Source organism: Streptomyces sp. SID12488 (genome assembly GCF_010548275.1).
In the GTDB taxonomy this organism is placed as follows: domain Bacteria; phylum Actinomycetota; class Actinomycetes; order Streptomycetales; family Streptomycetaceae; genus Streptomyces.
This window is the reverse complement of record NZ_JAAGLT010000034.1, coordinates 1-54,892: the sequence shown is the minus strand read 5'-3', so window position 1 is coordinate 54,892 and position 54,892 is coordinate 1. Positions and strand designations below refer to the sequence as shown.

Below are 54,892 nucleotides of genomic sequence, written 5' to 3'. Positions count from 1 at the left end.
TGCGGCGACCGGCAGTGCGACCCGGCCACGGCCGCCCAGCTCCGCAAGGAGTTCGGCCTCGACAAGCCCGTGTGGCAGCAGTACCTGACCTACATGGGCAACGTCTTCACCGGCGACTTCGGCACCGCCTTCAACGGCCAGAAGGTCACCGAGCTGATGTCGACGGCGTTCCCCGTGACCATTCGGCTCACGATCGTGGCGGTCGTCTTCGAGGTCGTCATCGGCATCACCCTGGGCGTGATCACGGGCCTGCGCCGGGGCAGGCCCGTCGACAGCGGCGTCCTCCTGGTCACCCTGGTCGTCATCTCGGTGCCGACCTTCGTCACCGGTCTGCTGCTCCAGCTGCTGCTGGGCGTCGAGTGGGGCTGGATCAAGCCCTCGGTGTCGACGGACGCCCCCTTCGACGAACTGATCGTGCCGGGCCTGGTCCTGGCCTCGGTCTCGCTGGCCTACGTGACCCGCCTGACCCGTACGTCCATCGCTGAGAACAGACGCTCCGACTACGTCCGTACAGCGGTCGCCAAGGGCCTGCCCAGGCGCCGGGTGATCACCCGCCACCTGCTCCGCAACTCCCTGATCCCCGTGGTCACCTTCATCGGCACGGACGTCGGCGCGCTGATGGGCGGGGCGATCGTCACCGAGCGGATCTTCAACATCCACGGCGTCGGCTTCCAGCTCTACCAGGGCATCCTCCGCCAGAACACCCAGACGGTCGTCGGCTTCGTGACCGTCCTCGTCCTCGTCTTCCTGGTCGCCAACCTGCTCGTCGACCTCCTGTACGCCGTACTCGACCCGAGGATCCGCTATGCCTGAACACCGGTCCACGGGCGCCACGGGCGCAACCGAGGGGGCCATCGCCGCGACCGGCATGGGCGGCGCCATGGACCTCGCCGCGAGCGAGGCGGAGACCCTGGAGAAGGGCCCGGGCTCCGGGCGGGGCGGGGACCCCACCGACAAACCCCGTTCCCTCTGGTCGGACGCCTGGCTGGACCTGCGCCGCAACCCCGTCTTCATCATCTCCGCGCTCGTCATCCTCTTCCTGGTCGTCATCTCCGTCTGGCCCTCGCTGATCGCCTCCGGCAACCCGCTGAAGTGCGACCTCGCCAACGCCCAGAAGAGCTCCGGGCCCGGCCATCCCTTCGGCTACGACGGCCAGGGCTGCGACGTCTACACGCGCACGGTCTACGGCGCCCGTACGTCCGTCACGGTCGGCGTCTGCGCCACGCTCGGGGTCGCGATCCTCGGGTCCGTCCTCGGCGGCCTCGCCGGGTTCTTCGGCGGGGTCTGGGACTCGGTGCTGTCCCGCATCACCGACGTCTTCTTCGCGATCCCCGTCGTCCTCGGCGGTCTGGTCCTGCTCTCCGTGGTGACCAGCTCGACGGTCTGGCCGGTCATCGGGTTCATGGTGCTGCTCGGCTGGCCGCAGCTCTCCCGTATCGCCCGCGGCTCGGTCATCACCGTCAAACAGAACGACTACGTCCAGGCCGCCCGCGCGCTGGGCGCCTCCAACTCCCGCATGCTGCTGCGCCACATCGCGCCCAACGCCGTGGCACCCGTGATCGTCGTGGCGACCATCGCGCTCGGCACGTACATCGCCCTGGAGGCCACCCTGTCGTACCTGGGCGTCGGTCTGAAGCCGCCCACCGTCTCCTGGGGCATCGACATCAGCGCGGCCTCCCCGTACATCCGCAACGCCCCGCACGCCCTCCTGTGGCCCTCCGGAGCGCTCGCGGTCACCGTGCTCGCGTTCATCATGCTCGGCGACGCGGTGCGCGACGCCCTCGACCCGAAGCTGAGGTGACCGGCGTCATGCTCCTCGAAGTACGCGACCTCCACGTGGAGTTCAGAACCCGGGACGGGGTCGCCAAGGCCGTCAACGGTGTCACCTACGCCGTGGACGAGGGCGAGACCCTCGCCGTGCTGGGCGAGTCCGGCTCCGGCAAGTCGGTGACGGCCCAGGCGGTCATGGGCATCCTCGACACCCCGCCCGGGAAGATCACCGGCGGCGAGATCCTCTTCCAGGGCAAGGACCTGCTCACCTTCAAGGAGGAGGAGCGCCGCAAGGTCCGGGGCGCCCAGATGGCGATGATCTTCCAGGACGCCCTGTCCTCCCTCAACCCGGTCCTCTCCGTCGGTGACCAGCTCGGCGAGATGTTCACCGTGCACCGCGGAATGTCCCGAAAGGACGCCCGTACCAAGGCGATCGAGCTGATGGACCGGGTCCGTATCCCGGCCGCCGCCCAGCGCGTACGGGACTATCCGCACCAGTTCTCCGGGGGCATGCGCCAGCGCATCATGATCGCCATGGCGCTGGCCCTGGAACCGGCCCTGATCATCGCCGACGAACCGACGACGGCCCTCGACGTCACCGTCCAGGCCCAGGTCATGGACCTGCTCGCCGAGTTGCGGCGTGAGCTGAACATGGGCCTGATCCTCATCACCCACGACCTCGGAGTCGTCGCGGACGTGGCCGACAGGATCGCGGTCATGTACGCGGGCCGGATCATCGAGTCGGCGCCGGTCCACGACATCTACAAGGCGCCCGCCCACCCGTACACCAAGGGCCTGCTGGAGTCGATCCCGCGCCTCGACCAGAAGGGCCGCGAGCTGTACGCCATCAAGGGCCTCCCGCCGAACCTGATGCACATCCCGCCGGGCTGCGCCTTCAACCCGCGCTGCCCGATGGCCCAGGACATCTGCCGCACGGACGTACCCCCGCTGTACGAGGTGGACTCGGCGGACGGGGTCCGCAGAAGCGCCTGCTTCTTCTGGAAGGAGACGCTCGATGCCCACGACCACTGAGGCCGTCGCGGCCACTGAGCCGATTCGCGAGCCGATTCTCGAAGTGACCGGGCTGGTCAAGCACTACCCGCTCACCCAGGGCATCCTCTTCAGAAAGCAGGTGGGCGCCGTCCGGGCGGTCGACGGCGTCGACTTCGCGCTCGGCGCCGGCGAAACCCTGGGCATCGTGGGCGAGTCGGGCTGCGGCAAGTCGACGGTCGCCAAGATGCTGGTCAACCTGGAGAAACCGACGGCAGGCGTCATCAAGTACAAGGGCGAGGACATCACCAGGATGTCCGGCCGCGCCCTGAAGGCCGTACGCCGCAACATCCAGATGGTCTTCCAGGACCCGTACACCTCCCTCAACCCCCGTATGACGGTCGGCGACATCATCGGGGAGCCCTACGAGATCCACCCCGAGGTCGCGCCCAAGGGCGACCGGCGCCGCAAGGTCCAGGAACTGCTGGACGTGGTCGGTCTCAACCCCGAGTACATCAACCGCTATCCCCACCAGTTCTCCGGCGGCCAGCGTCAACGCATCGGTATCGCGAGGGGGTTGGCGCTGCGCCCCGAGATCATCGTGGCCGACGAACCGGTGTCGGCGCTCGACGTCTCGGTGCAGGCACAGGTGATCAACCTCCTGGACCGGCTCCAGAGCGAGTTCGCCCTCTCGTACGTCTTCATCGCCCACGACCTGTCGATCGTGCGGCACATCTCGGACCGGGTCGGGGTGATGTACCTCGGCCGGATCGTGGAGACGGGCCGGGACGCCGAGATCTACGACCACCCGACGCACCCCTACACCCAGGCACTCCTGTCCGCCGTGCCCGTCCCCGACCCCGAGGCCCGCGAACACCGGGAGCGCATCATCCTCACCGGTGACGTGCCCTCCCCGGCCAACCCGCCCTCCGGTTGCCGCTTCCGCACCCGCTGCTGGAAGGCGCGGGAGCGGTGTGCCATGGAGGTGCCGCTGCTGGCGGTCCCCGCGGAGTTCCGGCTGACGACGGGGCCGGCCGCGCATGCCTCGGCCTGCCATTTCGCGGAGGAGAAGCGGGTGGTGCCGACGGGGGAGCCTCCTTCGGATGCTGTGGACGATCTTGCCAACGGGGTGAAATAAGTGCATAAATATGCACGAACCGCGTTTACACGCAGGCAACTTGGCTGACCCGGTCTCGATATATGGACGGTCCACTCTGAGGAACGTACGGCCGTGCGGGTGCCGTAAACGGGCTGGGGCTCGCCATGTAGCCCCAGCCCGTTGCCGTGCCCGCACGAGGACCTGCGTGAGGCCTGCGCGAGACTTACGCCATCCCCAACGCCCGCTTCAGGAAGTCCACCTGAAGCAGCAGCAGGTTCTCCGCGACCTGTTCCTGCGGGGTCATGTGGGTGACGCCCGACAGCGGGAGCAGTTCGTGCGGGCGGCCCGCGGCCAGCAGGGCCGAGGACAGTCGCAGGGCGTGGGCGAAGACCACGTTGTCGTCGGCGGTGCCGTGGACGACCATCAGCGGCCGGTGCGGCTCGGCGGGGGACGACAGACCCTCATCGGTGACGAGCGAACTGTTCGCGTACGCCTCCGGGGCCGCGGCCGGGTCGCCGAGATACCGCTCCGTGTAGTGCGTGTCGTACAGCCGCCAGTCGGTCACCGGGGCGCCCGCGATACCCGCGTGGAAGACGTCCGGGCGCCGCAGCACCGCAAGACCCGCGAGCCAGCCGCCGTACGACCAGCCCCGGATCGCCACCCGGGAGAGATCGAGCGGGTAACGCTCGGCGAGGTCGAGCAGGGCGTCGACCTGGTCGTCCAGCGACACCGTGAAGTCGCCGTGGACGGCCTTCTCCCAGGCGGGCGACCGCCCCGGCGTACCTCGCCCGTCGGCCACGACCACCGCGAACCCCTGGTCGGCGAACCACTGCGAGGTGAGGTGCGCGTTGTGCGCGGCGACCACGCGGGGGCCGTGCGGACCGCCGTAGGGGTCCATGAGGACAGGGAGGCGAGTGACGCCGTCGTAGTCGGTCGGCATAAGCAGGGCGCATGGAATTCGGCGTGCGCCCCCCTCGGTGAAGGTCACGCGCGGGGACAAACCGGGGTCTTCGGCATACGAGGTGACGGTCGCCGCCCTCTTCCCGTCGCGCAGCACCTGCACCTGGGCCCCCGGCCGGTCCGGCACCGCCGACACGAGCACGGTCACGCCCCCGGCGCGAACCGCCGAGTGCACGCCGGGCTCTTGCGAGACTCGCTCCAGTCCGAGCTCATTCACTCGATAGACGTGTACTTCGCCGATCTCGGAACCGACCGCCGCCTCACCTGCAGACGCCGACACGAGCACGTCGTCGGCCGTCACGTCCAGCACCGCCCGGATGTGCAACTGGGCTCCCGTCAGGGGCCGTTCACCGACCGCCAGCACCCTGGCGCCACCCTCGTCGGCGATACGCACGAGCTGTCCGGAGGGGCTCCAGCAGGGCACGCCGGGGAAAAGATCCAGCCAATGTGGATCTTCCTCCGCATGCACCATCCGGGTCGTCCCGTTGTCCGGGTCCACAGCCAGGAAAAGCTGCCCGCGCTGGTCCCGCGACTGCACCAGAATCAGCGGCGCACCCGCCCCTGACCAGTGCACACGCGCCAGATAGGGGTACTTCTTCCGATCCCAGACGACCTCGGTGCGCACCCCTTCGAGGGTGAGTACGAAGAGCCGCACCTCCGCGTTCAGGGTGCCCGCCGCCGGATACGCGACCTGTTGCGGCTCCCGTTCCGGATGGGCCGGATCGGCGATCCACCAGCGGTTCACGGGCGCGTCGTCGGCCCGCGCGACCAGCAGCCGGTCGGACTCCGGGGACCACCAGAAGCCGCGCGAACGGTCCATCTCCTCGGCCGCGATGAACTCGGCCAGCCCGTACGTCACCGTCTCCGACTCGGGCTCCGCGATCGCGTGAGCCTGCTCGCCGGCCAGGTCGGTGAGACACAGGGCACCGTCCGCGACGTATGCGACGAGGCGTCCGTCGGGGGAGGGGCGCGGGTCGATCACCTGCCCCCGGGCGGGGATCTCGCGCACTGTCCCGGCCTGTAGTTCGGCCACGAAAAGCCGCCCGGACAAGGCGAAGGCGGCCAGTTCGACGGCCGAGTCGGTGGCGTATCCGACGATCCCGGCACTGCCCTCACGGCTGCGCTCCCGACGCGCCCGCTCCTCGGCGGACAGCTTCTCGCCGGCCCCGCCAAGAAGCACGAACGGGTCGGCGACGACGCGCTCACCACCGTCCGGGAGATCGAGCACCCACAGCTTGTTGGCCCGGTCGGTACCGGCGGAGGACCGCAGGTAGGCGACCCGCGAACCGTCGGGCGCCACGGCGAACGCGCGAGGCGCGCCGAGTGTGAATCGCTGGGTGCGGGCGTGCCGGCGGGGGAAGGACACAGGCTCGGTCGTCATGCCCCGACCATATTGGCCATGCGCCCCCTTGTGCGGCAGTGCGCCGACCGATGCGCGCGGGCGAATAGTTATGATCACTGGCGGCGAGTGGGTATGAACCTGCTGGCCACTGTATGGATTTACTGCCCCCATAGTCCGACCCCCGGTCCCTGGGCCCTTTGGAGGTGAGCCGCCGTGGCGCTCTCGATTTCGGCGGTAGTGCTGCTGGCGATCATCGTCTTCTTGCTGATCAAGAAGTCGGGTCTCAAGGGAGGGCATGCGGTGGTGTGCATGCTGCTGGGGTTCTACATGGCCTCATCAACCTTCGCCCCGACGATCAGCGACCTGACGACAAGCATCGCGGGCATGATCGGCGACCTGAAGTTCTGACCCTGGTCTGCTGGGCGGCGCCTTTGGGCGGGCTGTCGGTGGGTTGGGGTGGTTGCCGGTGGGCTCCGGTGGGTGGGTGACCGGAGCCCGAATTCGGCGGACACGTTCCGCTTCCCTGGCGCGCCCGTGACCATAGGGCCTACGGGGACATGATCGCTCGCGACGCACTGACACGTGGTGCGCCGTTCAGGCCCTCGACGTGCTGGGCGCCGGGCCCTGAACAACTCGCCCTCTGCATGCGAGGGCGGCTAGGGTCGTGGCGAGCAGCGTCGAAGGGAACACGTATGAGTGCACAGCACGCCGAGACACGGCCACCGCTCATCCCGCAGCCGCCGACCACTCGCGATGCCCTGCGTGAAGCCGTCAAGCAGATCGCGCTCGCCCGGCTTCCCGAGTTCGACCGCGACCTCGGTGAGGCCTTCGACCAGGCCATCCAGCTCTCGTCCATCACACCCATGCGGCTGTTCCTGGAGAAGTGGGCAACGCTCGTCGCCATCGAGCGCCACCCTGAGCAGGCGGGCATGATGCGCGAGGCCGAGCGGACCATCTCCGATCCGAGCGCTCCGGAGGCCGCCTTCCGGCAGGCCCAAGCCGTGGTCACCCGCATACTCGACACGGCATCCGAGGAGGCCGGAGTCGCGCTGCGGTGAACGATCGGCAAGAAGGCATTGAGGACGACATCACAGGGTGGGCCTGGGAGTATGACCCTGACCCCGAGTGGGTTGTCGGCGGCATGAAGGCCCCGGACCGGGAGGCGGTCGCTGTCATCGCCTCCGCGCTGGCAGACCTGGCCGCATACGGTCTCGGCCCGGAGGGCCGCCTCGACGAGGACCAGAACCCGATGCGGCTACGCACCTACAGCACCGGAACAATCCTCGTCTGGTACCAGGTCGTCGAGTACCGCAAGCGCGTATACGTCAAGCGCGTCAACCTGTGAGGCCGGGCTCGCCGCGTCCGTGCGGCGAGCCGGTCAGTGTTCGGTCGGGTACGCCGAGTCCCGCAACTGACTACCCGCGCCGTGCCGCCGCCCGGCTCTTGCCCTTCCCCTTTTTGCGCATCTTGCGTACACGTTCGCGCTCGAGCGCCCGACGCTTCTCGACTCGCGCGTTGCTCACGCGGTGGACGAGCCACCCGACGACGGCCGTGGTGCCCGCGTACGCAATGAGTGCGCTGCCTGTACCGGGGATGTAGGCGCATGCCCTGTACGACGGGCAGTTCCTGCCAGGTAGAGAGCCCAGTACGTAGCTCAGGGATGCCAGTGCCCCGCCCCAGCAGACAGCCGTCGCGGTGGAGCGAGCCACGCGTGGAATCCACGCCTCTCCATACGGGTCGGCCACGAGGAGGCGGTGCCCGGAGAACACCCCGAAGACCGAGATCAGACCGCAGAGAATCCCAAAGGTCCAGGGCCCACCAGGCAGGTCCAGCAACGTAGGTGCCGTATTCCGCACGAATGCCTTCCAGGCGCCCAGGACGAACACAAGAACAGCACCGGCACCCACCAGAGTGATCACGAACCCGGCGATCCCGAGTCCTTCACGCAACCGGAACCCTTCGCTCTGTTTCTCCGTCATCGGCTCAGCCCCAATGCAACGTCCCTGCCACCGTGTCGAACAGTGCCACCATCTGGTCCGCAAGAGGATCTATCGGTGTGGAGAAGTTCAACATCAGCCAGCGACTGGTGGCGGGAATGGGCACGTAGTACGTGAGCGTCGTGGTCGGGAGGGTGTTGCCCATCTGTGCCTCAGGAGCAGCAGCCGCCCTGCGACGCTGGCGCACCGCCTTGCCCGCCACGGCCAGCTCGACAACGCCTACTTGGGTGTCATCGTCGTTCTGGTCGGCCAGATGTTCCGCGAGTTCCTCGGCATCCGAGCACTTGGGCCACTCGTCAGGTGCCGGAACACTGATCAGCAGGGACGATGCCAGCGGCACAGGTCCGACAGCGAGGGTGGAGATATAGAGCTCGGTGCCGCCGACCTTGTACGCGTTTTTCGCCTGCTTCTGCAGATTCCGCATGAACTGCTCCTTCAAATGAGGAGCGTTGTCCACACCGCGGAACTGCCGATCAGCCAGGGCGACGATGCCCCGATCCCGGTCGTCGGGATCCAGTGCGAGCTGGAACCAGCCGTCCGGCACGACGACGTTGTAGTCCTGGGGAGGTGAGGTGAACTCGTCGGCTGTCTTCACTCGGTGTCTCCTGAGGCGAGCGGGGTGATCCGCAGAGTCTGGACCGCCTCGTCGGCCAGCTCCGTGATTTCCTCCGTGCGAGCGATCGCCTCCCACGTCACCGTCACGACAATGAGACTCTTCATTCCGGGTGGGAAAACAGCGTACTTGATGAATTCGGTCAACTTCCGTCCGAATCCGAACATGCGCTTCACCTGAAGCATCGACTGCACACGAACGGCTGGTCCGGCAGGCAACTCCAGATATGTCACCTGTGGTTCACCTTTGGGCTCGGCGTTCTCCCACTCCAGGAGCAGCGGCTGAACTTCTTCCCGGGTGGGGCGATCCACACCCTCGTCGCCGTAGGAGTCGACCATCAGATTGGCGAGAGCCTCGCCGCTCTCGGTGTAGTACGCCGCAGCAAGGGTTGGGACATCGTCGTTCAGGTTCACGGCCCGCTCGACCATGTCATCGAAGACCGCGCTATTCTCGATCTCCAGTGCGAGTGGATTGAGTCTGTTGACAACTTCTGTGGCCAGCGCCTTGGCTTCGGCCTTCGTGCCCTCTTTGAGTGTCAGGTCGATCCATCCAGGCTGAAAGTCGATTTGACACTCGAAGCCTTCGATCAGGGGAGCGCCACTGTCCGGTGTGGTCATGTTGTTCCTTTCGCGCCTTGGCGTGGTCGCTGGGCTTAGCCCAGGAGCGGGTTGAGGTTACCGTCCAGACCCAAGCCACCCAGCGTAATGCCAGCTCCGACCAAAGACATTCGGCTGGCCGTTTTGGAGATCGTATTTACAGCGTTGGAATCGAATTGAGCTCCGAGTGCCGAGGTGCCCATTTTGATGGACTTGAGGTCGGAGGCTACACCGGGATCGGCGATGGAGAACGACTTACCCAGCCCTTTGAAGACGCTTCCCCCGCCACGTGCCATGATTTCGTTGCGTGCCGCGACGAAGTTGCCGCTTCCAGGCTTCAGGGTCTTGAGATTGTTACTCCATGAACTCTTCGAGAACGGCTCGCTGAATGGTTCCTTAATCGACTTCCATACATCGCCTTTGCCGAGCTTCGACGACTTCCCGGAGAGTCTCCTGAGGTTCTTGTTGGCTCGGCTCACCTGGCGGGCGGTTCTGGCAGTTCCGGCCTTACCCAACTTGCCGAGCGCCCCCTTCGCAAACTTTCCGGCGACTTTGGAGAACCCCTTACCCACACCCATCATCATGAATCCGAGCGCGGAAATTCCCAGATCCAGCCATTCGGCGTTTCCTTGGAGGACCATCACGAAGGTCGCCAAGAAATTGATCAATGTGGCGATCATCGCGATGGCGCCCAGGACTCCGGCCAGTGCCTGCCCGATCACGGGGATCCAGCCGACAACCAGTGAGAGAATCCCGCACACCGTGGCGATGACAGACGTGACGTCGGCGATCGTCTTGACCAACGTTTCCCAGAAGCCGTCCTTCAGGGAGTCGTGGTTGATGACGGCATCGAGGGAGTCGCGGGCACGCTTCGCCGCATCATCCCGGATTCGCCTGGCTTCGCTGATCTTCTCCCGAGCCGCCTCGATCTCGCCCCCGGCGGCATCCAGTTGGGACTCCAGCTTCTTGCGCTGGTCCTTGGCGCTGTCGTCGTCCTTCTTCCCGTCCTTGTCGGACAGGTTGGCCAGGGTCTTCTGTGCGGTGCCCTTGCGTTCTTCCGCGTCCTGCGCATCCTTCAGCGCTGCGTCGGCGATCTCCTGGGCGCGGTTCAGGTCGGAAGCGTAGTTCTTGGGCCTGGCGTGCAACCTGTCCTGGTAGCCACCGCCGACTTCTGTCACCTCGGCACCGATGGCATCAGCCGCTGTGTCGTACCTCTTGAAGGCGGCTTCGAGTTTTTTGGTGTTGCCTTTGGCCCTCTCCCGGAACTCCTTGCCGGCCTTGCTGTCCCAGGCGTCAACTTCAGTAATAGCTTTCAGATTCTTGATCTGACGCTCAAGTTCATCTGCAGTCTTGCGTAGTTTCCTGCCCAACGACGCCATCTGGTCGGGATCTCCAGGAATGGGATCACTTTCCGCCACCGGATGCCAATCGCGAGGTCGTCCCACCATGAACTACTTCCCCTTTTTCTTGGAGCTCTGGGCACCTCGGATCGCCTCAGCCAGCTGGTGATCAATATCTTCGTACGCCTGCGCCGCCGCCTTGGCGATCTCGGCCATGGCGCCGACCTCTTCCGTCAGCTTCCCGCGACTGATCTCCCAGTTGTCCACGAAGTCATCGAATTTATCGGCGAGATCGCCGTCACCGAAATCCTCCAGGTATTGCCCAAGCTTTTCGATTCCGTCGAATGCTTTCTTCACGTTGTTGAGCCCCGTACCCATTCCTCTGATCACGTCGAGATCGAGCCGAGCGCGCTCGCCTTCGCCTGACATGGCACCCCCGTTGTTTTGATCTGAAGGAATCAGCCGATCGGCTGGAATGAGTAAAGATCTTACGGGTGGGACAGTTGGCATCCCAGGGCTGTTGACCACCAGGACCGCAAGCCGTGTAAACCCGTCTCCCGATGCAGAGGCCGACACGTCGCCGAACCGCAGGGAAGCGGGCTTGGCGTGGGCTCGACGCGTCCACGCGACCAGCCGCTCAGCGTTCGGTCGGGTACGGCACGAAGGCCGACCAGGCGGCGGGCGCGAAGGCCAGGCGAGGGCCGTGCTCTGTGTTCTTGGAGTCGCGCACGTGGATGGTTCCGGGAGCGGTGGCGATCTCGACGCAGGAGTCGCCCTCTGTGCCGTCGCTGTAGCTGCTCTTGAACCACGCAAGTTCGGAGGGGTCTCCGGCGAGGTGCTTGCGGATCATGTCTCTCCCAGTAGTTGCTCGATGAAGGCGAGTGACTCCCTGGAGGTGAGGGCCTCGGCCCTGATGGTGCTGTAGCGCAACTCCAGGATGCGCAGTTCCTTCGGCTCTGTTGTCGGACGGCCGCTGAACGCCCCGTCGGAGCGCCCCACAGCCGTACCGTCCGCGAACTTCAGCAACTCGATCTTGCCATCCACCCCAGGGTGGGCGCCGCTCTCCGTTGGCATCACCTGGAACGTTACGTTGCGCAGGTGCGCCACCTCCAGCAAGTGTTCGAGCTGCCGGCGTCGCACCATTGTGCCGCCGATACGTCGACGCAGTGCTGCCTCTTCCTGCACGAAGCTCAGCGCGATCACGGGTGACTTGCCGAAGACCGATTTCCGGGCCATACGGGCGGCCACGAGGCGCTCAACTTCCTCTTCTGAATACGGCGGTTGCCGCGCCTCGAACAAGGCTCGTGCATGCTCAGGCGTCTGCAACAGGCCGTGGAGGCTGAGTCCGACGTATACGCCGATCTCTACCGCCTGGGCCTCCATCTTCGCGATGGCCCGTACCTTCTTCGGGTACTGGACCTTCTCCAGGTCCTCGTTCATGGCGGAGATGAGGCCGTCCGCCCCCAGCAGTTCGTCGGCCTCCACCAGGTACTCGGGCCGGGGGATGCGCTTCCCGCCCTCGATCTTGTAGACCATGTCCTCGCCGTACCCCAGTGCCCTGCCGAAGTCGGCGGCCCGCATTCCCGCCGCCTCCCGGCGCAGCTTCAGCTGGCGTCCGACGGTCGCCACGACCGCCACCCCCCACTCGTCGTCCGGGTCCACCTCCCAACCCGGCTCGTCCGCCTCGCCCTTGAGCTGCCCCGCGTCACTGTCCACGCTCATGCCGCGCCCCTCCGTCGTACCGCGCTGTACGTTGCCCCCGCCCTACCCGTACGCCCCGTCCCGACAGCCCGGACACGACCGGACAAGCTCCGGACAGTCACCGTACGCAACGGCGGAGTCACTAATCACGGTAGATGTGTGCGGCCACTGTGAGTGACGTGAACCAACAAATCGCCGCCCCCGCGGCCCAACCCGAGCACGCCTTCCGCAACTTCAGCGTGCGTCTGTCACCCACGCCTCGTGGCGCCCGCCTGGCCCGGCTGCTCACCGCCGAGCAACTCCGCTCCTGGGGACTGCCGGTGCACCCGGCCCGCCAGATCGTCGCCGAGCTGGCGGCGAACGCGGTCACCCACGGACGCGTCCCGGGCCGCGACTTCAGGCTCACCGTGTACGTCATCGGCACCACCCTGCGCATCGAGGTGACCGACACGCGTGGTGACCGCCCGCCGTGTCCTCAACCTCCGTCCGACGATGCGGAGTCCGGGCGGGGACTCGTCTTGGTGGAGGGGCTTGCCGATCGGTGGGGGTGGGGTCCGGGGCTTCGGCCTCGCAAGACGGTGTGGGCGGAAATCGATGTCTCACCGGAACTCGATTCCCCGTGTTCCGGTGAGACCAGCGGTCTTCTTTGAAAGAAACAACCAGAGAGAAAGAACCCCAACCAAACCCCACCCCTCCCGCCCGCCGGGACGGCCACCCACGGCCCGTACTGCCGCCGCCGCGCAAACTCACTCGCGCGAGTGAATATCACCAACTCGGCTGGATTTGTGCCCGGTTGCCTGCCCTACGCTCAGCGCAGCACCACCAGCAACTTCGCAGAGAACCGCAGAGATGAGACGGCCCTCGCCGGGATTGCAGTCCCAATGCGAGGGCCTGACCACCGAGGAAGATAGAGGCTTCCCGATGGACACGAAAAACCTTAGCGTGCCCTCGCACGCCCAGTCCCGTACCCCGGGCAAGAACCATCCCCACGGGCGGCCGAGTTCCGGTGTCTCCGGCGTCGTCCACGACAACGCCCGCCACACCACCCGCTTCACGGTGATCGGCAACCACCTCGCCCAGCACCCCGAGCTGTCCCTGCTCGCGATCGGCCTGGGCACCCACATCCAGTCACTGCCCGCAGGGGCCCTCGTCGACATCAAGACCCTCGCCAGGAAGTTCCCGGAGAGCCCGGCCCGTATCGCCGCCGCCCTGCGCGAACTGGAAACCCACGGCTACCTCCGCCGAACGCGCGAACGCACCCCCGGCGGCAACATCGTCACCCGCACGGTCTCCTGCAACCAGCCCGGACGCCGCAGCGAGGGGCACGCTGAGCGCCTTGTCGAGCCCGAGCCCAACCCGGGGCGCCCCACTCACCACGCACCAGCCCCTGAACAGAGGGCCTCCGAGCTCACTCGTCCCGCACACCCCGCCGCCCCTGCACCGCCCAAGAAGCGCACCCCACGCAAGCCCCTCCCCGCCGTACCGCAGCCCGCCTACAGCGGCTGCGACCGGGCCTTCCGTTCCCCCGAGCCCGGTCGCTGTCGCGACTGCCGATCCGATCTCCTGGAGGCCGCCTAGCATGAAAGCGACGATCCTTGCCCCCGGGCACAGACGACGAGGAGCGAGCGCCATGACCATCGCCCCGGACGACGCGCGACAGGCCGCCTCCCGCCTGTACCGGACCATGCGGGACTTCGTTCAGTCGACGGACGACACCCTCCCCGGGAAATTCGAGATCACCAAGGAAGGGATCGTTCACGACATGATGTCGCCGGGAGGGCCTCACGAGGTGACGGCAGCGCACGTCAGTCGCCGCCTGGAGAAGTCCATGCCGGACGAGTTGCTGGCCCACAACGGCACGCCCGATGTGGAGGACGAGCCTGAGGGCATCATGCGCCACCCCGACGTCATGGTGATCGCGTGGACCGATCTGAACGTTGAGGGCTCCATTGATCCCCGTACGGTCATCGCCGCCATCGAAGTGGTCTCCAAGTCCAACCCCGAGAACGACTGGGTCACCAAGATGCGCGACTACCCCCTGATCGGCATCCCGGTCTACGCGATCTTCGACCCCCGTACCGGAACCGGCGCCGTCCTCACCGACATCCACCCCACCCCCGGCGGCCCCCGATACGCCACCCGCAAGGACTTCGTCTACGGCGAGGACGTCACCATCGCCGAGTGGACGATCGCGACAACTGACCTGCCGCGTTACCGGGACGATGCCTCCTGAGAGTGGCCCGACCACCGCCGCCTCGTAGGCTGACCCCATGACGGAACCACCCGCCCGGCGTCTTCTTCTGGTGCACGCGCACCCGGACGACGAGTCGATCAACAACGGCGCGACCATGGCCAGGTACGCGGCCGAGGGGGCCCGGGTGACTCTTGTCACCTGCACCCTCGGTGAGCGCGGTGAGGTCATTCCGCCCGAGCTCGCGCATCTCGGCGGGGCCGCCCTCGGCGCGTACCGGCAGGGTGAGCTGGACGCGGCCATGCGTGCCCTCGGCGTCGCCGACCACCGGCTGCTCGGCGGAGCCGGCAGGTACGGGGACTCCGGGATGATGGGGCTCGCCGACAACGACGACCCCGGCTGCTTCTGGCAGGCGGACGTCGACGAGGCGGCCGGGTACCTCGTCGAGGTGATTCTCGAGGTCCGCCCGCAGGTCGTGGTGACCTACGACCCGGACGGCGGCTACGGCCACCCCGACCACATCCAGGCCCACCGTGTCGCCATGCGCGCCGTCGAGCTGGCCGCCGATGCCGGTTGGAGCGTCCCCAAGGTGTACTGGAACCGGGTGCCGCGTCCTGTCGCCGAGGAGGGCTTCGCGCGTCTGCGGGAGGCGCTGCCCGGGCTGCCCTTCGCCAAGGCCGGTGTCATCGACGACGTACCGGGTGTCGTGGACGAGGAGCGCATCACCACGGTCGTCGACGGGACCGCGTACGCCGCCGCCAAGGCCGCCGCGATGCGCGCCCACGCCACGCAGGTCGAGGTGGCCGAGCCCTGGTTCGCCCTCTCCAACCAGCAGGCCCAGCCGCTCTTCACCGACGAGTACTACGAGTTGGTGCGTGGTGAGCGTATTGAGCGTGGCGAGGGTGTTGAGCGTATTTCTGTGCGTGAGACCGATCTGTTCGACGGGATCGCAGTGACTGCAGTCACTGCAGTCACTGCGGAGGGTGGTGCGGGATGAGTGCGAACGGGAAGGCCCCTGCGGGCGAAGCCCGTGGGAAGGCCGTGGCCGGGGGCGGTCTGCTGGCGCAGCCGCTCGTCGGGCCCTCTCCGGGGCGGGCGGCGGGCTACTTGGGGCTCTTCGTCCTCGGGGCCGTCGTGGGGGCCGCGGGTGCGCTCCTCCAGGGTGCGTGGTTCCCGGGCGGGCTGCTGCTCGCGCTGGGCGGGGCTGCCGGGTTGTTCCTCGGCGGGGCGCGTGTTGTCGGCACGCGCGCCGGGGCGGTCGCGCCCGCGGCCGGCTGGATGGTCGCCGTCATCCTGCTCACCGCAAGCCGCCCGGAGGGGGACTTCCTGTTCGCCGCAGGAGTCGGCTCGTACCTCTTCCTCCTCGGTGGGATGGCGGTCGCTGTGATGTCCGCCACGCTCGCCCTGACGCGGCAACCGGACAGCCCCGCTGTCCGACTTGGCAAGTGACGTACTACTTCGCCGCCGCAACCGCGTGGGGGTCCGGTGACGGTTTCTCCGGCGGTCGTGGGATACGCGCCAGACGTGGCCAGTATGGTGGTGCGCGCCGCCGAGCTGCCCGCGTGAGGTCGCGTCGGGCGGCGGAGCCAACCGGGAGAACCTGCCTTGAGTCGTGAAACTGACAGTCCGTCCTCCGGGCCCAACGGGCGCGGAGGTGCCGCCTACCCCTCGGGGACACCGCCGTACGGCACGCCCATGGCGTCCGACGGCGGTCCGGACGCGGGCCGTTCGGCCGCGGAGCCGGACGGGCCCAAGACCGAGACCACGCTGACGACCCGGATCCGGATCAACATCCCCGGATCCCGGCCGATTCCGCCGGTCGTCCTCCGGACGCCCGTCGCGGACACCGAGTCCGCCGAGACCACCGGGACGCATGCGCGGCCCGGGACGGGAGGCGACGGCAGAACGCCGGGCGCGCCCATGTCCAACGGCGCTGCCGAGCCGTCCGCCGAATCCCCGGGCCAGCCCGGGGAGAAGACCAGCGACTGGTTCGCGCCGCGCAAGTCCGGTGCGCCCAATGGCGGTCCGGGCGGCGGCGCGAGCAACGGTGCGGGTCTGCCCGGTGTTTCGGGCTCCGCGCCCACGGGCGCCCCTCCGGGCGGCTCCAACGGCACGGGACCTGCGGGCGGTTCACGCCCCGGCGTTCCCAACGGCACCGGACCGGCGGGTGCTTCATCCCCCCGCGTTCCCAACGGTGTGGGTTCCTCGGGCTCGCGCCCCGGTCTTCCCAACGGTGTGGGTTCCTCGGGCTCGCGCCCCGGTCTGGGCGTCATGGGCGCCGCGGGCAACGCGGGCGGCCCACGCGCCGCCGGTGGCGGCAGCGGCGGCGGTACGAAGGGTGCCGGGCTCGGCGGTGCCACAGGCGCCGGTCCCGTGGCGCCGGGGCACGGCGGCGGCACCGGTTCCTTCGACGTGTCCGCGCTGGCGGCCGGGGCGGCCCCGTCGTCGCCGGGCGCAACTGCCTACCCGCCAGGCGGCAACTCCCGTAACCAGGGTGGTCCTGGCGCTGCGGCCGGAGCCCCCGACGGCCGTGGCGAGCCGCGCCGCGACGACCTGCCGTACTTCTCGGACAACGGGCAGTCCGGCCAGAACGGCCAGAATGGTCAAATCGGCCAGGGTGGTCCGAACGGCCAAGGCAGCCATGGCAGCCAAGGCGGCCCGAACGGCTTCGGCGGCCAGAACAACGGGTTCGGCCCGCAGAACGACTTCACGGCGCCCAACGACTTCACGGCGCCCAACGACTTCGGTGACTTCGGCGGCGGTCCGAACGGCCAGAACGGCTTCGGTGGGCCCGGCGGCCCGGGCGGACGCGGCCCCGCAGGCCCGACCGGCGGTCCCGTCACCGGAGACGGCCCGGTCGTCCCGCCCTTCGTCGGTGACGGCACCATGGCCCCCGGTGGCTCCGGCACGGGCGGGTTCGCCGCCGGGCTCAGCGACGACACCGCGATCCTGACCCCGCAGGTCCACGTCCCCGCCCCGGGCGCCGACGGCTACGGCGGCTACGGCGGCTCCGTGGACAACGTCTCCAGCTCCACCCTCACCAGCGGCATGCCCGTCGTCCCGACCGACCGGAACTCCCCGTTCGCGCCGGGCACGCACTCCGACGGACCGCTTCCGCACACCCCGCCCAAGCTGCCCGAGCCGGTGTCGCCGAGCACGCCCGCCGCCGCTGCCGCGCCCAAGGGCAAGAAGGCGAAGAAGAAGGGCCGCAGCAAGCTGACGTTGCTGGTCGTGGCCGTCTTCCTCATCGGCGGTGGCGCGTACGGCGCCGGGCTGCTGATGAACCACTCCGACGTGCCCAAGGGCACCACCGTGTTCGGTGTCGACATCGGCGGCGGTACCCGGGACGACGCGGTCAAGAAGCTCGACGAGGCCTTCGACGACCGGATGACGCAGTCGCTGAAGCTGTCGGTCGACGGAAAGACGGTCGAGCTCAAGCCGGACCAGGCGGGGCTCCAGTTCGACACCCAGGCCACGGTCCGGGCGGCGGCCGGCAGCGACTACAACCCGGTGTCGGTGATCGGCTCGCTCTTCGGACAGCAGCGGGTCGTCGAACCCGACATGCCGGTCGACGAGGAGAAGCTCGCCGCCGCACTCCAGCGGGTGGCAGGCGGGGCCAGTTCGGCGAGCGACGGCACGATCAAGTTCGTGTCCGGCAAGGCGGTCGCCGTCTACGGCAAGGCGGGCAAGGGCATCAACGCCGCCGCGGCGGCCGAGTCCGTCGAGAACGCCTACCGCAGCCAGGTGGAGAGCGGCACGAGTACGCCGGTCCAGGTGCCCACCAAGGCGCAGGAGCCGACGATCACCAACGCCGAGGTCGACCGGATGATGAAGAAGTTCGCCACCCCGGCGATGTCCGCCAACGTCACCGTCCGAGTGGACACCGGTGCGCCGACGCTGGAACTCAGCCCGAAGAACTCCCTGTGGAAGTTCCTCCAGGTGAAGCCGGTCAACGGCACCCTCGTCGAGGCGTACGACAAGGAAGCGCTCAAGGAGCTGTACGGCGGCCTCTTCAGCCAGGTCCTGATCCCGCGCGGTAACGGCAACAAGACTCCCGTCACCGTCGAGGACGTCATCGGCGCCCTGCGCCCGGCCCTGATCAGCACGACCGACCGGGTCGGCGTCATCGACACCAACCCGTCGTAAGCGCTCGGCAGCACGGCAACGCAGGTCAGGAGGGGCGCCCGGGAACACCGGGCGCCCCTCCTGACGTATGGGCAGGTCACCCTCGTACGCTGCTCCCGCCCGATCTCGCCCGTCCCGCTCGATGCCGTCCATGACATCTGTCATCCGCGAGTCAGGATCACCGGCACTGCCGGGCGGGCCGGGCCCGCGGCCACGATGGACCCCATGGAAACCACCTCCGTGGTCGAGTTCGACCAGGTCACGAAGAGCTACGGCGAGGTCCGGGCCGTCGACGGGCTCTCGCTCACCCTCCGGCCCGGCGAGACCGTGGCCCTGCTGGGCCCCAACGGCGCCGGCAAGTCGACCGCCCTGGACCTGCTCCTCGGTCTGAAGCAGCCCGACAGCGGCACGGTCCGCGTCCTCGGCCGCAGTCCCCGGGACGCCATCGTCGGCGGGCACGTCGGCGCCATGCTCCAGAGCGGCGGCCTGATGGACGAGGTCACCGTCCGCGAGCTCGTGTCGCTGGTCTGCGCCCTGCACCCGCGCCCCTTCCCGGTCGGCGAGGTCCTCTCCCGGGCCGGGATCACCCAGCTCGCCGACCGCAAGGTCAACAAGCTGTCCGGCGGCCAGGAGCAGCGCGTCCGGTTCGCGCTCGCCACGGCCGGGGACAGCGCCCTGATCGTCCTGGACGAACCCACGACCGGCATGGACGTCACCGCCCGCCAGGCCTTCTGGGCGACCATGCGCGAGCAGGCGGACCAGGGCCGGACGGTCCTGTTCGCCACCCACTACCTGGAGGAGGCGGACGCGATAGCTGACCGCGTCCTCGTCCTGCACCGGGGCCGCCTGCTGGCCGACGGCACGGCCGCCGAGATCAAGGCGAAGGCGGGCGCGCGCCGCATCTCCTTCGACCTGGAGACCGGGGAGAACGGGGAGGCCCCGGCGGGGGAGGCGGTCCTGCGGACCCTTCCCTTCCTCACCTCCCTCGACATATCCGGTCATACGGTCCGTATCCAGTCCTCCGACGCCGACGCGACCGTCCACGCCCTGTACGGGCTCGGCCTCTACCCGCGCAACCTCGAAGTGGCCGGACTGGGCCTTGAACAGGCGTTCGTCACGCTCACCGCCGCAGCCGAGGAGGCACGCACCTCATGAACGACCTCATCCGGCTCGAGATCACCCGGGCCCTGCGCAACCGCAAGTTCCTGTTCTTCTCGGTGATCTACCCCTCCGCGCTGTTCCTGCTGATCGCGGGCAGCGCCGACAGCACCACGAAGGTGCCGGGATCCGATCTCAGCCTCCCGACCTTCTTCATGGTCTCCATGGCCTCCTTCGGCGCCCTCACCGCCGTCCTGATGGGCAACAGCGAGCGCATCGCCAAGGAGCGCGAGAGCGGCTGGGTACGGCAGTTGCGGCTGACCCCGCTGCCGGGCCGGGGCTATGTGCTGGCGAAGACCGCGAGCGCGGCCGTGATCAGCCTCCCGTCGATCGTGATCGTCTTCGTCGTCGCGGCGGCGGTGAAGGACGTACGCCTGGACGCCTGGAAGTGGCTGGCGCTCACCGGCGCGATCTGGGTGGGCAGCCTGGTCTTCGCGGCCCTGGGTGTCGCCATCGGCTATCTGGCGAGCGGGGACGCGGTCCGCCCGATCACGATGATCGTGTACTTCGGCCTGTCCATGCTCGGCGGTCTGTGGATGCCGACGACGACCTTCCCCGACTGGCTCCAGGACATCGCGAAGTGGCTGCCCACGCACGCGTACGCTGCCCTGGGGCGGTCCATCGAGCTCGGCGACGCCCCGCAGGCGAAGGACGTGGCGATCCTGGCCGTCTCGTTCGTGCTCTTCGCGGGCGGCGCGGCCTGGCTGTACCGGAAGGACACGCTGAAGGCGTGAGCAGCGTCGGCATCGGGCAGCGCCCGACGACCCCCAAACGGCGGGTCATGAAGTCCCTGTGGATCGGCGTCTGGCTGGTCTACCTGGGCGCCCCCGTCAGCGACCTCCTCCACGGCGGCCACAGCACGGGCGTACGGGTCCTCGGCTGGCTGGGCCTTGCGGTCTTCGTCGCCTGGTACGCGGCCCTGGTCTTCCGTACGGGCCGCGGCGAGACCACCCGGCTGGTGGTGGCCTCCCTGGCGCTCCTCGCCGCCCAGGCGACCCTCCTGGCTCTCAGCCTGGGCCGCGAGTGGCTCGTCCTGTTCGTGTACGTCTCCACCTCGTCCGGCGCCGCCCTGCCGCTGCGCATGTCCCGCTGGGCGATCGCCGCCACGTCGGCCCTGATGACGGCCGTCGCGCTGACCCTCCCCGGCGGCCACTCCTACCTGGCCTCGCTCCTCGTCCCGGCCCTGCTCGGCGGCGCGGCCATGGCGGGCGTACGACAACTCGTGCGCACGACCATCGAGTTGCGCGAGGCCCGGGCCACGGTCGCCCAACTGGCGGCGAACGAGGAACGTCTGCGGCTGGCGAGGGACCTGCACGACCTGCTGGGCCACTCCCTCTCCCTGATCACCCTGAAGAGCGAGCTGGCCGGCCGGATGCTTCCCGACCACCCCGAGAAGGCTGCCCAGCAGGTGGCGGACATCGAGCAGGTGAGCCGCCAGGCCCTGGTGGACGTACGCGAGGCGGTGAGCGGCTACCGGCGCCCCCGGCTCGCCGGTGAACTGGCGGGCGCGCAGGTCGCGTTGACGGCGGCGGGCATCACGGCCGCCCTGCCCCCGGACCTTGACCCGGTCCCGGCCGACGCCGACGAGGAGGCGGAGTCCGCCCTCGCCTGGGCGCTGCGCGAGGCGGTGACGAACGTCGTACGGCACAGCGGGGCCCGGCGCTGCACGGTGGAGGTGCTGAGCCGCCAGACCCTGGGCGGCCCGGTCCTGGAACTCTCGGTCGAGGACGACGGCTCGGGCGACGGCTCGGCCGGTACCCCGGGCAACGGTCTCACCGGCCTCGCGGAACGCCTGGAGAAGGCGGGCGGCTCCCTGGAGACGTCCCGTACGAAACACGGCTTCCGCCTGGTGGCGAGGGTGCCGCAGGGCACAGCGTCAGCCCCGGCGGACGTAGGATCCGGTTCATGAGCCGCATGATCAAGGTCCTGTTGGCGGAGGACCAGTCGATGGTCCGCGAGGCGCTGGCCGCGCTGCTCGGCCTGGAGCCCGACATCGAGGTCGTGGTCCAAGTGGCGCGCGGCGACGAGGTGTTGCCGGCCGCCCGGGCCCACGCCGACCTGGACGTGGCCCTCCTGGACATCGAGATGCCGGGCGCCACGGGCATCGAGGCGGCGGGCCAGCTCCACCGGGAGTTCCCGTCCCTGAAGCTGGTCGTCCTCACGACCTTCGGCCGCCCCGGCTACCTCCGCACCGCCATGGAGGCCGGCGCGGACGCCTTCCTCGTCAAGGACGCCCCGGCCGCCCAACTCGCCGAAGCGGTACGCAAGGTACTGGCCGGGGAGCGGGTCATCGACCCCACCCTGGCGGCAGCAGCCCTGGCGGACGGCGCCAACCCTCTGACGGACCGCGAACGCGAGGTCCTGCGCGCGGCAGCGGACGGCGCGACGAACGCGGAACTGGCGACCACCCTCCACCTCTCCCAGGGCACGGTCCGCAACTACCTCTCCACAGCGATCCAGAAACTGACGGCACGGAACCGGACGGAGGCAGTGCGGATAGCGAGGGAGAAGGGCTGGCTGTAGAGGTCTTTCGTCGGGCTGGTGGCACGGTCACTTACCAACAAGGGCTGCGGCGACCGACCTAGGGGCGCGGGGCTGTATCCATTTGCGGCTCCGCCGCGTGGGCGCGACAAGCCACAACGCACCCGCACTCGCCCACGAACATGAACCCCTACGGCGCCTGGGCGATCTGCTCAGTTCAGCCGCGCCCGAGCCGCTCGGGCCTGCCCCCGCATCCTCTCGGCCGACGCCAGGTCAAACGCCGAAACAACCTCCGCATACCCCTCAAGCTCAGCCGCCCCCGCCAGGAACTCCCCCCTCCGCACCAGCAACTGAGCCCGCTCGTAACGCAACCGAGCCGGATGCGAGGGCAGCAGCAGCGCCAACTCCACCGCCCACAAGGACACTTCCGACCGCTCCGGCCGCGCCGCCCCCCACGCCCGGACGTTGTTCAGCACCCGCAACACCACATCCAGCGGATCCGCGGGCGCCAGCATCGACGGATCCAGCGCCTCCCCCGTGGCCCCGGCCACCAGCAACTCCGCGTCGTCCCCGCTCAACACCCGCCCCCCGTCGAAGGGATCGGCAAGCACCTGCTCGTCGACCGGGCCGAACCCGACGACGAAGTGCCCGGGCAGTGCGACCCCGTACACCGGCGCCCCCGCCCGCCGTGCGACCTCCATCCACACCACGGACAGCAGAATCGGCAACCCCCGCCGCCGCACCAGCACTTCGTGCAGCAGCGAGGACTCCAGCCGCTGATAGTCGGCGGGGCTGCCACCGAACCCGTGGCGCTCGCCCAGGAGTTCGCGCATGGCCGTCGCCCAGGCGCGCGGCCCGCCCGGCCGGAACGGCAACTGCCCTGCCAGTCGGTCGAGTTCCATCTGTACGGCGTCGATGCCGGCCTCGTCGAGCGCCCGGTCCGCGACCGCGCCCATCAGCAGGCACAGCGTCGTCAGATCGGGCCGCTCGGACCGGGCCTCGTCGGCGAACAGCCGCCGCAACTCGGCGGACCGGCCGGGCTCCGGGGGATAAGGCGGGGGATGCGGGAAACGCATAACAGGCCCGTGCCCTCTCACACCGATCGATAGTGGTGGTAGGAGTGATGCGCTGCGAACCCCATCCTGGCGTACAAAGCCCTTGCACCCGAGTTGTCGGCCTCCACCTGGAGCCAGGCGGCCGACGCCCCCTCCTCCAGCGCCTGCCCGGCCAATGCGGCCATGACAGCCGTCGCCAGCCCCCGCCGCCGCTGGGCGGGATCCACCTCGACGGCGCCGAACCCGGCCCACCGCCCGTCCACGACACACCGTCCGATGGCGGCCGGCGGTTCGCCCTCACCGCCCGGCACGGTCGCGAACCACACCGACGGGCCGCTCCCCAGCACCGCCAGGGCCACCTCACTCACACCCTTGCGCTGATACCGCGCGAGCCACGCCTCATCGGCCTCCCGCGACAGCACCACACCAGCCGTGTCCTCCTGGTCGGCGACGGGCGCCAGCCCCCCGACCCACAGCTCGGCCGTCACCTCACGCGTCCAGCCGCGCGCCTCCAACTGCGCGCACAGCAACTCCTGCGTGCCCTCGGCGCCGGTGGCCGTCTGGACGTAGGCGGGCAGGCCGCGCTCGCCGTACCAGCGCCGTACGACGGTCAGCGCCTCGTCGAGCGGGAGGCCGGGGTCGCCGACCGGCAGCACAGAGTTGGCCCGCCGGGTGAACCCGGCGGCGGCCCGCAGCTCCCAGTCGCCCAGCCGCTCGCTCTCCACCGGCTGCCAGGACCGCGCGGAGACCCGCGCCAGTTCCTCGTACGAGGCGGCGGGACCGCGACGCCGGGCGGGGGCCGCGGGGACGACCTTGCCCGCCACCAGGGACGCTTCCGTGACCCGGACACGCTCGCCGTTCCGCCGTGTGATCAGAAGCACACCAGCGTCTTCGTCCCATGATGTGAGAACACCGACCGTGTCGGTGAACCGCTCACCACCTGGGGGTTCTTCGTTCAGCCGTCGAACAGAGACACGTTTGCCCACGTCAGCAGCGGTGATGCGGACCTCGAGACGGCCGGCCGCGGAGATTTCCACAGGTCAGTTCACCCCTCCTGTATGGATCATGCCGTGGAACGGAGATACTAGGTGCGGGCATCGACGACGCCGCGCTCCCGCGCGCCAGGTGGCGGAGCCTGAACGGCTCGCCAGCGCCCTATCGAGGAGGAACGACAGCGTGACCTACGTCATCGCGCAGCCTTGTGTCGACGTCAAGGACAAGGCGTGCATCGAAGAGTGCCCGGTCGACTGCATCTACGAGGGCTCCCGGTCCTTGTACATCCACCCGGACGAATGCGTCGACTGCGGAGCCTGTGAGCCGGTCTGCCCGGTCGAAGCGATCTTCTACGAGGACGACACTCCGGAGGAGTGGAAGGACTACTACAAGGCGAACGTCGAGTACTTCGACGAGCTCGGCTCGCCCGGTGGCGCCAGCAAGCTGGGACTGATCGAGCGCGATCACCCCTTCATCGCCGCGCTGCCGCCGCAGAACCAGACCGGCTGAGAGCGGCCCGCAGAGTCTGTGCCGCCCCGGTCCCGTACGGCCCGATCACCTCGATCGTGTCGCCGTACGGGACCGAGGCGTTTGCCGCACGTACGAAAGTGAGCCAGTAACCGTGTCCTCCGCAGTCTCCGACCGCCTCCCCACCTTCCCCTGGGACAAGCTGGAGCCGTACAAGAAGACGGCCGCCACGCACCCGGACGGCATCGTCGACCTGTCGGTCGGCACGCCGGTCGACCCGGTCCCCGAGCTGATCCAGAAAGCGCTGGTGGCCGCGGCCGACTCGCCGGGGTATCCGACGGTCTGGGGCACACCGGAACTGCGCGACGCGCTCACCGCCTGGGTCGAACGGCGCCTAGGCGCCCGGGGCATCACCCACCGCCACGTTCTCCCGATCGTCGGCTCCAAGGAACTGGTCGCCTGGCTCCCGACGCAGCTGGGCCTCGGCCCGGGGGACAAGGTCGCCTACCCCCGCCTCGCCTACCCGACGTACGAGGTCGGCGCCCGCCTGGCCCGCGCGGAGTACGAGGTCTACGACGACCCCACCGAGCTGGACCCGACGAACCTGAAGCTGCTCTGGCTCAACTCGCCCTCGAACCCCACGGGCCGGGTGCTGAGCAAGGAGGAACTCAGGCGGACGGTTGCCTGGGCCCGCGAGCACGGTGTGCTGATCTTCTCCGACGAGTGCTACATCGAGCTGGGCTGGGAGGCCGACCCGGTCTCCGTGCTCCACCCGGACGTGTGCGGTGGCTCGTACGAGGGGATCGTGTCCGTCCACTCCCTCTCCAAGCGCTCCAACCTCGCCGGCTACCGCGCCGCCTTCCTCGCCGGTGACCCTGAGGTCCTCGGCCCGCTCCTGCAGATCCGCAAGCACGGCGGCATGATGACCTCGGCGCCCACCCAGGCGGCGGCCGTGGCCGCGCTCGGCGACGACACACACGTGAGCGAGCAGCGCGAACGGTACGCGGCCCGGCGTACGGCCCTGCGCGAGGCCCTGGTGCGGCACGGCTTCCGCATCGAGCACAGCGAGGCCAGCCTCTACCTGTGGGCCACCCGGGACGAGTCCTGCTGGGACACCGTCGCCCACCTCGCCGACCTGGGCATCCTGGTGGCGCCGGGCGACTTCTACGGCACGGCGGGCGAGACGTTCGTGCGCGTGGCCCTGACGGCGACGGACGAGCGGGTGGCGGCGGCGGTCGCCCGCCTGTAGGCGATCACCGCTTCACCTCTTTTCTCAAGCTGTACGACGGAGGGGCCCGGGGAAGATCCCCGGGCCCCTCCGCCATCACCTGGTCACCGCTGCTCGGTCAGCCCAGCGGCAGGCCCTGCAGGGGCAGCTGACCGGCGCCCGGCAGGCCCTTCGTGGGGAGCGCGTCCGTCGGCAGGCCGCCCTTCGTGGCCGTCGCCGCGGTGTCGCCGAGGAGGGCACCCGCGTCGCCCGCCGCTCCGCCTGCCGCCTTCTGCGCGGCGGGTGTGGCCTTCTTGGCGACCTGGCCGCCGGTCGCGCCCGCCGTCGGCACGGACTTCTTGACCGCTTCGCCGCCGGTCTGGCCCGCCAGCCCGGAGACGTTCTGAGCCGCGCCGTCGACGGTGTTGCCGACGTTCGCCCCGTCCAGGGCGGTCAGACCGCCCAGGTTCGGGGTGGCGGGCAGCCCGGCGGGCGCCGCGCTGGCGGCGCCGGCCGCACCGACCCCGGCTGCCGCTCCCGCTGCGACGAGCAGCGCTGCACGGGCGATCCGGCGGGTCAGGGGGAGGGACATGATGCTCCTGAGTGTCGGTTGACTGTGATCGTCCGGACTCGGACGCAGTGACTACCGCTCGAAGGGCCCTGAAGTTGCGGCGCCCCAATGTAAAGAGTTGGCAATGCGTCGCATTATCGGCTGCGGATAAAAACGGGCAAAAGCCACCCGGTCCGAAAGTCGGGTGAATCCTTGTGACGGGTTGCAGCCCTTTGTTCGCAAGGGTTTTGACGGACAGTGCGCGGATGGCGGAGTGACTCGGCGAAAACCCGCCCGGACTTCGGTCGGGACCCGTCAGGAGTAACCCTCCCGGGTGACGTCCCGTACTCCTGTCCGTACTACTGGGCGGTGACGATCCGGACCGCGTCCGTGCCCTTCGCCGTGCCCTTGGCCGTCGCGATCGGGCGCCACTCGCTGTCGGTGTTGCCGGCCGTCCAGCGGAGCCCCGCATACGAGACGTTCTCGATGTGCAGCGCGGAGGCGTTGGCCACCGCCCAGTGCGCCAGCTGCCAGCCGCGCTGCCGAGCCGTCGTCCCGGCGGCCGTGTCGGTGTCCGCAGGCACGGGAAGCGTCACGGTCCGGCGGGCGACGGACGTAGCCGTGGGCGAGGGGGCGGGGGTGGCGGGGGCCTTGAGGGTCACTGTGGCGCCGGCCGCGGTGAGCACCTCGCGGCCGAAGTCCCGTACGAGCGCTGCCCGTACGGCGTCCGGGCCGCCGGTCGGGGTGGCGTCCTGGCGGCCCTCGCAGGTCAGGGTGGCCGCCGCGTGCCCGGTCAGGGCCGCGGCCAGCAGCGTGGCGTCCTGCTCGTGCTTGGCGTACGCCTCCGGGTAGCCGCTGCGCTGGACGCGCTGCGCGGCCACGGTGAGGGGGAGGCGCGAATAGCCGGAGACCTTGACGAGATGGTCGTAGAACTCGCCCGCCGCGTAGGCCGGGTCCTGGATCTCCTTGGCCGTGCCCCAGCCCTGCGAGGGCCGCTGCTGGAACAGGCCCAGTGAATCCCGGTCGCCATGGGTGATGTTGCGCAGCCCTGACTCCTGGAGGGCGGTCGCCAGCGCGATGGCCACGGCCCGTTCGGGCAGGCCGCGCGCGGTACCGACCGCGGTGATCGTCGCCGCGTTGACCGCCTGCTCGGGGGTGAACTCGTACGAGGCTCCGTCGCCGCCCGCCGAGACGACCTCGCAGGCCGGATCCCCGGTGCCGCCAGTGACGTACTGCACCGCGAGATAACCCGCGACGGCGAGCAGGACCAGGAAGGACGCCCCACGACGGAGGAGGCGGCCACGACGCGTCTGGGTGGGGGACGACTCCGGCATCCGTACAAGGTACTGGAGAGTAGGGAGTGCGGCCCGCGTGTCGGGTGAGGAGAGGGGTCGGAAGAGGGTGAGGGGACGGTGTGCGGTGGCCCGGTGAGGCGGCGCGTTAGGGTCGTCGCCATGGCCGATACCCCGCTTGACCTCACGTTGGACGCCGCTCGCCTGACCGCGTGGCTCGTCGACTTCCCCTCGGAGAGCGGCAGCGAGAAACCGCTCGCGGACGCGATCGAGACGGCTCTGCGTGGACTGCCGCACCTCACGGTCGAGCGGTACGGCAACAACGTCGTCGCCCGGACGAACCTGGGCCGAGCGCAGCGCGTGATCCTGGCGGGCCACATCGACACGGTCCCGATCGCCGACAACGTGCCGTCGCGGCTGGACGGCGACGGGGTCCTGTGGGGCTGCGGCACCTGCGACATGAAGTCGGGGGTCGCGGTGCAGCTGCGGATCGCGGCCACGGTGCCGGAACCGAACAGGGACCTCACGTTCGTCTTCTACGACCAGGAAGAGGTCGCGGCCGACCTGAACGGCCTCAAGCATGTGGCCGAGGCGCACCCGGAGTGGCTGGAGGGCGACTTCGCGGTCCTGCTGGAGCCGTCCGACGGGCAGGTCGAGGGCGGCTGCCAGGGCACGCTGAGGGTGTTGCTGAAGACGGCGGGCGAGCGGGCCCACTCGGCGCGCAGCTGGATGGGCTCCAACGCGATCCACGCGGCGGCCCCGATCCTGGCCAAGTTGGCCTCGTACGAGCCGCGTTACCCGGTGATCGACGGCCTGGAGTACCGGGAGGGCCTCAACGCGGTCCGTATCGGGGGCGGAGTGGCGGGCAACGTCATCCCCGACGAGTGTGTGGTGACGGTCAACTTCCGCTACGCGCCCGACCGTTCGGAGGCCGAGGCCCTCGCGCACGTACGGGAGGTCTTCGCGGACTGTGGAGTGACGGAGTTGGTCGTCGACGACCACAGCGGCGCCGCCCTCCCCGGTCTCTCCCACCCGGCGGCGGCGGCCTTCATCGAGGCGGTGGGCGGCACCCCGCAGCCCAAGTACGGCTGGACGGACGTGTCGCGCTTCAGTGCGCTCGGTATCCCGGCGGTCAACTACGGCCCCGGGAACCCGCACTTGGCGCACAAGCGGGATGAACGGGTCGAAATCGGGAAGATTCTCGCGGGTGAGGAACGGCTGCGGGCCTGGCTGACGTCATGACCCGGCAAGGGGACGCGGCGCCGCTTCATGGCGGACATGCTCACGTCCCCCGTCCGTAACCGGCGGAGATCTACGCTGAGGTGGAACGACAGTAGGTGGAGAAAGGGAGCGGCCATGAGCAACGGCAACCCCGAGGACAGGAAGCAGCCACCGGAGGAGCAGCGGCTCGGACCGGTGCTTCGCAGGCGCGAGCAGGTCCAGGCGAGCACCACCGACCAGCGTCTCCTCGACGCGGGCGGCCCTTCCGACTGGGTCCACACGGACCCCTGGCGGGTGCTGCGCATCCAGTCGGAGTTCATCGAGGGCTTCGGCACACTGGCCGAACTCCCGCCCGCGATCAGCGTGTTCGGCTCGGCGCGGACGAAGGCGGACTCACCGGAGTACGAGGCGGGTGTCCGCCTCGGCCGGGGCCTGGTGGAGGCCGGGTTCGCGGTGATCACGGGTGGCGGCCCGGGGGCGATGGAGGCGGCGAACAAGGGCGCGTGCGAGGCGAAGGGCGTCTCGGTGGGGCTGGGTATCGAGCTCCCCTTCGAGCAGGGGCTCAACGCCTACGTCGACATCGGCCTGAACTTCCGCTACTTCTTCGTCCGCAAGATGATGTTCGTGAAGTACGCGCAGGGCTTCGTGGTCCTGCCCGGGGGCCTCGGCACCCTGGACGAGCTCTTCGAGGCGCTGACCCTGGTCCAGACGCAGAAGGTCACGCGCTTCCCGATCGTCCTCTTCGGCAGCGAGTACTGGGGCGGCCTGATCGACTGGCTGAAGAACACGCTGATCGCCCAGGGCAAGGCGTCGGAGAAGGACCTGATGCTGTTCCACGTCACGGACGACGTGGACGAGGCGGTGGCGTTGGTGTCGAAGGAGGCGGGGCGCTAAGCGCTGGGCTTGAGCGGTATGGGTTCTCGCCGTGTCTGGGGGCCTGCAGCCCCCAGACCCCCGCTTCGGCCCTGAAGGGGCCTCGTCCTCAAACGCCGGACGGGCTGAAAATCAGCCTCTCCGGCGTTTGAGGAGCGGGGGTTCGGGGGCGGAGCCCCCGAGGACGGGACGGGTAGGGGCGGCGGGGGTGAAGAACTCCTACGCCAGCCCCCGGCGGGCCACAGTCGGGGGACGGTGGCCCGCGATCGATGTCACCATGTCCAGGACCTGCCGGGTCTCCGCGACCTCGTGGACGCGGTACACCCGCGCGCCCAGCCACATTGACACCGCCGTCGTCGCCAGCGTCCCCACCAGGCGTTCCTTCACCGGCCTGTCCAGCGTCTCGCCCACGAAGTCCTTGTTGGACAGCGACACCAGCACCGGCCAGCCCGTCTCCACCATCTCCCCCAGCCGCCGCGTCGCCTCCAGGCTGTGCCGCGTGTTCTTCCCGAAGTCGTGCCCGGGATCGATCATCACCGACTCCCGCGGCACCCCCAGCGCGACCGCCCGCTCGGCCAGCTCGACGGTCACCCGCAGGATGTCGGCCATGACATCCTCGTACGCCACCCGATGCGGACGCGTCCGAGGCTCCGCACCGCCCGCGTGCGTGCACACCAGCCCCACCCCATACCGCCCCGCGACCTCCGCGAGCCGCGGATCGACGCCTCCCCACGCGTCGTTCAGCAGATCCGCGCCGGCCTCGCACACGGCCTCGCCCACCTCGGCCCGCCAGGTGTCCACGCTGATGATCACGTCGGGGAAACGGCGCCGCACCTCCGCCACGAAGCCGACCGTCCGCCGCGCCTCCTCCGCCGCCGTCACCTCTTCGCCCGGCCCCGCCTTCACCCCGCCGATGTCGATGATGGCGGCACCCTCCGACACCGCCTGCTCGACGCGCGCGAGCGCCGGCTCGTCGCGGAAGGTGGCTCCCTGGTCGTAGAAGGAGTCCGGGGTCCGGTTCACGATCGCCATGATCACCGGCTCGTGCGTGTCGAACTCACGCCTGCCCAGCCTGAGCATCCGCTGTGACCTCACCGTGTGCGTCTCCCAGTACGTTCCTGTGCCCGGCCCGGCAATCAGCCCTGTATTCGGCCGCCTGCGACCATAACTGCCAGACTCGCATGGCACGATCGGACCCTGCCGCAATCGGCACAGGTACTTCGATCAACCCGATCAACCCGATCAACCCGATCAACCCGATCCGTCCGAATCCCGTGGGGACCCAGCGATGTTGATGTTCTTGTTCCTGGTCGTCGCGCTCGCCGTCGTGGTCACCGCGGTGACGCTGGCAGTGGTGGGCGGCGGCGAGAGCGCCGTTCTGCCGGAGGTCGCGCCCGAGCGGCTCCAGGACCTGCTGCCGCCCGACCGTCCCGTCGGCCGCGGCGATGTCGAGTCCCTCAGGTTCCCGGTCACGGCCCGCGGCTACCGCATGTCGGACGTCGACGACGCGCTCACCCGCCTCGGTGCCGAACTCGCCGAGCGGGACGCCCGTATCAACGACCTGGAGTCCGCGCTGGCCGGTGCCCAGGCCGCGCCGCGGGTCATCATGGACAAGCCGGTCGAGGGGAACGAGCAGTGAGTGACGCCGTCGGCGTGGCCCTGGCCGGCCCCGACGGCGCGCTGCGTTGCCCCTGGGCGCTGTCCACGGAGGACTACGTGGCGTACCACGACGAGGAGTGGGGCCGCCCGGTCCACGGCGACGACGCCCTCTTCGAGCGGCTCTCCCTGGAGGCCTTCCAGTCCGGCCTCTCCTGGATCACCATCCTGCGCCGCCGGGAAGGCTTCCGTACCGCCTTCGCCGACTTCAAGATCTCGTCCGTCGCGGTCTTCACGGACGCCGACCGCGAACGGCTCCTCGCCGACGCCGGCATCATCCGCAACCGCGCGAAGGTCGACGCGACGATCGCCAACGCGCGCGTGCTGACCGGGTGGGCCCCGGGGGAGCTGGACGAGCTGATCTGGTCCCACGCCCCGGACGCCGTCACCCGTCCGGTCCCCAGGACCCTGTCCGACGTCCCCGCGGTCACTCCGGAGTCGACGGCCCTGTCGAAGGCCCTGAAGAAGCGGGGCCTGCGCTTCGTGGGCCCGACGACGGCGTACGCGCTGATGCAGGCGTGCGGGTTGGTGGACGACCACCTGGAGACGTGCGCGGCGAGAAGCGCCCCGTGAGGGACGCCTCCGGCAGTGCTCCCGCCCCGGACTAACGGCCCAGGTACTTCGGCTTCTCCTTGTTGACGAACGCCTGCACCGCGATCGCGTGGTCCTCCGACGCGCCCGCGCGTGCCTGGAGTTCGTCCTCCTTCTCCAGCGTCTGGGCCAGGGTGTGGGTGAACCCGTAGGCCACGGCCTCCTTGAGGGCCGCGTAGGCCACCGTGGGGCCGTGGGCCAGGGCCCGTGCCGTCTTCTCGGCCTCGGCCCGCAGCTCCGCCGAGGGGACGACCCGGTTCGCGATGCCCAGCTCGTACGCCTCCTGCGCCTTGATGCTGCGCGGGAACAGGAGCAGGTCGGCGGCACGCCCGGGACCCACCACGCGCGGGAGAGTCCAGGAGACGCCCGAGTCGGCGGTCAGCGCCACGCCCGCGAACGACGTGTTGAAGGCCGCCGTGTCCGCGACGACCCGGTAGTCCGCGGCGAGCGCGAAGCCGAAACCGGCCCCGGCCGCGACGCCGTTCACGCCCGCCACCACCGGCTTGGGCATGCTCGTCAGAGCCCGCACGATGGGGTTGTAGTGCTCGCGGACCGTCGTCATGGTCTGGCCCGTGCCGGCCTCGCGGTCGGCGGCCAGCAGCCCGATGTGCTCCTTGAGGTCCTGGCCGACACAGAACGCCCGGTCACCGGCGGCGGTCAGCAGTACGGCCCGTACGGCGTCGTCCGTGGCCGCCGCCTGGACCGCCTCGCGGAGTGCGACCTTGGTCGCGATGCTCAGCGCGTTCATCGCCTCGGGGCGGTTCAGCGTGATCGTCGCCAGCCCGTCGTGCACCTCGTAGAGCACGGTGTCGGCCATGGGGGTCCCCTCCGGTGTCGCGGCTGCGTCGGCCTGCGTACTGATCAGTACGCAGTCGTCCCATGACAGCATGGCGGAGATCATGCGCCCAGGAGAGGACCGGTCATGTGACCTGCGTCAAAGAATTCCGGATCGGTCGTGGTCGGCCGAGAAGTGCGCGCGGCGGCGAAGTATCGCAGTCACATCGCCGAATTGAGTGGTTTTGATCGCGCGCGTTGCCCAAGCGATGCCGACTGATGTTGGTCATAGGGTCCTGAGATGCGGGATAATGGCTGGGAAGCAATGTGTTCGATGCCGGTGACGTGCCTCTCATTGGGGGAAGCGCGTGCCCTCCTAAGGGGCCGTCGGCGACGATGAGCTGGTTTCAGGAAGGGGAACGAGCATGGCGGCCATGAAGCCGCGGACGGGCGATGGCCCGCTCGAGGTGACAAAGGAGGGGCGGGGCATTGTCATGCGAGTTCCGCTCGAAGGCGGCGGTCGACTCGTCGTCGAGCTGACCCCTGACGAGGCCGACGCGCTGGGCGATGCCCTCAAGAAGGTCGTCGGCTGACGCGCGGACGCGTCCATACCCTTTCAGCTGCCCCGGCATCGTGAACGTACGGTGCCGGGGCACTGTTCTGCCGTCCGTTTCCGGCGTCCGTTCCGCCGTCCGTACGCTGCGGGCCGCAAGGGCTCAGCGCTTGACCGCGCACAGCAGGCCGTCGCCCACGGGCAGCAGGGACGGCACCAGTTCCTGGCTCTCGCGCACCGCGCGCAGCAGCTCCCGCAGTCGTATGACCTCGGTGGGCTGGGGCCCCGCGTCGACGGTCCTGCCGTTGGCGAACACGCCCTCGAAAACCACCAGGCCACCCGTACGGAGCAGACGCAACGATTCAGCTAGATAGTCGAGGCACTCCAGCCGGTCGCCGTCGCAGAAGACGAGGTCGTAGCCCGCGTCCGCGAGCCTGGGCAGCACGTCCAGGGCGCGGCCGGGGATGAAGCGGGCGCGGTTGCTGGCGAAGCCGGACGCCCGGAAGGCCTGGCGGGCGAACTGCTGGTGGTCCGGCTCGGGGTCGACGGTCGTCAGGACCCCGTCCGGGCGCATGCCCTGCAGGAGATACATCCCCGAGACGCCCGTCCCGGTCCCGATCTCCGCCACCGACTTCGCGTCCACCGAGGCGGCCAGCAGCCGTAGCGCGGCGCCCGTGCTGGGCGCCACTGAGCGCAGCCCTGCCTCGCGGGCCCGGTCACGGGCCCAGCGCAGTGCTTCGTCCTCGGCGACAAAGGCGTCGGCGAACGCCCAGCTCGTCTGCCGGTTGCCGGTAATGACCCTCTCCTGTCCCCGCGGTTGCCTGGGCGTGACTGTATCCGTTGCGCCCGGGAACCCGCTGATGGGACCAGTCGTTTAGAGGGGTGCGGGACGAGGTGGTGCGGAGCGGGACGACGACATGGGGGATCAGCGGATGGGCCGGCACACGGAGTACACGGTTAATACGGAGTCGGTGCAGGTGCTTGAGCGGCCGTGGGAGCCGGATCGGCGCACATCAATTTCTCAGAAAACCGCTTATCCGGAGCTAACGGGCGAGGTGGCTATGGTAGGGACTCCACTGGACACCGCCAGAGCCGACAGGGGAGGTGCGGCTGCACCTGTGGATCGGGGAGGAGCGCTGCGGCGCCTTCTCGGATCAGCGGGTAGGCCGAGATCCGTGAACAAGACTGCTGCTGACCCGAGCCATGCCGCTGACCGAGCCCAGACCGCGACCTTCTCCACCGACGCGGACGGGCAGGCGTGGACTCCGCCCTCGTGGGAGGAGATCGTCAGCACGCACAGCGGCCGCGTCTACCGCCTGGCATACCGCCTGACGGGCAACCAGCACGACGCCGAGGACCTCACGCAGGAGGTCTTCGTCCGCGTCTTCCGCTCGCTGTCGACGTACACGCCCGGCACCTTCGAGGGCTGGCTGCACCGCATCACTACCAACCTCTTCCTGGACATGGTCCGCCGCAAGCAGCGCATCCGCTTCGACGCCCTCGGCGACGACGCGGCCGAGCGCCTGCCCAGCCGTGAGCCGTCCCCGCAGCAGGTCTTCAACGACGCGCACTTCGACGCGGACGTCCAGCAGGCGCTGGACACGCTGGCGCCGGAGTTCCGCGCCGCCGTCGTCCTGTGCGACATCGAGGGACTGTCGTACGAGGAGATCGCCGCGACTCTCGGCGTGAAGCTCGGCACCGTCCGCTCCCGTATCCACCGAGGCCGCTCCCAGCTCCGCAAGGCCCTCGCGCACCGCTCTCCGGAGGCCCGTGCCGAGCGCCGCTTCGCGGTGCCACGGGTGGCCGCGCTGGGAGGAGGGGGCGCGACCGCGTGAGCGCATCACAGCCGTACTCTGCCTCTGCCGAGCGTCGCCTCGCCGAGCAGCATCTGGGAGACCGGCTCTCCGCCCTCGTGGACGGAGAACTCGGTCATGAGACGCGTGAACGCGTCCTGGCGCACCTGGCCACCTGCGCGAAGTGCAAGGCCGAGGCCGACGCACAGCGCCGTCTGAAGAACGTCTTCGCGGAGATGGCCCCGCCACCGCCCTCCGAGAGCTTCCTGGCCCGCCTCCAGGGCCTGCCCGGAGGAGGCGATTCCGACTCCGGCGACTCCCCGCTGGGCGGGGGAGGATTCACCGACGGACTCTCCGGATTCCCCGGCAGCCCAGGAATCGGCTCAGGAGCCTTCGGGGTGAGGGGGGAGGGGTTCGGATACGTTCCCGCCCGGCCCCACACCTCCGTACTCCCGCCCGCTCCGGGCCGGGGCTTCCGTATCCACGAGGTCGGGCGTCACTATGCCGACCGGTCGTCCTCGCGCGGCCTGCGGTTCGCGTTCGCCGCCGCCGGTGCGGTGTCGATCGCCGCCATCGCGCTGGGCGGGGTGTCGACGGGCGTTCCCGGTGACACGACGGACGCCCGGGGCACTTCCGGGGGCAGCAATGTGACGCCGATGCGTCCGCAGGGTGGTGGGACCTCGACGGCTCCTGACAGCCAGCGGCGCCGTTCGGTCGGTCCACTGTTCTCGCAGGGACTGGGGCAGGGGACGTTCGGACGGACGCCGGCGGCGCCGACGGAGGTGTCCGCGCCACTGCTGCCGGGCATCCCGGCACCCTCCTCAGGGGTCCGCGAGCGGGAGCGGGCGGCCATGCATCAGCTGACCGCGCCGGTCGTGGCCGCCGCCGCGGTGCTGTCCCCGCTCATACGCCCGCCGGCGTCCCCGGAGATCACCCTGACCTCCTGGTCGACGGCGCCCGAGACGGCGGTGCGGGGCCTGCTCACGACACCGGCGCCCGACGCGTCCCCCTCACCGTCCGCGTCCACGTCCCCGTCGGACACCGTCCGCTGACCCCACGAACCTGGTTGAATCCGAGGAGCGGACCGCGCATCGGCGGTCCGCTCAACGGCGGTCGGCGGAGCGGTGGTTCGCGCGACAGCGGCCCTCGGTAACCGCCGACGAGCCGTCAGGCGGGCCAGGTGTGGGGAGAGCATGGACGAGGGGAAGCCCGCGAAGGCCAACTGGTGGAACCGGCCCAGCGGGCAATCGGCGCCCGGTCAGGACGCTTCGACCTCCGGCCAGGAGGCTCCGGCCTCCGCTCCGGCTCCCGGTGAGGGAGAGTCCGGGGCGAGCTCGGCCGGAGCGGGAGCCGGAGCTGACTTCGGGGGTGACTTCCAACTCGAGCGGCCCCGAACGGTGCCCGATCCTGCCGAGGGTGGAGCCGAAGAGGACGCCGGTGAGGACGGGGACTTCGAACTGCCGCTGCCCATAGCGACGCCCGAGCCCGTACCGGCCGTCGAGGCGGACCCCGCGCCCCTGCACGACCCCGATCCCTACAGCACCCCGCCGTACGGCCATCCCGGCCCCTGGGCGCCCGCTCCGCCGGTCCAGCACCCCGTGGTGACCCCGGCGCACGGTACGGCCGTACCGGAGCCGCTGACGCCCACCGAAGACCCCTGGCGCCGCTACGACCCCTGGGCGCCCGTGGCCCCTTCCGCCCTCCAGCGGAACGGAGCCGCCTCCGTCGGCGGCCGACCGGGGGCGCGGAAGCGTGGGCTGGTCGCCGGGGCCTTGGTGCTCGCCCTGTTCTCCGGGGGCATCGGTGGCGCCGTCGGGACCTATCTGGAACGCCATGACGGCGACGGCGACCGCATTCAGCTGTCGCAGGCCGGGAGGGACGCCTCCGTCGGGCGGGCCCCGGACAGCGTGGCCGGGATCGCCGCGCGGGCGCTGCCCAGCGTGGTGACACTGCATGTGCGCGGCGGCGGCGCCGAAGGCACCGGAACGGGGTTCGTGCTCGACGGCCGGGGACACATCCTCACCAACAACCACGTCGTCGAGGCCGCCGGTGCGGACGGCAAGGTGACGGTGACGTTCAGCGGCGGCGAGAGTGCCGAGGCCGAGGTCGTCGGACGGGACAGCGGATACGACCTCGCCGTCGTCAGGGTGAGCGGCGTCGACGGGCTCCGGCCCGTGGTCCTCGGAAACTCCGACAACGTGGCGGTCGGCGATCCCGTCGTCGCCATCGGGGCCCCCTTCGACCTCGCCAACACCGTCACCTCCGGGATCATCAGCGCCAAGGAACGGCCCATCACCGCCGGGGGCGGGAGCGGGGACGGGAGCGACGTGTCGTACGTCGACGCGCTCCAGACCGACGCGTCCATCAACCCGGGCAACTCCGGCGGGCCGCTGCTCGACGCCGAGGCCAGAGTCGTCGGGATCAACTCCGCGATCCGTTCCGCCGACGGCGGTTCGGGGCTGGACGGCACACAGGCCGGTTCGATCGGGCTCGGGTTCGCCATCCCCGTCAACCAGGGCAAGCGCGTCGCCGAGGAACTGATCAACACCGGCAGGGCGACCCACCCCGTCATCGGCGTCACCCTCGACATGGACTACGACGGCGACGGCGCCCGCGTGGGCACGCAGGGCAACGACGGCGAGCCTCCGGTTACCAAGGGCGGCCCCGGCGACCGGGCGGGACTGCGAGCCGGCGACATCGTCACCGCGGTCGACGGCCGGCGCGTCCACTCCGGCGAGGAACTGATCGTCAGGATCCGCGCCCACCGCCCCGGCGACCGACTGGAACTGTCCCTGCTGCGCGGTGGCGGGCAACGGACGATCTCCCTCGTCCTGGGCTCCTCCGGCGGCAACTGACAGAAACGTCACAGGTGGCGGGCCCCTACCGGCTCCCACAAGGCAAACATCGCGGAAAACCGGTCGCGTACACCCATTCTTGGGCCCCCGGACGGTACCGGTGGGACGGGATGGCCGGGTACCTTGGATCCGGCCCGGACCACGGAAGACCGCGAAGACCGCACGGACCACCGAGGGCCGAGGACCGAGGACATCGCAAGGAGCTTCAGGTGTTCAATGACGTAGGACCGCTCGAACTGGTGACGCTCGTGCTGCTCGCCGTGCTCGTCTTCGGTCCGGAGAAGCTTCCGAAGATGATCCAGGACGTCACGCGCACCATTCGCAAGATCCGGGAGTTCTCGGAGGGCGCGAAGGAAGACATCCGCTCGGAGCTGGGCCCCGAGTTCAAGGACTTCGAGTTCGAGGACCTGAACCCCAAGACGTTCATCCGCAAGCACCTGGACAACGACGAGCTGGGGCTCAAGGAGATCCGCAACGGCTTCGACCTGAAGAAGGAGATGGCCGAGGTCACGGACGCGGTCCACGGCCGCGAGTCCGACACGTCGTCGTCCTCCTCGTCCTCGGGTTCCTCCACTTCGTCGGGTTCCTCCGGTGGCACCGTCGACATGACGAAGAAGCCCGAGCCGGACGAGCGCCCGCCCTTCGACGCGGACGCCACCTGACCGTCACAGGTCCGCACGTGACGTGTCTCATACTCCGACCGGGCCTCTGAGGGCCCGATCCGGACGTCTGCGTGGCCCGCGCGCCGGGCGCTTTCCCTGCTGCTCGGAGCGGTGTGGCTATGCTGCCGAGTTGTTGTGGGGCCGTTCATGGGCGAACAACGCCGCCCGCAGGGGGGCGGGCCGCTCCGGTCCGACGAGAACGAGGAGGCGTCCGGGTACATGGAGACGACAAGTCGGGTGGGCGCGCAGGCGCCGGCCGCGGAGGGCGGACAACAGGTCCCCTTCGCCCGGCGTACGGTCGACGGCTATCTGCTGGCGCCCTTCCCTTGGTACGGCCTCGACGAGGCCTTCACGGGACCGCGCTGGCTGATGCAGGTGGGTACGGCGGCCGACGGCGCCGTCGAGCACGGTTCGATCGGGCACGGCGACGAACCCTCCGTACGGCACGAGGCCATGGGGGATGACAAGGAGCGGTTCGCGGTGGTGGTCACCGTGGCCGCCAACCCCGTACGGCGCAGCGCGGACGGCACGGGGCTGCTGGAGGCCACCTCGGTCTCGTCGGCGGCCTGGCTGGCCGGTGTGGGGCTGCTGTCCTTCACCTGGCCCGGCCAGATGGACCACAGCCTGCGCGACGACTGGCTCGACCAGCAGACGGAGACGGCGTGGGTCCTCGCCGACGATCTCGGCGGCGACGACTGGTCCACCCTCTCCCTCCCGGTCGACGGGGTGCCTACGCCCTTCCACTACCGGGAGTCCGAGTTCGGCTGGGTCCTCGCCGGGTCGACCCAGGAGGGCGTGCACGTGGGCGCGTACGGGCGGGGGATGAGCGCGTACGGGCTGGGCTTCGCCGTGATCAAGGATATTGGCGTGTACGCGTGAGAGAGGGGCGCCGCCGTTTGTGTGCGGCGCCCTTTCGCCGTGGGGCATGAGGTCTTGTCGCGGGTGCTGCGCCGTTGTGGCTTGTCGCGCAGTTCCCCGCGCCACTCAAAGGCCCCTGCTGACGTCCGTTAGAACTTGTTCCTCGGGGTGATTCCCAGGGACATGCCCGACAGGCCTCGTGCCCTGCCGCCCAGCTTGCCCGCGATGGCGCGCAGCGCAGTGCCCGCCGGGGAGTCCGGGTCCGTCAGGACGACCGGCCTGCCGTCGTCGCCGCCCTCGCGCAGGCGGACGTCGATCGGGATGGAGCCGAGGACCGGGACCGTCGCCCCTGTCGTCCTCGTGAGGCCGTCCGCGACGCTCTGGCCGCCGCCCGTGCCGAAGATGTCGACCATGTCGCCGCAGTGCGGACAGGGCAGCCCCGCCATGTTCTCGACCACGCCGACGATCTTCTGGTGGGTCTGGACGGCGATGGCGCCCGCCCGCTCGGCCACCTCTGCCGCCGCCTGCTGAGGCGTCGTCACGACGAGGATCTCGGCGTTCGGGACCAGCTGGGCCACCGAGATCGCGATGTCGCCCGTGCCCGGCGGCAGGTCCAGCAGGAGCACGTCCAGGTCGCCCCAGTACACGTCCGACAGGAACTGCTGGAGGGCCCTGTGGAGCATCGGGCCGCGCCAGACGACCGGGGCGTTGCCCGGGGTGAACATGCCGATGGAGATGACCTTCACGCCGTGCGAGGACGGCGGCATGATCATGTTCTCGACCTGGGTCGGAAGCCCCTCGACGCCCAGCATGCGCGGCACGCTGTGGCCGTAGATGTCGGCGTCGACCACGCCCACCTTGAGACCGTCGGCCGCCATCGCCGCCGCCAGGTTGACGGTCACCGACGACTTGCCGACGCCGCCCTTGCCGGACGCGACCGCGTACACGCGGGTGAGGGAGCCCGGTTTCGCGAAGGGGACCTCGCGGTCGGCCTGGCCGCCGCGCAGGGCGGACGCCAGCTCCTTGCGCTGGTTGTCGCTCATGACGTCCAGCTCGACGTCGACGCGGGTGACACCCTCGACCCGCGAGACCGCCTCCGTCACGTTCTTCGTGATCGTGTCGCGCATCGGGCAGCCGGAGACCGTCAGGTACACGGCGACCGCGACCGCCCCGTCCGCGCCGATTGTCACCGACTTCACCATCCCCAGCTCGGTGATGGGTCGATGGATCTCGGGGTCGTTCACCGTCGCCAGTGCTTCACGCACCGCGTCTTCCGTAGCCATGACCCCGATGGTACGGGGCCGCACACGGCCCCCGGAAAGCCCGTCACCGGTCTTCTGTGTCACGCCCCCGCGGCCGTTCTGTCGGGAATGTGATCGTTTTGTCGGATTGGCGCCCACCCTCGTTCCGCTCCGCGCGCCGCTCGTCCAGCTCTTTGACCAGGTCCTGGAGCTCGGAGCGGATCCAGTCCCGGGTCGCGACCTCGCCGAGTCCGGCGCGCAGGGAGGCGACCTCGCGGGTCAGATACTCGGTGTCGGCGATCGACCGCTCGTTCTGCTTGCGGTCCTGTTCGAGGTTGACCTTGTCGCGGTCGTCCTGCCGGTTCTGCGCGAGCAGGATCAGCGGGGCCGCGTAGGAGGCCTGGAGCGACAGCGCGAAGGTCAGGAAGATGAACGGGTAGTGGTCGAAGCGCAGGTCGGCCGGCGCGGAGACGTTCCACACCACCCACACGACGATGACGACCGTCATCCAGACGATGAACCGCCCGGTGCCGAGAAAACGCGCGATGCGTTCGGACAGCCGCCCGAACGCCTCCGGGTCGTACTCGGGCAGCAGCCGACGCCTGGGCGCGCGCGGCTGGTCGAGACGCACCCGGGGGCGGGAGGCCGCCGTGGAGCCACCGGCAGCGCGCTCGCGGGTGCCGGGCTCACGCTCAGGAGTCATGACCACCCGCTCTCTCGGACTCGTTCTCGTCATCGCCGTAAGCGTCGTGATCGTCATCGTCATCGCTATCGGCGTTGATGTCGGTGTCGCCCTCGGCGAGGTGGAACTCCGTCTCCCGCCAGTCCTCGGGCAGCATGTGGTCGAGTACGTCGTCCACGGTCACCGCGCCGAGCAGCGATCCGCTTTCGTCGACCACCGGCGCCGCCACCATGTCGTACGTCGCGAAGAAACCGGCGACGACCGGCAGTTCGGCGTCCGGCGAGAGCGGTTGCAGGTCGTCGTCGACGAGCGAGCCGACCAGGGTGTACGGCGGGTCGCGCAGCAGCCGCTGGAAGTGGACGGCGCCCAGGTACTTGCCCGTCGGAGTCTCGTCCGGCGGACGGCACACGTACACCTGGGCGGCGAGCGCGGGGGAGAGGTCGGGGTTGCGGACCCGGGCCAGCGCGTCGGCGACGGTCGCGTCGGGGCGCAGCACGATCGGCTCGGTCGTCATCAGACCGCCCGCCGTGTCCTCCCGGTACGCCATCAGCCGGCGCATGTCGGCGGCGTCGGAGGGCTGCATCAGGTTCAGCAGCCGCTCCTGGTCGTCCTCGGGCAGCTCACCGAGCAGGTCGGCGGCGTCGTCCGGGTCCATCGCCTCCAGGACGTCGGCGGCACGCTCCTCCTTGAGCTTGCCGAGGATCTCGATCTGGTCGTCCTCGGGCAGCTCCTCGAGGACGTCGGCCAGCCGGTCGTCGTCGCGGGCGGCGGCGACTTCCGCGCGCCGCTTGGGGGAGAGATGGTGCAGGACGTTCGCCAGGTCGGCGGGGCGCAGCTGCTCGAAGGTGGCCAGGAGGCTCTCAGCGCCCTGCCCGTCCTCCTCCAGCGAGAACCCGGTGACGGCGGACCAGTCGACGGTCAGCGTCTCTCCGGTGTTGCGCCGGAAGGCTCCGCCGCGGCCCTTCTTCCGTACGAAGATCCGCTCGATCTCCCAGTCGCGGCGGGCCGGCAGCTGTCGTACCGCCACATCCAGGACGGTGACCTCCTCGCCGGTCTCGCCGAGGGTGACGCGCCGGTCGAGGAGTTCGCCGAGGACCAGCCGCTCGGTGGGGCGCTGCTCGAAGCGCCGGACATTCAGCACGCCCGTCGTGATCACCTGGCCGGACTCGATGCCGGTGACGCGGGTCATGGGCATGAACACGCGGCGCCGGGTGGTGAGTTCGACGACGAGGCCGAGCAGCCGGGGCGGACGGTTACCGACGCGCAGCATCGCGATGAGGTCGCGCACGCGGCCCACCTGGTCGCCGTTCGGGTCGAAGACGGCCATACCGGCGAGGTGCGAGACGAAGACACGGGATGAGCCTGCCGCCATGCCACGCCTCCTGCTTCGGTGCGCGCTGCGGGGAGCGCGTCGGATTGCGTCCGGGGGTTCCGAATTGCCTGCTCGGGTGCGCTTCAGGCTAGCCCGTCCGGTTCGGCCACGCCTTGGTGGGGGGTCCGGACGGACTGGCTCCGCCGGGGCCCGACGGCACCGGTACGCTGCCGTCCACACCACTCAGGACACTCGTACGAGAGGCAGCCCCACCTGTGTCTGCGATCCCCCGTGGCCGTACCCGCAGCGTCGGCCTGGTGAGCGCGATGTGCGCACTGCTCGTGACGGGAGCAGGGCTGACGGGCTGCGGCGCCGACCCGGACGAGGGCACGAACGGGGTCGGCAAGCTGCCCGCCGACAAAATCCAGACGAAGACCCGTACGGCAGCCGGGTCCGCCGACGCCGTACGCCTCTCCGGGACCGTGGTGACCAGCGGGACCACGTACACCCTCGACATGAGCCTCAAGGACGACGGCGGCACCGGCTCGGTCACCGCGAAGGGGTCGACGTTCCGGCTGCTGCGGGTCGGGGAGCACCTGTTCCTGAAGGCCGACGCCGCGTTCTGGAGCCACGAGGACGGCGGCAAGGGGAAGGGCGGCGAGTCGGACGCGGCAGCCGCAGCGAAGCTCGGGGGCCTCTTCGTGAAGGTGCCGACGGGCGACCCCTCGTACAAGAAGTTCAGCGGCTTCACCGACAAGGACGTGCTCCTCGACGGCCTGCTCACCCTGCACGGCAGCCTCGCCACGGACGGCCACCACAAGCAGTCGGGCGTCCGCACGATCCGCATCACCGGCGACAAGGGCGATGGCGGCACCTTGGACGTCTCCCTGGAAGGATCCCCGTACCCCCTGCGCCTGGTCCGCGCGGGCGGTGCGGGCACACTGCTGCTGAGCGACTGGGGCAAGGACTTCCCCCTGAAGGAACCGGCGAAGAACGAGACGGTCGACTACGGCCAGCAACTGCCGTCGTCCTGAGTCCTTCAGGGGCGCGGGGAACTGCGCGACCAGCCCCCACAGGCCCGCGGTGGAACGAACCACCTACCCCACAGACCGCCTGCGTTTCTTGAAAAGCAGCCGCGGCAACCCCGCCGGGATCGGTTCCCTGGTTGTCGCCGGGCTCGGCAGTGGAGGAGCCGACAGCGACCCGTCCGGCAGAGGGCGCGCAACCCCAGCGCGCGGCACCAACCGCACAACCCTGCATTCCCGCGCCCACCGATCCGTCATCGCCTCCCCGTCCGGCGCGTTCAACCGCTTCCCCTTCAGCTCGGCGACCGCGGCCTCCCACTCCGGGGAGCGCGGGGCCAGCTCCACGACCGTCGCCTGCCAGGTGACGAGTCGCCCGCCCTTGTCCTTGCTGCGGACGGTGACCTCCGCGTCGGCCCCCTCGATCAGGCCGGGCAACGGCTGCTCACCGGGCCCGTCGCCGACCAGGACGGCCGCCCCCTCGTGCCAGACGTGCCACATCGCACGAGCCGGGATGCCATGGCCGGCGACGTGCTGCGCCGGCACGCCGTTGCCCTTCACCCAGATGAGCCCGGACTTCTTGGTGGCCTCCTCGACGAGGGCCCGGTCGAGCAGCGTGTCAGTCATGGGCAGAAGGGTAGCGATGCCGTCCGCCACCCCGGTCGCCGTCAGAGCCAGCCGTTGCGCTTCAGCGTGCGGTGGATGCCCACACACATGCCCACCATGGCCGTCATGACCACGGGGTAGCCGAACTTCCAGTGCAGCTCCGGCATGTAGTCGAAGTTCATGCCGTAGACGCCGCACACCATCGTCGGTACGGCGATGATCGCCGCCCAGGACGTGATCTTCCGCATGTCCTCGTTCTGCGCGACGGACGCCTGCGCGAGGTTGGCCTGGAGGATCGAGTTGAGCAGCTCGTCGAAGCCGATCACCTGCTCCTGGACCCGGGCGAGGTGGTCGGCGACGTCACGGAAGTACTTCTGGATGTCGGGGTCGATCAGCCGCATGGGGCGCTCGCTCAGCAGCTGCATGGGCCGCAGGAGCGGCGAGACGGCCCGCTTGAACTCCAGGACCTCACGCTTGAGCTGGTAGATCCGGCCGGCGTCCGTGCCGCGCGGGGTGCCCTTGCGGCCCGGCGAGAACACCTCCGTCTCGACCTCGTCGATGTCGTCCTGCATGGCGTCCGCGACCGCGACATAGCCGTCGACGACGTGGTCGGCGATGGCGTGCAGCACGGCGGAGGGGCCCTTGGCGAGCAGCTCCGGGTCGTCCTGGAGGCGGTGGCGCAGCGCGCGCAGGGAGCCCTGGCCGCCGTGCCGGACGGTGATGAAGAAGTCCCGCCCGGTGAAGCACATCACCTCGCCGGTCTCCACGACCTCGCTGTTCGCGGTGAGTTCGGTGTGGTCGACGTAGTGGATGGTCTTGAAGACGGTGAAGAGCGTGTCGTCGTACCGCTCCAGCTTGGGCCGCTGGTGGGCCTGGATCGCGTCCTCGACGGCGAGCGGGTGGAGCCCGAACTCGCTGGCGATACCGGAGAACTCACCCTCCGTCGGCTCGTGCAGCCCGATCCACACGAAGCCGCCGTCGCGGCGCACCTTGCGCATCGCCTCGTGCGGGGTCAGCGCCTTCGGGGTCTCGACCCGGGCGCCGTCACGGTAGACGGCGCAGTCGACGACCGCGGAGGGCGTCGAGGGGTCACGGGTGGTGTCGTAGCCGCTGCCGTCCTTGCGCGGGGAGGGACGGGACGGGCGGACGGCGGCACGCAGGTTGTTGATCATCGACATTGGCAGGTTCCTTCGCTACAGGCAACGAAAGACCGCCGACAACGGTTGGAACTACCCGGAATGGGGACGTCCTGACTGAGGATGTTTGGCACGTCCACAAAGCGGGGAGCACCGCACCGTCGCGGTGGTGAGCTTCGCTACTGATTCAGAACTGACGCAGATCACATGGATCAGGCAAAACGAAACCAAGTGCTCTTCCGCGATGACGCGAATGCGAGAGGTGACAGCCAGCCGGAGAAGTCCGGAACAACTACATCAGCGGGCGGAAGAGCGGGTGCTACTGCACGGATGACTTCGATCCATTGCAGCCCCACCTCCTCCGGCCGGTCCCTCGTGAGGGACGATCCATTCCCCTTCAAGGGGAGCCCCCGAGGGGGAACTTCAGCGGTGCCGGGACTCGATCGCTACGCTCTGCGTGCTGCCCCGAACCCGGCCTAGGGTAACAGTCGCCTGAACTGTCAAGGTGCGCGTTTGCCCCTAACCGACGAGTTCTATGCTCGGCGCATGTCTGATGTTCTTCCTCTGGTCGAGGCCCGGCTGCGTACGACGCTGGGCGAACCGGACGCGCGCGCCGCGGTCACCTTCCTCGGTACGGACCGCGTCGAGGTGCTGCGTTTCCCCGGCCGGGACCAGGACGGGGAGATCGTCCGCTACGCCACCCTCGGCATGTCCGCGCTGCCGATGGCGGACCCCACCGCGGTGCTCGCCGACCCGGTGAAGGGGCCGCGCGCCGAACTGGTCATCTCCGTCCGGGCCGGCCTCGCCGACACCGACAAGGTGCTGCGACCGCTCGCGGTTCTCGCCGCGTCCCCGCAGGTCGAGGGTGTGATCGTGGCCCCCGGTGCCTCGCTCGACGTCGGGGAGCCGCTGTGGCCCGGCGCGCCCTTCACCTCGGTCCTGGTCGCGGAGCCGGGCGGCCTGGTCGAGGACCTGGAGCTCGACGAGCCCCTGGACCCGGTGCGTTTCCTGCCGCTGCTCCCGATGACCGCGAACGAGGCGGCCTGGAAGCGAGTCCACGGCGCCCAGGCCCTCCAGGAACGCTGGCTCACGAACGGGACGGACCTACGGGACCCCGCCCGCAGATCCGTCCCGCTGGACTGACCTCAGTACCCGCACCGGAGTGACCGATGTCACCAACGGGCGCCTGGCGAGCGCGAGTTGGCCACAGCTTGCGGCAGGCACACGGCCGCTGAGCGGCCTTGGCGAAGACCGGCGCGGTTTCCCCGGCCCCGGAAGGGGTGCGGGGCGGTGTCGACGTGCGGCTCCGCCGCGGGCGCGATCGGCGCCCACCGGCCCGCGGGTTGGTTGCCGTGATACCCGCGGAGCGCTCAGCTCGCGAAGACGGCGACACTGTCCTCGGTCGCGTGCCGCGTCTCCAGTTCCTCGGCCTCGTGAGTGAGGGACTTCCGCCGTACGACCACCACCACAGCGCCGAGCACAGCCGTGACCGCGGCGACCACGAACGGCATGTGGATGTCGCTCCACTCCTCGATCTTCGGCGCGAAGTACGGGGCCGCTGCCGCCGCGAACCAGCGCACGAAGTTGTAGCCGGCGCTCGCCACCGGGCGCGGCGCGTCCGAGACACCCAGCGCCAGCTCGGTGTAGACCGTGTTGTTCACGCCGATGAACGCGCCGGACAGGATCGTGCAGACGACGGCGGTGGTGTGGCTGCCGTAACCGAGGACCAGGACGTCGACGGCGAGCAGTACCAGTGAGCCGCCGAGCACCGTCAGTGAGCCGAACCGCCGCTGGAGGCGCGGTGCCACGAGCACGGAGGAGACGGCGAGCAGCAGACCCCAGGCGAAGAACACGGCCCCGGACTTGTAGGGAGTCATGTCGAGCACGAACGGGGTGAAGGCCAGCACGGTGAAGAACGTGTAGTTGTAGAAGAAGGAGGAGATGGCGGCGGAGGCCAGGCCGCCGTGGCCGAGCGCCTTGATCGGGTCGAGCAGCGAGGTCTTCCGGGCCAGCTTCGGCTGCTCCTTCAGGAACACCGTGATGCAGAGGAAGCCGACGGCCATCAGGAACGCGGTGCCGAAGAAGGGATAGCGCCAGCTGGCGTTGCCCAGCAGCGCGCCCAGCAGGGGGCCGCACGCCATACCGAGGCCCAGCGCGGATTCGTACAGCAGGATAGCCGCCGAGCTGCCGCCTGCCGCTGCCCCGACGATGACCGCGAGGGCCGTCGAGACGAAGAGCGCGTTGCCGAGGCCCCAGCCGGCCCGGAAGCCGACCAGTTCGGCGACCGAGCCCGAGGTGCCGGCCAGACCCGCGAAGACCACGACGAACGCGAGACCGAGCAGCAGGGTCTTCTTGCCGCCGATCCGGCTGGAGACGAAGCCGGTGACCAGCATCGCAACGGCGGTGATCAGGAAGTACGACGTGAAGAGCAGGGAGACCTGGCCGGCCGTGGCGTCCAGGCCCTTGGCGATGGACGGGAGGATCGGGTCGACGAGTCCGATGCCCATGAAGGCGACGACGGACGCGCCGGCGGTCGCCCAGACGGCCTTCGGCTGCCGGAGGAGTCCTTCCGTGCTTTCCGTACTGCTGTGCATGCCTGCTCCTTCTCCTTCACGACTCGCGGGTGCGACCTGCGAGGAGATCGTTGGTGTATGCACATAGTAAGTTAGCGCAGCTAATTAATGCAAGCTACATCTAAATCTGTCCGATGGGCGCCTGGTGGAGAGGTGGAAACCTGTCACTCCGGACGGGTGATCGTCCTTGACGGGAGGAAGGACGGGGAGGACCGTGGAGTTCTATGAGGGGCGAACCCAGTTGCCCGAAGTGTGGTGGCCGGGTCAGGGCTCCCGGACTCTTTGCCGACTCCTGGCAGTGCGATGTGCACGGGACGGTGCATCCGCTGCAGCCTGTGATCCCGCCCAGCGTCGAGGCCCTCGGTGTCGTGGTGCACCGCACGCAGGTACCGGTGTGGATGCCGTGGCCGCTGCCGGTCGGCTGGCTGTTCACGGGCGTGGGCTGCGCGGGCGACGACCGCAGCGGCGGCCGTGCGACGGCGGTGGCCTGCACGGGTCCCGGTCCGCTCGGTGGCATGGGTGAGCTGATCCTGGTCGCCGAGGAGCTCGGTGTCGGCCTCGGTGCGCGGTACGCGGGCATCGACGGGCCCGATCCGGGGCCGTACATGAACGTCGAGAAGCCTGCCGAGGCCAAGGTGCTGGCGGCTGGGCGGCCGACTCCGCTGTGGCATGTCACGGGTGGGCCCGACGACCGTGCGGTGTTCGCGGGTGAGGCGCTCGGGTTGTGGTTGTGGGCGGTGGTGTGGCCCGAGCAGTCCGGGTTGCTGATGTACGACGAGCTGGTGCTCACGGATCTGCGGGACGCGGGGGCCGAGCTGGAGTTGGTGCCTTGTGGGGCGTTGTCGCCCCGGTTGCTCCAGCCGTAGCGCTCTGCTGGGTCGGGGGTGTGCGGTTCGTTGTTGTGTGCGGGGCCGTGGGGGCTGGTCGCGCAGTTCCCCGCGCCCCTTGTGGGGCCGCGACTGTAAGGGGCGTTTGGAATGTTCAGGTGTGACGGGCGAGGCTGGAGGCCCGTTATGCTTGGCGCGTCTTGTTCGTCCCCGTTCCCGTTCCCGTCGTCGCCTGGAGTCCGCACCGTGCGCATCGATCTGCACTGCCACTCCACCGCCTCCGACGGTACGGACACGCCCGCCGAGCTGGTGCGCAACGCCGCTGCGGCCGGGCTCGACGTTGTCGCGCTGACCGATCACGACACGACCCGTGGGTACGCCGAGGCGATCGCCGCGTTGCCCGCCGGGCTCACGCTGGTCACCGGGGCCGAACTGTCCTGCCGGCTCGACGGGGTCAGCATGCACATCCTGGCCTACCTGTTCGACCCCGAGGAGCCCGCGCTGTTCGCCGAGCGCGAGCTGGTCCGGGACGACCGGGTGCCGAGGGCCCAGGGGATGGTGGCCAAGCTCCGGGAAATGGGCGTGCCCATCACCTGGGAGCGGGTCGCGCGGATCGCCGGTGACGGATCCGTGGGCCGACCCCATGTCGCCACCGCGCTGGTCGAGCTGGGCGTCGTACCGACCGTGAACGACGCCTTCACCGGGGACTGGCTGGCCGACGGCGCCCGGGCCTACGTACCGAAGCACGAGACCGACCCCTTCGAGGCGCTGCGGCTGATCAAGGGGGCCGGCGGAGTGGCCGTGTTCGCGCACCCGGCCGCGAGCAAGCGGGGGCGGACCGTTCCGGAGTCCGCGATCGCGGAGCTGGCCGCCGCAGGGCTCGACGGCATCGAGGTCGACCACATGGACCACGAACCGGCGACCCGGGCACGCCTTCGCGGCCTCGCGGCGGAGCTGGGGCTGCTGGGCACCGGCTCCTCCGACTACCACGGCAGTCGCAAGACCTGTGTCCTCGGGGAGTACACGACAGACCCCGAGGTGTACGGCGAGATCACGCGGCGGGCCACCGGGGCGTTCCCGGTGCCGGGGACCGGCGGAGTCTGAGGCCTCGGTTCAGGCCCCTCCCCGCTCGTCCTCCGCCCTTCCCCGTATCTACGCAAGGCTCGCTCACCCATGTTCGACGTCGCTGTCTTCGGTTCGCTCTTTCTCACCCTCTTCGTGATCATGGATCCCCCGGGGATCACCCCGATCTTTCTCGCCCTCACTGCCGGTCGCCCGGCCCGTGTCCAGAAGCGGATGGCGTTCCAGGCGGTCTGTGTGGCCGGCGGTGTGATCACCGTGTTCGGGCTGCTCGGGCACCAGATCCTGGACTATCTGCACGTCTCCGTGCCCGCCCTGATGATCGCCGGCGGACTGCTGCTCCTGCTGATCGCCCTCGACCTGCTCACCGGCAAGACGGACGAGCCCAAGCAGACCAAGGACGTGAACGTCGCCCTCGTACCGCTCGGCATGCCCCTGCTCGCCGGGCCCGGTGCGATCGTCTCGGTCATCCTGGCCGTGCAGAAGGCGGACGGCGTGGCCATGCAGGTGTCGGTGTGGGCGGCGATCCTGGCCGTCCACGTCGTGCTGTGGGTGGTCATGCGGTACTCGCTGCTGATCATCCGCGTCATCAAGGACGGCGGTGTGGTCCTGGTGACCCGGCTCGCGGGGATGATGCTGTCCGCGATCGCCGTGCAGCAGATCATCAACGGCGTCACCCAGGTGATCCGGCAGAGCTGACGGCTGTGGCTCACGCGCGGGGCTCACGCGCAGGGCTTGCGTGAGGGCACATAAGCAGAACCCCCGTACGGCATCGATGCCGTACGGGGGTTCTGAAGTCTGCTCGTCGTGGGCGAGCGTCGTCCGCGCGTTATGAGGCCGAGGTGTCGGCCGGGCGGATCCAGAGACGCTGCCCTATCGAGGCTGCTTGCTGCACGATCCGGTTGACGGAGGCGGCGTCCACGACCGTACTGTCCACGGGGGTCCCGTCGACGTCGTCAAGACGCATGATTTCGAAGCGCATGGGCTTCTCCCTTCGTCTGGTCATCCTCCTGAGGAGAACTACTTGGTTACGTATCTAGTCAACTACCCGCATGTTACAAACATTCCCTACGCTAAGGAAATTTTTCGCGCGTCTAACTACCGCCCTGTTAACGAGGGTGTGCGGAAGGTTGCGCAGGAGACTGACCGGGGCCGGTTGTGTTCGAAGCGTGACCGCCGAGACAATGGAGGTATATGAACAACGACGACCTCGCGGAGCTGAGCGCCCGCATCGACCGCACGAACGAACTGCTCCACCGCATGCTTGCCGAGGTGGCGAAGACACCCTCGACACATGCGATCTTCGTCGACGCGGGGTATCTGTACGCGGCGGCGGGACGGCTCGTCGCCGGAACCGAGGACCGCCGCTCCTACGAGCTGGACGCGGAAGGCCTCATCGAAGCGCTCATCGACAAGGCTCGCACGATCTTCGCGGACAGCCGGCTGCTGCGGGTCTACTGGTACGACGGTGCCAGGCGCCGCATCCACACCATCGAGCAGCAGTCCATCGCGGAACTCCCCGATGTGAAGGTCCGCCTGGGCAACCTCAACGCCAACAACCAGCAGAAGGGCGTCGACTCCCTGATCCGTTCCGACCTGGAGTCGCTGGCCCGGCATCGTGCGATCAACGACGCCGCGCTCATCGGCGGCGACGAGGACCTGGTGTCGGCGGTCGAGGCCGCGCAGGGGTACGGGGCACGCGTCCACCTGTGGGGCATCGAGGCGCCCGAGGGCCGCAACCAGGCCGAGCCCCTGCTCTGGGAGGTCGACAGCCAGCGCACGTTCGACCTCGACTTCTTCAAGCCGTACGTCGCCCGGCGCACGGCCGCGTCCTACGAGTCGTCGTCGGGGACACGCCCCACGCGCGAGGACGTGCGGTTCGTGGGCGCGCAGATCGCGGCGAAGTGGCTGGCCGCGCGGGGGCGCGAGGCACTGGTCGAGCTGCTGCCCGGGCATCCGTATCTGCCCGGCTCCGTCGACCAGGACCTGCTGGTGGAGGCGGAGGGGCTGCTCCAGTACTCGCTGCGCGGACAGGCCGAGCTGCGGCGGGCGCTGCGGGACGGCTTCTGGGAGCACCTGCAGACGCAGTACTGACAGACGCGGTACTGACAGACGCGGTACTGAACAGATCGGTAAGCGAGTCGGTACGCGAGTCAGTGCGCGAGGGTGTCCCAGAAGTCGCCCAGGGCGCGGGCCGTCTCCAGTGGGCGGTCCGTGTTGGGGGAGTGCTCGGCTCCCGCGATGACGGTCCGGTGCGCGCGCAGTCGTACGGCCATGTCGTCGAGGAGGGGGACGGCCCAGGTGCCGTCCTCCGCGCCGGACAGCACGTGGAAGGGCATCGGTACGGTGGCGAGTTCCGCCACGCGGTCCGGCTCGGAGCGCAACTGGCGCCCGGTGGCCACGAGTTGGGCCGGGCTGGTGCCCATCCAGCGGCGGCGCAGGTCCTCGCGGTCGTCGAGTCCGGTGTCCAGGGCGTCCACCGGGTCGAGGTCGCCGCCGCCGGCCTGCGGGTCGTCCATGGCCTGGATGGCCTCCCAGACGGCGGCCATGCTCATCACGGCGAGTGCGTCCCGCAGCAGTTTCGCGCGCTGCTGCTGGGCCTCGGAGATCTCGGCGGGGCCCGAGGAGATGAGGGTCAGCGACAGGAACGGGGAGTGGTCCAGCAGGACGGCGGCCCGGGCGACCTGGCCACCGAGCGAGTGCCCCACGAGGTGTACGGGGGCGCCGACGGCCGCCGCCTGAGCGAGCACGTCCTGTGCCAACTCGGCCTGTGCGTAAGCCGATTCGTCGTCCCGGGGGCCGGGTGACTCGAACTGCCCGCGCCCGTCGACGGCGACGGTACGGTACCCGCGCGCGGCCAGCGGCTCGTGCGTCGAGATGAAGTCCTCCTTGCTGCCGGTGAACCCGGGCAGCAGCAGAACGGTCCCCTTCGGCTCGACGCCGACCGCCACGGAGGCATCGATGACGGCGAACTCACCACGCGCGGTACGCAGGGCGTACGCATGGGCACCGGGGGGCGGGGCGAAGGTCGAAGGCCTGCTCATGTGCCGAGGTTATCCGGCGCACCTGAGAGGGAGGGCGTCGGCTCGGGCGGGAGAGTGGTGTGGGGGGCGTCCCTCGCCGGTGGTGGAGTACCGCCATGCCCGACGTCTCCGGCCTGCTCCGCTCTGGCAGGCCCCCGGGGAACGCCGACGGTCTGGCCGTCCCGGGGCGGGTGACGGGCGGGGCGTGCCCATGCGCAGCGTCTTCCGGCACAGCCGCTCGGGCAGGCTCCAGGGGAACGCCGACGGCCCGGCCACCTGGTGGGGTGGGCCGGGCCGTCTGGGTGTGGCCGGTGGTGCTGAGGGCCGGGGCCCTCGAGGTGGTCAGGCCTCCACGGAGTCCGTGACCGGGGCGCTGACCGTGGCCTTGCGGGTGGCGCGGCGCCTGGGCTTCGCCTCGGCGGCCTCCGGAGCCGTCTCTACTACAACCGCCGGTTCGGCGGCCTTGCGGGCCGTCCGGCGACGCGGCTTGGCCTCAGCCTCGTCCGCCGCCTGGGCGGGGATGTCGGCGACGACCTCGACCGCCTTGCGTGCCGTGCGGCGGCGGGGCTTGGCCTCGGTCGCCTCGGCGGTGTCGACGGCTGCTTCCGCGGCCGGTGCGGCTGCGGTCGCCTTGCGAGTGGCGGTCCGGCGCGCCGGCTTGGCCTCGACGGTGTCGACAACGGCCTCCACGGCCGTCGCCGTCGCCTTGCGGGCCGTGCGCCGCGGCTTCGGCTCGGTGGCCTCCGACTCGGCGACCACCGGGGCCTCAGCGGCCTTACGGGTCACCCGGCGGCGGGGCTTGGCCTCGACGCCTTCGGCGGTGTCCACGGCGGCTTCCGCGGCCGGTGCCGTCGCCTTGCGAGTCGCACGGCGCTTCGGCTCCGGGGTCTCGGCCGACGTCGGCTGGGCCGGGATGTCCGTCGTCTCCGTCACGACTGCCGGTTCGGCGGCCTTGCGGACGCGGCGACGCGGCTTCGCCTCGACCGCCTCGGCGGTGTCGAGAGCCGCCTCGGCGGCCGGGGCGGCTGCGGTCGCTGTCGTGGCCTTGCGGGTCGCCCGACGCGGCTTGACCTCGGTCGCCTCGGCCGTTTCCACGGCGGCAACCGCGGCCTTGCGCGTCCGGCGGGGCTTCGTGGCCTCGGCCACCGGAGACTCCGGGGTGGCCTCGACCACGGCCACGACAGGCTCGGCGGCCTTGCGTGCCGTGCGGCGGCGGGGCTTGGCCTCGGTCGCCTCGGCGGTGTCGACGGCTGCTTCCGCGGCCGGTGCGGCTGCGGTCGCCTTGCGGGTGGCGGTCCGGCGCGCGGGCTTGGCCTCGACACCCTCCGCCGTGTCCACGACGGCTTCGGCAGTCACCGGCGCGGCCGTTGCCGTGACCGTGCGGGGCGCACGGCGCGGCTTGGTCTCTGTGACTACCGGGGCCTCGACGGTGTCGACGACCGGCTCCGCCGCCTTGCGGGTACGGCGACGACGCGGCTGCTCCTCCGGGGCCTCGGCCGCGGGGACGGCCGGCGCCTCGACCGGGACGACCTCGACCGGGGTGACCGGTGCGGGCTCCGCGGTCCTGCGGGTGCGGCGGCGGCGCGACCTCTCCGTGGCCTCGGGGGCCGGGTCCTGCACCGGCGC

General features: G+C 69.8%; 58 protein-coding genes and 1 pseudogene (1 of these 59 cut by a window edge). 35 read left to right on the top strand and 24 right to left on the bottom strand.

What is annotated here, in order from left to right; all coding sequences use genetic code 11:
* The 4 genes in view from G3I56_RS35930 to G3I56_RS35915 are tightly spaced (at most 8 nt apart) and all read left to right on the top strand, a layout consistent with a single transcriptional unit that may run on beyond the window.
* On the top strand, window positions 1-813 hold the 3' portion of the coding sequence (locus tag G3I56_RS35930; RefSeq protein WP_164416532.1) for an ABC transporter permease. Its footprint begins 111 nt before the window's first position; the window shows 813 of its 924 coding nt (coding positions 112-924); its start codon lies beyond the left edge, outside the window; it ends in the stop codon at window positions 811-813.
* On the top strand, window positions 806-1,801 hold the full coding sequence (locus G3I56_RS35925) for an ABC transporter permease (RefSeq protein ID WP_164416530.1): 996 nt from the start codon (window positions 806-808) through the stop codon (window positions 1,799-1,801). Before G3I56_RS35930 ends, G3I56_RS35925 begins: the two co-directional genes overlap by 8 nt.
* Window positions 1,802-1,809: 8 nt before the next feature.
* Window positions 1,810-2,802, top strand: a complete 993-nt coding sequence (locus G3I56_RS35920; protein ID WP_164416528.1) for an ABC transporter ATP-binding protein — start codon at window positions 1,810-1,812, stop codon at window positions 2,800-2,802.
* Entirely contained in the window at window positions 2,786-3,898 is a 1,113-nt protein-coding gene (locus G3I56_RS35915; protein ID WP_164416526.1) for a dipeptide ABC transporter ATP-binding protein, read from the top strand. The genes G3I56_RS35920 and G3I56_RS35915 overlap by 17 nt, the downstream gene beginning before the upstream one ends.
* 184 nt (window positions 3,899-4,082) lie before the next feature.
* Here the strand turns inward: G3I56_RS35915 and G3I56_RS35910 are convergent, their stop codons facing one another.
* On the bottom strand, window positions 4,083-6,200 hold the full coding sequence (locus G3I56_RS35910; RefSeq protein ID WP_164416524.1) for a prolyl oligopeptidase family serine peptidase: 2,118 nt from the start codon (window positions 6,198-6,200) through the stop codon (window positions 4,083-4,085).
* Between the two features lie 174 nt (window positions 6,201-6,374).
* Here G3I56_RS35910 and G3I56_RS35905 point away from each other — a divergent pair, with 174 nt between their 5' ends.
* The 3 genes from G3I56_RS35905 (at window position 6,375) to G3I56_RS35895 (ending at window position 7,506) form a co-directional block, all read left to right on the top strand.
* Window positions 6,375-6,569, top strand: a complete 195-nt coding sequence (locus tag G3I56_RS35905) for a hypothetical protein (protein WP_006375723.1) — start codon at window positions 6,375-6,377, stop codon at window positions 6,567-6,569.
* 284 nt (window positions 6,570-6,853) lie between these two features.
* Window positions 6,854-7,219, top strand: a complete 366-nt coding sequence (locus G3I56_RS35900; protein ID WP_164416522.1) for a DUF6247 family protein — start codon at window positions 6,854-6,856, stop codon at window positions 7,217-7,219.
* Window positions 7,216-7,506, top strand: a complete 291-nt coding sequence (locus G3I56_RS35895; protein ID WP_164416520.1) for a hypothetical protein — start codon at window positions 7,216-7,218, stop codon at window positions 7,504-7,506. The genes G3I56_RS35900 and G3I56_RS35895 overlap by 4 nt, the downstream gene beginning before the upstream one ends.
* 70 nt (window positions 7,507-7,576) lie before the next feature.
* On the opposite strand, the gene G3I56_RS35890 is transcribed toward G3I56_RS35895, so the two are convergent.
* The 7 genes from G3I56_RS35890 to G3I56_RS35860 form a co-directional block, all read right to left on the bottom strand.
* Entirely contained in the window at window positions 7,577-8,140 is a 564-nt protein-coding gene (locus G3I56_RS35890; protein ID WP_164416518.1) for a hypothetical protein, read from the bottom strand.
* A 4-nt stretch (window positions 8,141-8,144) separates the two neighbouring features.
* On the bottom strand, window positions 8,145-8,753 hold the full coding sequence (locus G3I56_RS35885; protein ID WP_164416517.1) for a hypothetical protein: 609 nt from the start codon (window positions 8,751-8,753) through the stop codon (window positions 8,145-8,147).
* Window positions 8,750-9,388 (bottom strand): hypothetical protein, encoded by a 639-nt coding sequence (locus tag G3I56_RS35880; protein ID WP_164416515.1) that lies wholly within the window; start codon window positions 9,386-9,388, stop codon window positions 8,750-8,752. The genes G3I56_RS35885 and G3I56_RS35880 overlap by 4 nt, the downstream gene beginning before the upstream one ends.
* Before the next feature lie 35 nt (window positions 9,389-9,423).
* The gene (locus G3I56_RS35875) at window positions 9,424-10,815 is read right to left on the bottom strand and encodes a putative T7SS-secreted protein (RefSeq protein WP_164416513.1); all 1,392 of its coding nucleotides are present in this window, start codon (window positions 10,813-10,815) and stop codon (window positions 9,424-9,426) included.
* Window positions 10,816-10,818: 3 nt separating this feature from the next.
* Window positions 10,819-11,136: a hypothetical protein gene (locus G3I56_RS35870; RefSeq protein ID WP_164416511.1), complete on the bottom strand. Its 318-nt coding sequence runs from the start codon at window positions 11,134-11,136 to the stop codon at window positions 10,819-10,821.
* Window positions 11,137-11,344: 208 nt separating this feature from the next.
* Entirely contained in the window at window positions 11,345-11,557 is a 213-nt protein-coding gene (locus G3I56_RS35865; protein WP_164416509.1) for a DUF397 domain-containing protein, read from the bottom strand.
* Window positions 11,554-12,429, bottom strand: a complete 876-nt coding sequence (locus G3I56_RS35860; RefSeq protein WP_164416507.1) for a helix-turn-helix transcriptional regulator — start codon at window positions 12,427-12,429, stop codon at window positions 11,554-11,556. Before G3I56_RS35860 ends, G3I56_RS35865 begins: the two co-directional genes overlap by 4 nt.
* A 158-nt stretch (window positions 12,430-12,587) precedes the next feature.
* Between G3I56_RS35860 and G3I56_RS35855 the strand changes: the two genes are divergently transcribed.
* From G3I56_RS35855 to G3I56_RS35810, 10 genes are all read left to right on the top strand, one after another.
* The gene (locus G3I56_RS35855; protein WP_164416505.1) at window positions 12,588-13,058 is read left to right on the top strand and encodes an ATP-binding protein; all 471 of its coding nucleotides are present in this window, start codon (window positions 12,588-12,590) and stop codon (window positions 13,056-13,058) included.
* Between the two features lie 271 nt (window positions 13,059-13,329).
* Window positions 13,330-13,986, top strand: coding sequence for a helix-turn-helix domain-containing protein (locus G3I56_RS35850; RefSeq protein ID WP_164416503.1), 657 nt, complete (start codon window positions 13,330-13,332; stop codon window positions 13,984-13,986).
* 52 nt (window positions 13,987-14,038) lie between these two features.
* Window positions 14,039-14,641, top strand: a complete 603-nt coding sequence (locus G3I56_RS35845; RefSeq protein WP_164416501.1) for a Uma2 family endonuclease — start codon at window positions 14,039-14,041, stop codon at window positions 14,639-14,641.
* 37 nt (window positions 14,642-14,678) lie between these two features.
* Entirely contained in the window at window positions 14,679-15,596 is a 918-nt protein-coding gene (mshB, locus tag G3I56_RS35840; RefSeq protein WP_164416499.1) for an N-acetyl-1-D-myo-inositol-2-amino-2-deoxy-alpha-D-glucopyranoside deacetylase, read from the top strand.
* The gene (locus tag G3I56_RS35835) at window positions 15,593-16,048 is read left to right on the top strand and encodes a DUF6113 family protein (protein ID WP_164416497.1); all 456 of its coding nucleotides are present in this window, start codon (window positions 15,593-15,595) and stop codon (window positions 16,046-16,048) included. The genes mshB and G3I56_RS35835 overlap by 4 nt, the downstream gene beginning before the upstream one ends.
* Window positions 16,049-16,204: 156 nt before the next feature.
* Entirely contained in the window at window positions 16,205-18,745 is a 2,541-nt protein-coding gene (locus tag G3I56_RS35830; protein ID WP_164416495.1) for a hypothetical protein, read from the top strand.
* 195 nt (window positions 18,746-18,940) lie between these two features.
* Window positions 18,941-19,879, top strand: coding sequence for an ABC transporter ATP-binding protein (locus G3I56_RS35825; protein WP_164416493.1), 939 nt, complete (start codon window positions 18,941-18,943; stop codon window positions 19,877-19,879).
* The gene (locus G3I56_RS35820) at window positions 19,876-20,616 is read left to right on the top strand and encodes an ABC transporter permease (RefSeq protein ID WP_164416492.1); all 741 of its coding nucleotides are present in this window, start codon (window positions 19,876-19,878) and stop codon (window positions 20,614-20,616) included. Before G3I56_RS35825 ends, G3I56_RS35820 begins: the two co-directional genes overlap by 4 nt.
* Complete coding sequence (locus G3I56_RS35815) at window positions 20,613-21,791, top strand: sensor histidine kinase (RefSeq protein ID WP_343240151.1); 1,179 nt, start codon at window positions 20,613-20,615, stop codon at window positions 21,789-21,791. Before G3I56_RS35820 ends, G3I56_RS35815 begins: the two co-directional genes overlap by 4 nt.
* Complete coding sequence (locus G3I56_RS35810; protein WP_164416490.1) at window positions 21,788-22,405, top strand: response regulator transcription factor; 618 nt, start codon at window positions 21,788-21,790, stop codon at window positions 22,403-22,405. The genes G3I56_RS35815 and G3I56_RS35810 overlap by 4 nt, the downstream gene beginning before the upstream one ends.
* A 170-nt stretch (window positions 22,406-22,575) precedes the next feature.
* Here G3I56_RS35810 and G3I56_RS35805 read toward each other — a convergent pair whose 3' ends face one another.
* Both G3I56_RS35805 and G3I56_RS35800 read right to left on the bottom strand, forming a co-directional pair.
* Complete coding sequence (locus G3I56_RS35805) at window positions 22,576-23,439, bottom strand: transglutaminase-like domain-containing protein (RefSeq protein ID WP_164416488.1); 864 nt, start codon at window positions 23,437-23,439, stop codon at window positions 22,576-22,578.
* Window positions 23,440-23,456: 17 nt separating this feature from the next.
* Window positions 23,457-24,455, bottom strand: a complete 999-nt coding sequence (locus G3I56_RS35800; RefSeq protein ID WP_164416486.1) for a GNAT family N-acetyltransferase — start codon at window positions 24,453-24,455, stop codon at window positions 23,457-23,459.
* A gap of 139 nt (window positions 24,456-24,594) precedes the next feature.
* Between G3I56_RS35800 and fdxA the strand changes: the two genes are divergently transcribed.
* Together fdxA and G3I56_RS35790 are read left to right on the top strand one after the other, a co-directional pair.
* Complete coding sequence (fdxA, locus tag G3I56_RS35795) at window positions 24,595-24,921, top strand: ferredoxin (protein ID WP_006375731.1); 327 nt, start codon at window positions 24,595-24,597, stop codon at window positions 24,919-24,921.
* Window positions 24,922-25,033: 112 nt separating this feature from the next.
* Window positions 25,034-26,128 (top strand): bifunctional succinyldiaminopimelate transaminase/glutamate-prephenate aminotransferase, encoded by a 1,095-nt coding sequence (locus tag G3I56_RS35790; protein ID WP_164416484.1) that lies wholly within the window; start codon window positions 25,034-25,036, stop codon window positions 26,126-26,128.
* A 97-nt stretch (window positions 26,129-26,225) separates the two neighbouring features.
* Here the strand turns inward: G3I56_RS35790 and G3I56_RS35785 are convergent, their stop codons facing one another.
* Both G3I56_RS35785 and G3I56_RS35780 read right to left on the bottom strand, forming a co-directional pair.
* Window positions 26,226-26,678, bottom strand: coding sequence for an ATP-binding protein (locus tag G3I56_RS35785; RefSeq protein ID WP_164416482.1), 453 nt, complete (start codon window positions 26,676-26,678; stop codon window positions 26,226-26,228).
* Window positions 26,679-26,995: 317 nt separating this feature from the next.
* Window positions 26,996-27,970 (bottom strand): heavy metal transporter, encoded by a 975-nt coding sequence (locus G3I56_RS35780; RefSeq protein WP_164416480.1) that lies wholly within the window; start codon window positions 27,968-27,970, stop codon window positions 26,996-26,998.
* Window positions 27,971-28,090: 120 nt separating this feature from the next.
* Between G3I56_RS35780 and dapE the strand changes: the two genes are divergently transcribed.
* Entirely contained in the window at window positions 28,091-29,170 is a 1,080-nt protein-coding gene (dapE, locus tag G3I56_RS35775; RefSeq protein WP_164416478.1) for a succinyl-diaminopimelate desuccinylase, read from the top strand.
* A gap of 114 nt (window positions 29,171-29,284) precedes the next feature.
* The gene (locus G3I56_RS35770; RefSeq protein WP_164416477.1) at window positions 29,285-30,043 is read left to right on the top strand and encodes a TIGR00730 family Rossman fold protein; all 759 of its coding nucleotides are present in this window, start codon (window positions 29,285-29,287) and stop codon (window positions 30,041-30,043) included.
* Window positions 30,044-30,241: 198 nt separating this feature from the next.
* Here G3I56_RS35770 and folP read toward each other — a convergent pair whose 3' ends face one another.
* The gene (gene folP, locus G3I56_RS35765) at window positions 30,242-31,102 is read right to left on the bottom strand and encodes a dihydropteroate synthase (protein ID WP_164416599.1); all 861 of its coding nucleotides are present in this window, start codon (window positions 31,100-31,102) and stop codon (window positions 30,242-30,244) included.
* Between the two features lie 208 nt (window positions 31,103-31,310).
* Here folP and G3I56_RS35760 point away from each other — a divergent pair, with 208 nt between their 5' ends.
* The gene (locus tag G3I56_RS35760; protein WP_164416475.1) at window positions 31,311-31,661 is read left to right on the top strand and encodes a DivIVA domain-containing protein; all 351 of its coding nucleotides are present in this window, start codon (window positions 31,311-31,313) and stop codon (window positions 31,659-31,661) included.
* Window positions 31,658-32,251 carry a DNA-3-methyladenine glycosylase I gene (locus G3I56_RS35755; RefSeq protein ID WP_164416473.1) on the top strand — a complete coding sequence of 198 codons (594 nt, stop codon included), beginning with the start codon at window positions 31,658-31,660 and terminating at the stop codon, window positions 32,249-32,251. The genes G3I56_RS35760 and G3I56_RS35755 overlap by 4 nt, the downstream gene beginning before the upstream one ends.
* Window positions 32,252-32,282: 31 nt before the next feature.
* Here G3I56_RS35755 and G3I56_RS35750 read toward each other — a convergent pair whose 3' ends face one another.
* Window positions 32,283-33,086, bottom strand: a complete 804-nt coding sequence (locus G3I56_RS35750; RefSeq protein WP_164416598.1) for an enoyl-CoA hydratase-related protein — start codon at window positions 33,084-33,086, stop codon at window positions 32,283-32,285.
* A gap of 382 nt (window positions 33,087-33,468) precedes the next feature.
* Between G3I56_RS35750 and G3I56_RS35745 the strand changes: the two genes are divergently transcribed.
* Window positions 33,469-33,636 (top strand): DUF3117 domain-containing protein, encoded by a 168-nt coding sequence (locus tag G3I56_RS35745; protein ID WP_003966491.1) that lies wholly within the window; start codon window positions 33,469-33,471, stop codon window positions 33,634-33,636.
* A gap of 123 nt (window positions 33,637-33,759) precedes the next feature.
* Here G3I56_RS35745 and G3I56_RS35740 read toward each other — a convergent pair whose 3' ends face one another.
* On the bottom strand, window positions 33,760-34,458 hold the full coding sequence (locus G3I56_RS35740) for an O-methyltransferase (protein ID WP_164416597.1): 699 nt from the start codon (window positions 34,456-34,458) through the stop codon (window positions 33,760-33,762).
* Window positions 34,459-34,657: 199 nt separating this feature from the next.
* Between G3I56_RS35740 and sigE the strand changes: the two genes are divergently transcribed.
* The 5 genes from sigE to G3I56_RS35715 all read left to right on the top strand — a co-directional run bounded on the left by sigE (window position 34,658) and on the right by G3I56_RS35715 (window position 39,785).
* A complete protein-coding gene (sigE, locus tag G3I56_RS35735; protein WP_203691473.1) occupies window positions 34,658-35,431 on the top strand; it encodes an RNA polymerase sigma factor SigE in 774 nt (257 codons plus the stop codon).
* The gene (locus G3I56_RS35730) at window positions 35,428-36,441 is read left to right on the top strand and encodes an anti-sigma factor (protein WP_164416470.1); all 1,014 of its coding nucleotides are present in this window, start codon (window positions 35,428-35,430) and stop codon (window positions 36,439-36,441) included. The genes sigE and G3I56_RS35730 overlap by 4 nt, the downstream gene beginning before the upstream one ends.
* Before the next feature lie 141 nt (window positions 36,442-36,582).
* Window positions 36,583-38,244 (top strand): trypsin-like peptidase domain-containing protein, encoded by a 1,662-nt coding sequence (locus tag G3I56_RS35725; protein WP_164416468.1) that lies wholly within the window; start codon window positions 36,583-36,585, stop codon window positions 38,242-38,244.
* 209 nt (window positions 38,245-38,453) lie between these two features.
* Window positions 38,454-38,906 (top strand): sec-independent translocase, encoded by a 453-nt coding sequence (locus G3I56_RS35720; RefSeq protein ID WP_164416466.1) that lies wholly within the window; start codon window positions 38,454-38,456, stop codon window positions 38,904-38,906.
* A gap of 147 nt (window positions 38,907-39,053) precedes the next feature.
* On the top strand, window positions 39,054-39,785 hold the full coding sequence (locus G3I56_RS35715) for a hypothetical protein (RefSeq protein WP_164416464.1): 732 nt from the start codon (window positions 39,054-39,056) through the stop codon (window positions 39,783-39,785).
* A 128-nt stretch (window positions 39,786-39,913) separates the two neighbouring features.
* On the opposite strand, the gene G3I56_RS35710 is transcribed toward G3I56_RS35715, so the two are convergent.
* From G3I56_RS35710 to G3I56_RS35700, 3 genes are read right to left on the bottom strand one after another with little or no spacing between them, the layout of a single operon-like run.
* Window positions 39,914-41,047, bottom strand: a complete 1,134-nt coding sequence (locus G3I56_RS35710; RefSeq protein WP_164416462.1) for an Mrp/NBP35 family ATP-binding protein — start codon at window positions 41,045-41,047, stop codon at window positions 39,914-39,916.
* 43 nt (window positions 41,048-41,090) lie between these two features.
* Entirely contained in the window at window positions 41,091-41,708 is a 618-nt protein-coding gene (locus G3I56_RS35705; RefSeq protein ID WP_164416460.1) for a DUF1003 domain-containing protein, read from the bottom strand.
* On the bottom strand, window positions 41,698-43,059 hold the full coding sequence (locus G3I56_RS35700) for a CBS domain-containing protein (protein WP_164416458.1): 1,362 nt from the start codon (window positions 43,057-43,059) through the stop codon (window positions 41,698-41,700). Before G3I56_RS35700 ends, G3I56_RS35705 begins: the two co-directional genes overlap by 11 nt.
* 215 nt (window positions 43,060-43,274) lie before the next feature.
* Between G3I56_RS35700 and G3I56_RS35695 the strand changes: the two genes are divergently transcribed.
* Window positions 43,275-44,033 carry a hypothetical protein gene (locus tag G3I56_RS35695; protein ID WP_164416456.1) on the top strand — a complete coding sequence of 253 codons (759 nt, stop codon included), beginning with the start codon at window positions 43,275-43,277 and terminating at the stop codon, window positions 44,031-44,033.
* 63 nt (window positions 44,034-44,096) lie between these two features.
* Here G3I56_RS35695 and G3I56_RS35690 read toward each other — a convergent pair whose 3' ends face one another.
* On the bottom strand, window positions 44,097-44,648 hold the full coding sequence (locus tag G3I56_RS35690) for a hypothetical protein (protein ID WP_164416454.1): 552 nt from the start codon (window positions 44,646-44,648) through the stop codon (window positions 44,097-44,099).
* Window positions 44,649-44,689: 41 nt separating this feature from the next.
* A complete protein-coding gene (locus G3I56_RS35685; RefSeq protein ID WP_164416452.1) occupies window positions 44,690-45,805 on the bottom strand; it encodes a magnesium and cobalt transport protein CorA in 1,116 nt (371 codons plus the stop codon).
* 504 nt (window positions 45,806-46,309) lie between these two features.
* On the opposite strand from G3I56_RS35685, the gene G3I56_RS35680 reads away from it, so the two are divergent.
* Window positions 46,310-46,906 (top strand): suppressor of fused domain protein, encoded by a 597-nt coding sequence (locus G3I56_RS35680; protein WP_164416450.1) that lies wholly within the window; start codon window positions 46,310-46,312, stop codon window positions 46,904-46,906.
* 227 nt (window positions 46,907-47,133) lie between these two features.
* Here G3I56_RS35680 and G3I56_RS35675 read toward each other — a convergent pair whose 3' ends face one another.
* Window positions 47,134-48,357 (bottom strand): MFS transporter, encoded by a 1,224-nt coding sequence (locus G3I56_RS35675; protein ID WP_164416448.1) that lies wholly within the window; start codon window positions 48,355-48,357, stop codon window positions 47,134-47,136.
* Window positions 48,358-48,560: 203 nt separating this feature from the next.
* On the opposite strand from G3I56_RS35675, the gene G3I56_RS35670 reads away from it, so the two are divergent.
* From G3I56_RS35670 to G3I56_RS35660, 3 genes are all read left to right on the top strand, one after another.
* On the top strand, window positions 48,561-49,202 hold the full coding sequence (locus tag G3I56_RS35670; protein WP_164416446.1) for a DUF6758 family protein: 642 nt from the start codon (window positions 48,561-48,563) through the stop codon (window positions 49,200-49,202).
* A 207-nt stretch (window positions 49,203-49,409) separates the two neighbouring features.
* Window positions 49,410-50,267, top strand: coding sequence for a PHP domain-containing protein (locus G3I56_RS35665; protein WP_164416443.1), 858 nt, complete (start codon window positions 49,410-49,412; stop codon window positions 50,265-50,267).
* A 69-nt stretch (window positions 50,268-50,336) separates the two neighbouring features.
* Window positions 50,337-50,942 carry a MarC family protein gene (locus G3I56_RS35660; RefSeq protein WP_164416441.1) on the top strand — a complete coding sequence of 202 codons (606 nt, stop codon included), beginning with the start codon at window positions 50,337-50,339 and terminating at the stop codon, window positions 50,940-50,942.
* A 130-nt stretch (window positions 50,943-51,072) separates the two neighbouring features.
* Here G3I56_RS35660 and G3I56_RS43415 read toward each other — a convergent pair whose 3' ends face one another.
* Window positions 51,073-51,225 (bottom strand): hypothetical protein, encoded by a 153-nt coding sequence (locus G3I56_RS43415; RefSeq protein ID WP_006374340.1) that lies wholly within the window; start codon window positions 51,223-51,225, stop codon window positions 51,073-51,075.
* 212 nt (window positions 51,226-51,437) lie between these two features.
* On the opposite strand from G3I56_RS43415, the gene G3I56_RS35655 reads away from it, so the two are divergent.
* The gene (locus G3I56_RS35655; protein ID WP_164416439.1) at window positions 51,438-52,337 is read left to right on the top strand and encodes an NYN domain-containing protein; all 900 of its coding nucleotides are present in this window, start codon (window positions 51,438-51,440) and stop codon (window positions 52,335-52,337) included.
* A gap of 59 nt (window positions 52,338-52,396) precedes the next feature.
* Here the strand turns inward: G3I56_RS35655 and G3I56_RS35650 are convergent, their stop codons facing one another.
* Both G3I56_RS35650 and G3I56_RS35645 read right to left on the bottom strand, forming a co-directional pair.
* Window positions 52,397-53,287: an alpha/beta hydrolase gene (locus tag G3I56_RS35650; RefSeq protein WP_164416437.1), complete on the bottom strand. Its 891-nt coding sequence runs from the start codon at window positions 53,285-53,287 to the stop codon at window positions 52,397-52,399.
* Between the two features lie 321 nt (window positions 53,288-53,608).
* Window positions 53,609-54,892: pseudogene (locus G3I56_RS35645) on the bottom strand (ATP-dependent helicase); the annotation flags it as partial.

Coding starts and splice junctions, on each gene's coding strand:
- G3I56_RS43415 (WP_006374340.1), bottom strand. CDS start 51,225: ATGCGCTTCGAAATCATGCGTCTTGACGACGTCGACGGGACCCCCGTG.
- G3I56_RS35745 (WP_003966491.1), top strand. CDS start 33,469: ATGGCGGCCATGAAGCCGCGGACGGGCGATGGCCCGCTCGAGGTGACA.
- G3I56_RS35690 (WP_164416454.1), bottom strand. CDS start 44,648: ATGACTGACACGCTGCTCGACCGGGCCCTCGTCGAGGAGGCCACCAAG.
- G3I56_RS35880 (WP_164416515.1), bottom strand. CDS start 9,388: ATGACCACACCGGACAGTGGCGCTCCCCTGATCGAAGGCTTCGAGTGT.
- G3I56_RS35810 (WP_164416490.1), top strand. CDS start 21,788: ATGAGCCGCATGATCAAGGTCCTGTTGGCGGAGGACCAGTCGATGGTC.
- G3I56_RS35875 (WP_164416513.1), bottom strand. CDS start 10,815: ATGGTGGGACGACCTCGCGATTGGCATCCGGTGGCGGAAAGTGATCCC.
- G3I56_RS35865 (WP_164416509.1), bottom strand. CDS start 11,557: ATGATCCGCAAGCACCTCGCCGGAGACCCCTCCGAACTTGCGTGGTTC.
- folP (WP_164416599.1), bottom strand. CDS start 31,102: ATGCTCAGGCTGGGCAGGCGTGAGTTCGACACGCACGAGCCGGTGATC.
- G3I56_RS35655 (WP_164416439.1), top strand. CDS start 51,438: ATGAACAACGACGACCTCGCGGAGCTGAGCGCCCGCATCGACCGCACG.
- G3I56_RS35685 (WP_164416452.1), bottom strand. CDS start 45,805: ATGTCGATGATCAACAACCTGCGTGCCGCCGTCCGCCCGTCCCGTCCC.
- G3I56_RS35835 (WP_164416497.1), top strand. CDS start 15,593: ATGAGTGCGAACGGGAAGGCCCCTGCGGGCGAAGCCCGTGGGAAGGCC.
- G3I56_RS35910 (WP_164416524.1), bottom strand. CDS start 6,200: ATGACGACCGAGCCTGTGTCCTTCCCCCGCCGGCACGCCCGCACCCAG.
- G3I56_RS35845 (WP_164416501.1), top strand. CDS start 14,039: ATGACCATCGCCCCGGACGACGCGCGACAGGCCGCCTCCCGCCTGTAC.
- G3I56_RS35750 (WP_164416598.1), bottom strand. CDS start 33,086: ATGGCCGACACCGTGCTCTACGAGGTGCACGACGGGCTGGCGACGATC.
- G3I56_RS35820 (WP_164416492.1), top strand. CDS start 19,876: ATGAACGACCTCATCCGGCTCGAGATCACCCGGGCCCTGCGCAACCGC.
- G3I56_RS35870 (WP_164416511.1), bottom strand. CDS start 11,136: ATGTCAGGCGAAGGCGAGCGCGCTCGGCTCGATCTCGACGTGATCAGA.
- G3I56_RS35760 (WP_164416475.1), top strand. CDS start 31,311: ATGTTGATGTTCTTGTTCCTGGTCGTCGCGCTCGCCGTCGTGGTCACC.
- G3I56_RS35725 (WP_164416468.1), top strand. CDS start 36,583: ATGGACGAGGGGAAGCCCGCGAAGGCCAACTGGTGGAACCGGCCCAGC.
- G3I56_RS35785 (WP_164416482.1), bottom strand. CDS start 26,678: ATGTCCCTCCCCCTGACCCGCCGGATCGCCCGTGCAGCGCTGCTCGTC.
- G3I56_RS35680 (WP_164416450.1), top strand. CDS start 46,310: ATGTCTGATGTTCTTCCTCTGGTCGAGGCCCGGCTGCGTACGACGCTG.
- dapE (WP_164416478.1), top strand. CDS start 28,091: ATGGCCGATACCCCGCTTGACCTCACGTTGGACGCCGCTCGCCTGACC.
- G3I56_RS35915 (WP_164416526.1), top strand. CDS start 2,786: ATGCCCACGACCACTGAGGCCGTCGCGGCCACTGAGCCGATTCGCGAG.
- G3I56_RS35770 (WP_164416477.1), top strand. CDS start 29,285: ATGAGCAACGGCAACCCCGAGGACAGGAAGCAGCCACCGGAGGAGCAG.
- G3I56_RS35650 (WP_164416437.1), bottom strand. CDS start 53,287: ATGAGCAGGCCTTCGACCTTCGCCCCGCCCCCCGGTGCCCATGCGTAC.
- G3I56_RS35675 (WP_164416448.1), bottom strand. CDS start 48,357: ATGCACAGCAGTACGGAAAGCACGGAAGGACTCCTCCGGCAGCCGAAG.
- G3I56_RS35670 (WP_164416446.1), top strand. CDS start 48,561: ATGAGGGGCGAACCCAGTTGCCCGAAGTGTGGTGGCCGGGTCAGGGCT.
- G3I56_RS35710 (WP_164416462.1), bottom strand. CDS start 41,047: ATGGCTACGGAAGACGCGGTGCGTGAAGCACTGGCGACGGTGAACGAC.
- mshB (WP_164416499.1), top strand. CDS start 14,679: ATGACGGAACCACCCGCCCGGCGTCTTCTTCTGGTGCACGCGCACCCG.
- G3I56_RS35925 (WP_164416530.1), top strand. CDS start 806: ATGCCTGAACACCGGTCCACGGGCGCCACGGGCGCAACCGAGGGGGCC.
- G3I56_RS35900 (WP_164416522.1), top strand. CDS start 6,854: ATGAGTGCACAGCACGCCGAGACACGGCCACCGCTCATCCCGCAGCCG.
- G3I56_RS35715 (WP_164416464.1), top strand. CDS start 39,054: ATGGGCGAACAACGCCGCCCGCAGGGGGGCGGGCCGCTCCGGTCCGAC.
- G3I56_RS35850 (WP_164416503.1), top strand. CDS start 13,330: ATGGACACGAAAAACCTTAGCGTGCCCTCGCACGCCCAGTCCCGTACC.
- G3I56_RS35825 (WP_164416493.1), top strand. CDS start 18,941: ATGGACCCCATGGAAACCACCTCCGTGGTCGAGTTCGACCAGGTCACG.
- G3I56_RS35780 (WP_164416480.1), bottom strand. CDS start 27,970: ATGCCGGAGTCGTCCCCCACCCAGACGCGTCGTGGCCGCCTCCTCCGT.
- sigE (WP_203691473.1), top strand. CDS start 34,658: ATGGTAGGGACTCCACTGGACACCGCCAGAGCCGACAGGGGAGGTGCG.
- G3I56_RS35805 (WP_164416488.1), bottom strand. CDS start 23,439: ATGCGTTTCCCGCATCCCCCGCCTTATCCCCCGGAGCCCGGCCGGTCC.
- G3I56_RS35860 (WP_164416507.1), bottom strand. CDS start 12,429: ATGAGCGTGGACAGTGACGCGGGGCAGCTCAAGGGCGAGGCGGACGAG.
- G3I56_RS35705 (WP_164416460.1), bottom strand. CDS start 41,708: ATGACTCCTGAGCGTGAGCCCGGCACCCGCGAGCGCGCTGCCGGTGGC.
- G3I56_RS35660 (WP_164416441.1), top strand. CDS start 50,337: ATGTTCGACGTCGCTGTCTTCGGTTCGCTCTTTCTCACCCTCTTCGTG.
- G3I56_RS35890 (WP_164416518.1), bottom strand. CDS start 8,140: ATGACGGAGAAACAGAGCGAAGGGTTCCGGTTGCGTGAAGGACTCGGG.
- G3I56_RS35700 (WP_164416458.1), bottom strand. CDS start 43,059: ATGGCGGCAGGCTCATCCCGTGTCTTCGTCTCGCACCTCGCCGGTATG.
- G3I56_RS35920 (WP_164416528.1), top strand. CDS start 1,810: ATGCTCCTCGAAGTACGCGACCTCCACGTGGAGTTCAGAACCCGGGAC.